Here is a 43,138-nt window from a genome sequence, read left to right as displayed (position 1 = left end):
TTGCTTGGTAACCATAGCGTTTTGGACCCACCTGACCCCATGCCGAACTCAGTAGTGAAACGAAACAGCGCCGATGATAGTGTAGCATTTGCTATGTGAAAGTAGGACATTGCCAGGCTCCAAATACAAGAAAGCCCGACTCGAAAGAGCCGGGCTTTCTTACGTCCGCAGAAAAGTAAAAATACATTCCAGATATTATTCGCACAGTCTCCATCACCTCCGTAGCGTGGGTTGAGTATCACGAAACCCGCGGATGAAACACACACCAGAGAATTCAAAATAGATCACTTAATTAAGCGAATTGGTATTACAGTACACGCAAGTCTCTGAACTTAACTAATCTATTAAGATGTATAAAAATAATAGCTTATAGTTCAGAGTATTTTGCTCCACACTCTTTAACTTTGACTATAGTTATACCTCATAATAATTATTCTGCAGAATTATAAAATGTCGTTACTTTTTAATATTCAGCGCTTTTTATCTAGGTTGCTGAGTGTCTATGCGAAATAAAATATTTCAGATATTCGTTTTAATCGTCAGCCTACACCATTTACCGGCTAAATCGGGTGAGTTTGATTTTTCAGGCTACGCGCGTGTTATTGGTGGTTATTTAGATGAAAAAGATGTCGAATATAGAGGCTACGATGACAGTATTAACTTTTCACCATCAAGTTTAATAGGTCTTCAAGCTGAGTATCAGTTTAATAAAAACTGGTCAGTGACAGCACAAGGGTTATTTAGATCCGATAGCACAACGGTATCTGGTGAGAGTGGACTTGAATGGCTGTATTTAACTTATACGCCCACAACAAACCTACAGATAAAAATCGGTAAGCTGCGAACCCCATTTTTTACAATGAGCGACTTCTCTGATGTAGGGTTTGCATACCCATGGATCAATCCGCCACAACAAGTATACGACACGTACTTATTTAAAACATTTAATGGTATTGATGCTATTTACAAATTTGGCTCAGATGACTTTGATATCAGTATTGAAGGGTACTATGGCGAAGAGTCGGGAAGTATTGGCATAGGCCCTTTTAAAACAGGTTTTGAGGTGGATAATTTAGTGGGTGTGATAGGGAAGTTGAATATTGAAAATATAGAATTTAGGGCTTCTAGGTATAATGGTAACATAGCGTTAGATCTTAAGTCGATTAACCAACTACAAGATATTTTAGAGAATTTTAATTTTAGCCAAAGTGCAGCATCGCTGACAACGCAGGGCAGTGCACATGCAGATCAATTTGGTGTTATTTATGATAATTTAGATTATTTTTTTAGAGGTGAATGGGTAAAGATTAAAACACAGTTAGATATAATTCCGATTATACAAAGCTATTACTTAACCGTAGGCTATAACGATGCACCTTTTACTTATCATTTAACCTTTGCAGACAGCGATGTAGAAATTAATGCCAATCAGAATGAAATCCCTATTGGTGCTAATGTAGAGCTTGATCAGCTGGCACAGGCTTATAACAGCGTGTTTGCAGAGTCGGCGCCCGACTCACTAAAAACATGGACACTTGGTATACGATGGGATGTGCTACCTAATCTGGCATTAAAGGCGGAAGTATCTGCTTTAGAGGGCGATGAGGTTAGTAATTCTTTTTTTGTAATCCCTGAGGATGTTAGCTTTAATAGAAAAACGAATCTTTACCTTATTGGCTTAGATTGGGTATTTTGATGATGTACTCTAAGTTAACTTACGTGATTAGACATATAATACTGCTGTGTATTTTTACTTGGTCATTATTGTTTATTAGCGTACAAGCCTACGCGGATAATAGCCACACAAGTAAAGTGATCATTGTTGTTAATACAGCCAATAAAAACTTAGCTTTGAGTAAGCAGCAAATTCGCCATATTTATATGGGCGGCGCGATGAGTCGTCAATTTAAAGCAGTAAATTTACCCGCCGGAAACCCGTTACGAATCGACTTTAATACGAAATTGGTTGGCTTAACCGAATCGAGAATTCAGGCTTATTGGGCTCAGATGAGATTTACAGGGCGTAGCAAGCCACCCGTAGAATTTAGCTCGACTAAAGAAATTATTGCGTATTTATTGAAAGAAGAAAATGCAGTTGCTTATTTACCTGCTGATACAAAAATTCCGGACGAGCTAACTGTTGTAACGCTAACGCCTTAATTTATGGTTAACTAGTAGCGCTGACTTATTTTAAATTTAGCGCTTTAAATGCTTCTTTTGCTTGGGCTTTAGCTGCTGGAATGTGTGCTATGGCTACAGGCTTTGCAAAATAATACCCTTGCATTTCATCACTGCCATTTTTAATTAGGTAGTTAGCCTGGCAGGCTGTTTCTATACCCTCACTACATACTTTTAAACCTAGGCGTTTACTTAAATCGAGTATGGCCTTTAATACCGCCGCATCCTTTTCTGAGCTGTCAAATTGATTAACGAACATACGGTCAATTTTGATGGTATCGATATCTATTTTTGTCAGGTAGCTTAGCGATGAATAACCCGTTCCAAAATCATCAAGGGCTATAGACCCGCCCATTTGTTTTATTTGGTTAAAGAATTCATTGGAGTTTTCAAAATTATCGAGATAGCTTGATTCGGTTATTTCAAACTGGACATTTGCAATGTCGACGTTGTATTTAATCAATTTATTTTTTACAACATCAATAAAGTGATTATCTTTAAGATCATGGCTCGATAGGTTTAAAGAAACGAGTACATGGTTACCTATAGTTTGTTTTAGTGTGGGTAAATCTTGAAATACCCTGGAGACAACCCACTGCGTGATTGCTTTTATTTTACCTGCTTGCTCTGCAATGGGTATAAATTCGCTTGGTGAAATAAAGCCAAGCTCTTCACTTTGCCATCTAATAAGGGCTTCAAGGCCATTAGCCTCACCATTGGCAGCTATTTTTAACTGATACACAACTTCAAACTCATTTTGCGCAATTGCATGACTAATTAAATTAGCCACTTGAGCCATTCGCTTGCTGTTTTCTAACATTTTTCTATGGAAAACAGTGTACGACCCTTTACCTTTTTCTTTTGAGGCATACATTGCGATGTCTGCATTACTAATTAACGTATTAATGTCAAACTCGGCCTCTTTAGCGTGGGCAATACCAATACTTACCCCAGTGGGTATATCCCACTGGTTAATAGTAAAAGGCGTTTGCATTGAGCTGATAATTTGCTCCGCGATATCAATAACGTCGGTGTAATTATTTATATTACGCAGCATTATTAAAAACTCATCACCCCCTAAACGTGCAATAACATCGTTTTCGCGTAAGTGCTTTTTAATATTACTGGCTACCGCCTTTAAAAGTAGGTCGCCCGTTTCATGGCCAAGTGTATCGTTAACACCTTTAAAGCTATCTACGTCAAAAAACATAATAGCTATATCTTGATGATTACTTTTACAGCGCGTTAATTCTTCTTTTAGTAAGCCCATAATAAACATACGATTAGGTAAGCCAGTTAATATATCGAAGTTAGCTAAGTGCTCCATTGATTGCTTTTGCTTTAATAGTTGTGCGGTGTTTTTTTGATTAGTGAGCACTTGGGAATTAATAGTGTTAAGTAAGTTATTAATATCTTTGCCAAGTTGCGATACTTCATCGTTGCCTGAGCCCTGGTATTGGAGTTGATAGTTAGTTGTTTTTTCTACTTTTTGTGTGAATTTAGAAAGTTTTAATAGCGGGCTTAATAAATGTTGGTATATCCAAAAAGAGATGATGATGGTGATCACGATACTAAAAATAACGATAGGGGCTGCACTATTAAATAAGCTCGCTTTGCTTTCATTGAGGGGCTTATTAAAATCCTGAACAATTAATAGGTAGCCTATAGGGAACTGCTCCTCACCAATTGTTTTTAAGGCAACTAAGCCTTGATTAGTAACACTTACGGTACGGGGCAAACTTTGTGGTTTGATCCCTTGTAACTGCGGAGAAAAGTCCTCGTACTTTAAGTAATTGGGGTGCACGTAGGACTGTATTAGCTGCCAATTACTATCAAATACATTTACAAACTTTATGTGCTCGTACCTATCTAACCCCAAAAGCTCAGTAGTGATAGAAAATAAATCTATCTCTTGCGACATAACACGTAACAAATTATCTGAAATATTTGATGACATAGCATCGAGGTTTTCTTCAACTGATTGGCGGTATAAATCCTCGTGCTCATTAATAGCTAAATAAAAAACAAAACTAGCGCTTAGTACAATTAAACAAGTCGTAATAATAATAAATTTGTTACGAATACTATGAAACATTTAGCCAAATCCCTTCTTACTGTCATGCTCTTTCACTAAAAGAGTTATTACTTATTGTTGTTATTTATTAATAGAAGGCTTACGCGTAGCGCTGATGTTACTTACTAAATTCGTAAGTAAAAGAATGTGTTTAAATTCATAGAGTAACTATAGCTGGTTATTTTGTTTTAGGCAGACTTACTTTGTTGCAATTTCATTCTTGGCTTAATAAGTGACCTGTGTAAGACTAATGCGGTTATTTATTAAATCAGGTGACATGAATGTCGAATATAAAAGCTTGGAAACTTATGAGCCTGTTTTGTTTGTTTGCAGTGCTTATGGGTTGTCAATCTAAAGAAGAGCAACTACAACAAACAATTCAAGAGTCTATTAAAAAGGCAGATGTTGAGCTTGCACAGCTTGGTACTGCGCTTGATAATGGGACTATACGTAATGCTGTATTGCTTAAAGAATATGGCAAACTCCTTAAACAGCAACAGCCAGAACTTAGTCAGGTTGTTGATGTAATTACCCTTGATGCTACAAGGCAGGGTGCCCTTTACAGTGGTTTAACACAACGACTTAAAGATATTAAAGGCACTTATTTAATTCCTCCCTACGAAGATACGCTACACAGTATTGATTTACTACGTGAGGCGGCTAAGCCTACGCTGTTTTCTGATGCGTTAACGGACCCGATTAATATGCTAGCCGATATGTCTAAGGGCAGCCTTGCGCGCGTTGGTGCTATCAGTAAAGAAGCGGAGGGCGCAGGCGAGGGGAATCAATTGGTGGGCAACCCTAATTACGGTAACTGGCAAACTAATAGTAATGGTATTAGCTTTTGGCAGTGGTATGGCATGTACCGTATTTTAGGCGATGTATTTGACCGTGTTGAATACGGACGTTGGAGCAGCCGCCGTAAATATAGCTATTACAACGATTACGGCCGCTATCGTTACTCAAGCCCTAAACAAATTAAAACGCAAAGTGCTTTAGAAACGCGTACGCGTCAATCGTACCAACGCCAAGGCAAACAGTTTACTAGCCCTTATGCGAGCAAAAAAACGGGTGCCTCGGGTTTAAGCCGCAGTAGTTATACACCACCTAAAAGCCGCAGTAGTTACTCGCGTTCGAGTAGCTATAGCAATAGCTCTGGATCGGTACGCAATAGCGGTAGCAGAACCTCTCGTGGCGTGAGCCGTGGTAAGTAAAGAATAAGTTGGAGTTAGAAATATGTACGAATTTAATGGAATAACTACGTGGTCGCTACAAGCTTTGGCGATTGATTTTGCAATTATAGTGTTGTTATTTGTAAGCCTAAAATACATTAAGGGCTGGGTTTCAAACCTTCATGCAAATGACGAAATAACAGAGCGCGATAACTTTGCTTTTGGTATTAGCTTTGCGGCGGGCTTAGTTGCACTTGCCATTGTATTAACGGGTGTGAGTAGTGGTGCCTTTGCTGCGTCGTTACAGCAAGAAGCCCTGCAAATGCTAGGCTATGGTGTATTAGCCATTGTACTGATTAAATTAGGCCACTTTTTTCAAGACAAGGTCGCGCTTCGCAAAGTCAGCCTGCACGACGAAATTGTAAAAGGTAATGTAACGGCTTCTATTATCGATTTTGGTCATGTAGTGAGTGTGGCGATTGTGATTCGCTCTGCACTTTTATGGGTAGCAACAGAGGGTTGGCACGGGCTGCCTATCGTTATTGCTGCCTTTATTATTGGCAGTGTTGCACTACTGCTTGTAAGCCAATACCGCGTACAATTATTTAAGCGTACCAATAAAAGCGGTGATTGTTTACAACAAGCCATTATTGATGGCAATTTAGCTGTAGGTATACGCTACGCAGGCTTTTTAGTAGGAAGTGCCTTAGCTATTACTGCGGCATCAGGTATTGCACCGTATGCGGCCGATAACATTAATGCTAGCCTGCTTTATTGGGCTATTAGCGCGATTGTAAGTTTAGTGGCATTCATCATTTTGCATTTAATCACCATCAAAATAATTTTATCAGGTTGTGATATTTCAGATGAAGTTAACCGTCAGAAAAATGTAGGTGTAGGTGCTATTTCTGCTGCGGTGTCGTTTGCTGTGGGTATTACTATGGCAACCTTACTAGGCGCATAATCAGTGTCATCAACTACAACTAGCCCAAGTAAATCACGTTTACTTGGGCACGATATTTTACTAATAACTGTTATGGCCGTACTCGCTGGGTGCGGCCTTATTTATGAATACTTACTGTCGCATTACGCAGGGCGGGTACTGGGCTCTGTAGAGAGTGCTATCTATGCCATGATTGGCACAATGATAGTTGCCATGGGCTTAGGCGCATTTTTAGCCCGTTGGTTTAAAGATGCCTTTACCGCCTTTGCTTGGCTTGAAAGTATTATTGCCCTGGTTGGCATGGGCTGTATTTTGGCAATAGCCGGTGTAATTGCTGTAAGTTATTCACTTCCTCATTTGTTTTCTAGTATTTTTAATTTACCGCCAGATGTTGTGCTCAATGGCTATGTATTTCAAAAGCTGCAAGAGTGGTCACGCTTTTTACCTTATGTGTTTGGTTTAGTACTGGGTTTATTTATTGGTATGGAAATACCGCTTATTGCACGAATTCGCCAACATGTGTACGGGCGTTTTTTAGAAAACAATGCAGGCACTATTTATGGTGCCGATTATATTGGCGCGGGTATTGGTGCGGCTATTTGGGTAAGCATTATGCTGGCGATGCCTATAATGCAAGCTGCAGCGTGGACAGCTCTTTTTAATATACTGGCAGGGCTCGCCTTTTTATGGCGCTACCATGCTCATGTGCGCTTTGCTAAGGCACTTCTGATCTGCCATATAGTGTTACTGGCACTGTTTGGGTTTATTTTAGTGATGGGAAGTAGCTGGATGAACAGCTTAAGTAATGTACTTTATAAAGATAAAGTTATTTACTCACAAGCAACTAAATACCAGCATGTAGTATTAACCGAGCGCTTAAGTAAAAACCAGCCAGCGCCTATCACCGACTTGTATTTAAATGGGCGTTTACAGTTCTCGAGTATTGATGAGCAAATATATCATTCAATGCTGGTGTATCCGGCAATGCTCGCATCAAACCGGCACGATAGCGTATTAATTATTGGTGGTGGCGACGGGCTTGCCCTTAGAGATGTTTTAAAGTGGCCAGTGAACGACGTAACGTTAATTGATTTAGATGCACAGCTGCTTAATTTATTTGGCCATAAAGACGGTGATTTTACAGCGCCTGAGTCTATAAGTAAGCGGTTATTAGCGCTAAATAAACAATCGATGTTAGACCCACGCGCCAATATTATTGTGGGAGATGCGTTTTTAGAGGTTGAAAGGCTCCTTGATCAAGGTAAGCAATTTGACACTATTTTAATTGACTTGCCGGACCCTAATCACCCCGATTTAAACAAAATGTACAGCGACTATTTTTATAACCATGTACGTCAATTGTTAGCTCCCGATGGCGCAATGGCTGTGCAGTCTACCTCGCCTTATCATGCCAAAAAAGCATTTTTAAGTATTGCTAAAACGGTAAAAGCGGCGGGTTTTGATTATGTTGAGCAGTACCAGCAAAATATTCCTTCGTTTGGGCAATGGGGGTGGACAATAGCCACTAAAATGGGTCAACCAGCCAGTGGGCGAATTAAAAATATAAGCGCTATGCCGGTGCCATCAAGGTGGGTAAGTAAAGAATATTTATTAGCCAGCTTTGTATTTCCTAACCAGTATTTTGAACAAGTTAAAACTATTGAGGTCAATAGGTTAGGTTCGGGTCAGCTATATGATTACTACCGTAATGCGTGGCAGATAGAAAGCGAATTGTATAAAAATTAATAAAACATGGTTGACATAATATGTCGTCCATGCGAATCTTAACTCAGACATAATATGTCAAACAGCAAAAAGGCAGAGACATGGAATTAAATGAACTTTCAATAAAATTAGCTTCTTTTGAAACAGAAGGCGCTAACTTTGAGTCTTTCTTGATTGCCAACCCTGGTGAGCAAGATGTTTTACAAGTCATAGTTGATGGAAACGATGAGCTTCCAATTTTTGTTACGCAAACACAAGAGCAGTTGTTATGTATTAGCTACTTGTTTGGCGAAGATGAAGTAAAAAGTGAATTACGCAACGAGTTAAACGAAACACTACTACGTTTAAACGTGCCAATTCCACTGAGTGCATTTGCTAAAATCGATAACAAATACGCGATTTTTGGTGCACTGTCGGTAAATTCATCATTAGATGATATTACCCACGAACTAGTGACACTAGCTGACAACGCTATTGACGCACTAGAAGCCGTGACCTTGTATTTAAACGATTAGTAACTAGTTAGTGGAGTTAAGATTATGAGTATATTAAAAAAATTATTTACAGCAGTACGTGGCGGCGCGCGTGAAGCGGGCGAAGCAATTGTAGATGCAAACGGCATTCGTATTTTTGAACAAGAAATAGCAGATGCGCAAAATGCACTTAATCGTGCTAAAAAGAGCCTTACAGAAGTAATGGCTAAAGAAATGCAAACTAAGCGTAAAATTAGCGCAGTTGATGCATCAATTGCTGAGCACGAAGCATATGCAGGCCAAGCACTTGAAAAAGGTAACGAAGCCTTAGCATTAGAAATTGCCGAAAAAATTGGTGACTTTGAAGCTGAAAAAGCGGAAAACGAGCAAGTATTAGCAGGTTTTAGCAATCATATTGTAGCGCTTAAACAACAAGTTAAAGACGCTGAAAAGTCGATTAAAGAAAACCAACGTCAGCTTACTATGGTTAAAACCACAGAAAGCGTACAGCAAGCTACTATGGCTGTTAACAGCACGCTTAATACCAATAGCTCGTCTATGACATCGGCTCGCCAGTCGCTTGAGCGTATTAAGCAACGCCAACAGGATCGTAGCGACCAGCTTGGTGCTGCAAAGCAACTTGAGTCGGACGTAAATGGCGACGATTTAAAAGCAAAAATGGCTGAAGCCGGTATTGGCGATACAAGCCCAAAAAGTGCTGATATTTTAGCGCGCATTAAAGCCAAGCAAAACGGCTAATAGTTAGTACATTATTTATAAAAGGTAATTAAGCTTAGCTTAGTTACCTTTTTTGCTTAGGGATGCCTCATTATGTTTAATTTTTTCAAATCTAAAAAAGAGCCAGAACGTCAGCTTAATCATGCAAGCGAGCTTAAAAAAGGCGATATGTTTAGTGTTATCGACTCATTTGCATATCCGTCGTGGTTAAAAGGGCAAACGCTGCGTGTTATTGATATTCAAACCTATCAATATCAGCACAGTAGTGATACTGAGTTTGTGCTAGAGACGAACAGCGGACAGGTGGTATTTTTACAAATTGAGCAAGATGATGGCGAGCAGTGGGCTAATTTTTCAATCAAAATTCAGCGTGACGACGTAGAGCAAATATTTGGGCTAGACGAATTTGCACGTATTTTTGATGAAGAGTCGTTAACCCATATACAGGTGCAGAATACGCCAGAGCAGTTTATGCAGTTTTTAGCTAAAAGCTATCAGCAAAGTGAATCGCCTTATGTGTGCTATTTCCATAACAAAGATTTTCGTGGCCAGTCATTACCGCGCTATGAGCAAGAGGGTGGCGAACCTTGTGAAATGATTTGCTTAGCATCGCCAGACGAAGGGCATGGCTTAAATATTGAAATATGGGATGGCGGTGAGACCGAAGTGTCACTAACACTAACACGCCCAATTACCGATATAGTCGACTTGTTTCCAGGAGATGCGAAGTGAGTGATGCTAAAGACAAGTGGTTACGTCAAGAGCAAGCCGTGCGTGCCACACAAATGGCATTTGATTTAAGCAGCGATGTACAAAAGTCGATAAAAAAGCAGGCCATTGACCAAGAGCTTACGCCCTCAGATATGATCCGTAAAATTTTAGGCTTAGATGTGAAATCTAAAAAAACACGTCAGCGCCTATCGTTTAATTTAAACGATGATGAAATAGCCCAACTAGCAACGCGGTTTAATGTCCAAAGTGATGATAAGCGAGCCGTAAAGCAACAAGTCGCAGAGTTATTAATTGCTCATACTAAAAACACTAAGTAGTTAATTTAGATTTATATGAATATTATTTTAATTGCTTACTTAATTATTTTTGCTTTATTTGGCACAGCTGCAAGTTACTTTGTGCGATTTATTTATGCGTACTGGGTAAAAAAAGAAATGCCGATGAAATACATTGTTAAAGCAGGAATTAGTGTGGTGCTAGTGGTGGTTATTTCAGCGTTAATACCTTTTATAGGTTAACGCTGAAATTGGCGTTTGCGCTATTTTATATCAAATGCCTGGCATTGCTGATTAATACACAGGGTTTGTACCTCAAGTACCGGTGAGCAATCGGTTAAACCTTGCGCTTTGTTTTGCGCTTTTTGTTGTTGTGTAATTTTTTGGGCAACTTCTTCGGCGTGCTCTTGAGAGGTATTAAGCGTTGAATACACAACATACTTACTTGGCCCACCACATGCTCGTGCTCCTACTTCGAGTACCTTACATTGAAAGCTTGCGGTGCAACTATTATCACTAACAATGTTATTAAGATCGTAGTTCAAGTCAGACAAATTCTGATTTTGCTCAGTACTTGATGATGTGTTTGCACAGCCGCTAAGTAATAGCATAGCGCTGGTGGCAACACTCACAATTGATAATTTAATTGCTGATGGTAAACAACTCATAACCTTGTCCTTAAAATACACTTACCGCTGAACCTTCAAGTTTAACACATTTATTTTCAACACACTGCGTGCTTGGCGAAGTTAAATGCTGGCACGTGCTCATCATTTCATTTTGTGTGTTGTAGGCTTTTTCAAGCGTTGTTATTTGCTTTGCAAGCGAACTGACTTGCCCCTCTTTAGCTGATTTTGTTGAGTAAACAACATAATCACTTGGTCCGCCGCAAGCTTTGCTTCCTACAGGCATAACCTTACATTGTGCAGAGGTATCGCACTGTGTATTGGCAATTAACGTATTAAGCTCGCTTTTTGCGGTTTTAATGTCGTTAAGTGATACTGCTTTTAAAGCGGTTTTTATGGGTTGTGATGCATCAGTAGGTTTTTTTTGCTTGTTTTCACTGCTGGTTTGTTGAGGTACTTCTTTATGCGGTACTTCTTTAAGCTCGTTCGCCGAGTTAGTTGGTGCATCTTGCGATGTTGTTTCGAGGCATGCAGTTAAACAAAGTGGTAAAAGTAGGGCTAACAGTGGAGTACGCATAACAAACCTTGATAGTGATGAATTATTCATCACTATCATACACGGTGCATTTTTAACGGCAATAAAAACTATATTATCAAGTAATTAAAGCCGTTTTAGATTTACCTTTATAAACCGCCTTGGGTAAGTTTAGTGGGGTTAAGCAGTGTTTCTAATTCACTGCGTGGAAGGTCGGTTTCTTGCTCTGCGACATCAATAATTGGGCGGGCTTCTTTGTAGGCTTGCTTAGCTATTTTGGCTGCTTTTTCGTAACCGATCACCGGATTAAGCGCTGTCACTAAAATTGGATTTTTGGCCAGTGCTTTATCAATATTGGGCTGGTTTACTTTAAAACTCGCAATGGCTTTATCTGCCAATGCTTGGGCGCTATTAGCAAGTAACTCAATGCTTTGTAAAATATTGTGCGCAATAACAGGTAGCATTACGTTTAGCTCAAAATTACCGGCTTGGCCTGCCACAGTGATGGTTGCATCGTTACCTATAACTTGAGCGCTTACCATGGCTGCCGCTTCTGGGATCACCGGGTTTACTTTACCCGGCATAATAGACGAGCCAGGTTGCAGTGCTTCAAGCTCTATTTCGCCAAGCCCGGCAAGTGGGCCTGAGTTCATCCAGCGTAAGTCATTGGCTATTTTCATTTGTGCTACAGCGAGTACTTTTAACTGACCTGAGAGCGCTACAATGGCATCTTGCGAGCCAATATTGTAAAAAAAGTTACTGCTTGGCTTAAAACTTATACCCACATTTGCGCTTAAGTTTTTAGCAAACTTTGAGGCAAATTCGCCATCAGCATTAATACCCGTGCCAACAGCAGTCCCGCCTTGGGCAAGCTCACATACTCGCTCTAAGCTATGGCGAATGCCTGAGGCTGCATTATTTACTTGTGATTGCCACGCGCTTAGCGTTTGCTCAAATGTAACGGGCATGGCATCCATTAAATGCGTACGGCCAGTTTTAACTATTTTGCCAACGTCTGCTTTTTTTTGCTCTAAACTCTGCGATAGTTTTTCAAGAGATGGCAGTAATTCATAAACCACGTTAATAGCACTACTTAGTGCAATGGCTGTAGGCACTACATCGTTAGAGCTTTGCCCCATATTTACATCATCGTTGGGGTGAATTGGCTCATTACCAATGCGGGTTGCAAGCGTTGCGATAACTTCATTAGCGTTCATGTTCGAGCTGGTGCCTGAGCCAGTTTGGAAAATATCAACTGGGAAGTGCTCGTAATGCTCGCCATCAATAATTTGTTGGCATGCTTGCTCAATAGCGTTGGCTTTACTTTTACTTAAGTGATTTAGCTCAAAGTTACTTTGTGCTGCAGCTTGCTTAATGTATGCAAGCGCTGTTACAAACTGTTTTGGCATAGTTAAACCGCTAATAGCAAAGTTGTTAACTGCACGCTGGGTTTGCGCTTGGTATAGCGCATCACTAGGGACCTGTAATTCACCCATGCTGTCGGATTCGGTTCTAAAATTGCTCATAAGTCGCTCCTTAAAAAGGGTTAAATTCGTGACTGAGTACGCGAGCTTCGCGCTCAAGTTTTAAAAATTTTTCAGTATCGTTATGTGCATAGTAAAAGCGTTTTAATGCCAATAAGGGTTTATATAATTGCTCAAGGCACTGCTTACGAATGGCATTGTGTATTAGAGGGTCGCACATTTTATTGATAATTTCATGGTGAGTGCGTAATAAATATAACTCTTGTAGTAAGGGGTTACGCTGTTTTTCAAAGCTTTTAGCAACGTTTAAAGCGGTTTCTATGTAGTGAGCTACCACCATAGGCGCATGTAAGCCCGGGCGTAAGCAGTTACAAGCAAGTTCATGATGATAAGGCTGTAATGCCTGAAAGGGAGACATAAAAAAACCGATTTAAGTTAACGATAATAGTTATCATTACATTTAATCGGTTTCAGTGTAAACAGTTATTATAAAAATTATTTGCAGCGTTTAATTGAGTATCAATTATAGCCAAGAATGAATATTTGGTCTGTTTCATGTTTTTTTAGCGCCTGTTGATTTTGGTTACAGTGAGAAAGTAAGTCGATTACAGTGGCTCTACTATCACAGGTGCTACTTGGTTTTTCGGTGCTTTTTTCTGTCACTGAGACCACAGCGTCTACAGCGGTGTAAGGGGGAGTATGCATAATTTTATCCTCGTATTTAATATTGGTAATACACCCTACTTAGGGTTGATTTAATTAAAGCATAATACATACCATCGCCTTATTTTTATTTTAGTGCCATGAATTAACTCACTTTTATAAATTATCTATAAAACTTTAATTGTTCAGTGCCATTTTTTTGCGTTAATGTTGTGCAATAAGTTTCAATATTGGTGCAGGTCATGATCAAACCTTTCTCACAAGCGTGTGAAAACAATAAGGGTCCTATTTTAGAAGTGCTTAAAACGGCTTTTAATAAGACAAAGTCGGTACTCGAAATAGGCTCGGGTACGGGGCAGCATAGTGTGTTTTTTGCTGAGCAATTACCGCATTTACAGTGGTATACAAGTGATCGCCGTATAAACCATGAGGGCATAAATTTATGGCATAAGGAGGCAAATTTAACTAATTTACACGGCCCTCTTGAGCTTGATTTAAATTATGCATGGCCGGTAAATAACGTAGATGCCATTTACACAGCAAATACGTTTCATATTGTAAGTTGGCAGTTGGCTGAGCAATTTTTTAAAGGGGTTACAACACACTTAGTAAGCCAAGGTGTAGTGTGTATTTATGGCCCTTTCAAATACCAAGGGCAGTTTACAAGTGCAAGTAATGAAGAGTTCGATCGCTTTTTAACACAGCGTGACCCATTTAGCGGTATTCGTGATTTTGAGGCCATAGAGCAATTAGCAAGGCATGCTGGCCTTACACTCATAAGTGATACAGCTATGCCAGCGAACAATCAGTTATTGGTTTTTAAACGGCAGTAAATCAGCGCACTGCGTTTTATAAATTGTCATATGCTGGCGTTCTCGCTTTAGGTAGTCGTTTATCGCTGCTCTAAAGTCGGGTTCAACAATATAGAGGCTAGAGTAGGTAAAAACAGGCTCAAACCCACGAGGTATTTTATGCTCACCTTGTGCGCCTGAGTGAAAGCAATGTAAGTTATGCTTAATCGCAAACTCAATCCCTTGGTAGTAACACAGCTCAAAATGAAGGGAGTCTATTTCTTCGCTGGCGCCCCAATAGCGGCCATACAAGGTGTTTTCACCTTGTAAGCTTAGCGTTGCTGCCACTATTTTGTTGTCTTTTTTGGCAAGCATAACAATTAACTGATCGCCCATTAGTGCCTGTAATAAAGTAAAAAACTCAACATTTAAATACCCTAAATGCCCAGAACGTTTTAAATAAGTACGCTGATAAAACTCACAAAATAGCTGCATTGTTTCAGGGCTTAGGTGCGAGCCTTGCAGCCATTCAATGGAAATATTTTGCTGTGCTATTTTAGCTCGCTCTTTTTTTAGCGTTTTTCGTTTGCGTGCGGTGAGTGTATTTAAAAAATCGTCAAAGGTTTTAAAGCCTTTATTAAACCATTGAAACTGCACGCCTACGCGCTGCATTATATCGTCAGTACACAGGGCTTGAGCTTGAACCTTTGGGCAAAAGTTAACATGCCAGCCAGACCAACCTTGCTCCACACTCGTTAAATTTAATTGCTTTTTTATGTACTCGTATACGCTTTGTGTATTCGTATGTGCAATGGCAATACGCTGGCCTTCAATGGGGCTAAAAGGTACACCGCTTAGCCATTTAGGGTAATAGGCTAATCCGTGTTGCTCGTAGGCTTCTGCCCATGCCCAATCAAAAACATACTCTCCGTAAGAGTGGCTTTTTAAATACCCAGGAGCGAGTGCGACTAGTTTATCAGCTTCATAAACCGCTAAGTGCTGAGGCTGCCAGCCTGTCTCTTTGTTTACACAGTGGCTTTGCTCTAATGCATATAAAAATGCATGGCGGGTAAAAGGTTCATTACCGAATAAGCGAGTCCATTCGTGTACGTCTATCTGGTTAATATCACTAAACCATTGGTGGGTAAAAGTTGCCATTACTGCTTACCTTGGGCTGCTTTATAGTGGGTGGTGGTGTTTTAAACTAAGTTAACACAAGTGCATTTATTTAGCGCATCATTGTATTAGTGCTCTTCAATTTCGGCATATTGGGCTAAGCACGCGGTTAGCTTAACCAGTTCTAGCGGTTTTGCAAGATGCTGATTAAAACCAACGGCTTGAGCATGGGCTTTATCCTCAGGCATAACATCGGCGGTCAGCGCAATAATGGGCAGCTCTACCTCACTTTTAAATTGCCTAATTAGAGCGGTGGCTCTGTAACCATCCATTATTGGCATTTGGCAGTCCATTAAAATTAAGTCAAAGTGTTGCTCTTTTGCTATATCTACTGCCGCTTCACCATTTTCGACAATATGGGCAACAATACCTAATGAGCCTAGCATGGCTTTAATTACCATTTGGTTTACCGGGTTATCTTCTGCTACTAGCACTTTTAAAGCCGCAAATTTAGTACCCGAGTATACAAGCTCGGCTTGCTCTTGTACTGGGCTGGTGCGAAGCTCAACGTCAAATTTAAACGTAGAGCCAACGTTTGGTTCGCTCTGTAATGTGACGTTACCGCCCATTAATTTACTGAGCTCTTTTACGACAGTTAAGCCCAGGCCTGTGCCACCGTATCGCCTTGATGTTGAGTCGTCGGCTTGGGTAAAGGCACTAAATAGCTTGGACTGCTGGGTAGGCTTTATGCCAATACCCGTATCTGTAACGGTTACGGTAATTTTAACTTTGTCAGTACTGATAAACTCTCCGCCAAAGTCTACACTTACTTTGCCTTGCTCTGTAAATTTTATTGCGTTGCTGCAAAGGTTTAGCACTACTTGCTCAAAGCGTAAAGGGTCGCCTACATACCAAGTATCTACCGGAAGATGACTGCTAACCTGCCAGCCAATGCCTTTATTGGCTGCACTGGCCTCAAACATTGTGTTAATACGCTTTATAATTGCATGTAGGTCAAATGCTGTGCTTTCTAGCTTAAGCTTATGTGATTCAATTTTTGAAATATCAAGTATGTCGTTAATCAGGTTTAGTAAGCTTTTAGATGAAGAGTTTATTTTGTCTAAGTAACCAATAAGAGTGTGTGCGTTGTCTTCTTTGCGCGCTAATGATGAAAAGCCAATAACTGCATTTAATGGTGTGCGTATTTCATGGCTCATATTGGCTAAAAATCGGCTTTTAGCCTGATTAGCTAAGTCAGATTGCTTTTTAGCTTGCGCAAGCGAGTGGGTGCGCTCTGCGACTTTTCGGGTAAGGGCAATTTGTTGCTGATTAAAAAGCAGTAAAACAATTAAAATTAAGGCACATACCACCAATTGTAAGGCCATTAAAAACAGTGTTAATTGGTTATTATGGGGGGCAAGGTATTTCTCTTTTAAGGCTAAATGTGCATTCCATGTTTGCCCACCAAAGCTGAGCTTTAGTTTCATAACACGGCTGCCCTGAGCGATATTTAAACTTTTGCCGTAGTTACTATAAAAAGCGGGCTTATTTACATCTTCATAAAACGCAATAGAAAACATCTCTGATTGTTGCTCGTTAATCGCTTGCTCAATAATATTACGCACTAAAAACACACCTGTTGCGTACCCCTTTATAATAGCTTTTTGCTCTTGCTGTTCGTACACGGGGGCAAATAGCAGATAGGCAGGCTCAGGCTCAGCTGTTTGCACTAACTGAATAATTTTAGTGCTGACAGGCTGATAACTAATTGCAGGGTCTACTAGCGATGCTTTTCTGTCTGGGTTTGAGTACACATTAAAACCAACCGCTTTTTGGTTGCCATTAAAAGGGGCAATGTATTTAACGATGACCATAGGATCGTCTGGCTCAAGGGGCTCCCCGACAATTTCAAAGTCTAGGTGGTATATATCGGCAACTTCTTGGGTAAACGAAGCTCGCTCACTTTGCGCTATTTTTTGATTCCACGAAAGCGCTTTAATAAACGAATGCTGCGTCAGTAACTCGCTGGCGTAGGTGTAAAAGTCTTGTTGGTTTAAATCTGGGTTAGATTGTACTTGGCTGGCTAAGCTTTGCACCGCTATTAAACTTTGGTTGATGTAGCGATATAAGCTATTTTCAATAATGTGAGCTTCTCGCTCGGCGACTTTAACGGTATTTTGTCTGTTTTCTTGGTTATAAAGCTGAGTAGTTACTGCAACAGATACAAATAAAATACTACATACCGCTAACGTAGGCAGCGGCGATATAGGCCTATTTTGCCCCTTAAACTGAGTAAGCACCAACAGCAGAGGAGTGGCAATAATTACGCCTAATGAGTCTCCTAGCCACCAAAATAACACATTTTGCCAATGATCTTTAATATCGTACGCAGAGTTAAATTGGCTTAGCGCAAATACCCCAAAATTTGCTGAAATTAAACTAACCGCAATGCCCACAACAAAAATAAAATAAATGATACTTGCGCGTTTTTTAAAATACAGCGGGTGTCCAAGCCAATATTTAAGTAAACCAGCCCCCACCATTGCCTGCAATACAATGCCAATAGCAATATACATGGCTTGGCTGAAGGTATTGCCAACTAACACCATATCGTGAGCTGTGCTGTCAAAAATATTAAAGTTAAAAGCAAAGGCTGCTATAAAAAGCGCTGGAATGAAGCGCCACCACCACATATAGCATCCAACTAAGGCAATGCCTGCAGGCAACCATACCGGGATAATTTGAGTATTAAAGGCGAGTTTAGTGAGTGAAATACCAATTAAAAAGTACGCTAATGAAAAAATTATGTAAAAGATAACTGAATGATATTTTGAGTTAAAATTTTTCACATAGCTCCCTGACTTTTTAAAAGTACTTAATTTTAAATATCAGTATAGCGAACAGTATGTTATTTGCGGTATTTTTTAATATATGTTGTAAAAAGTGTACCTTGCGCAACCTGTAAACTGCTTATTTAGCAGTTAAGGTTGTTTGCTCAGCTGCTGTTTTTGCTGCTGTAAAATAGAGATTTGTTGCTCTACAGCACTAATTAATGCGTTATAGCGGTTTTGAATCGCCGTAGTTTTAGTGGCTATCGCATCGGCTATTGATTCGGCGCCCATTCTATTAGCTTGATCTTGAGTAACATAGCTGGCTTGTTGTTTGGCGTCAGCTAAGTCTTCTTTATAATTTTTGATAGTAAGCTGGTGGCGTTTAATTTCACGCTCAATTTTTTTAATCTCAATGTAGTTATCTACAGAGGCACCAGGCATTGCGGGTGAGTTTGCATTATTACCGTACTTATCGGCAACTAGTGGCTGTTTTAGTTTAATAACTTCTGCATTGTCAGCACAGGGTGTTTGGCTAAATGTAGCGACTCCTTTAATTGTACATTTATAAACCGTAATGTCTTGGGCTGCGTGTGTACTTAAAGCCACAAGGCCTATTAAAGGTGCAATTAAACGAAACATAATTAAACTTACGTTAGTGGAGTTGTTATTAATAATGCCGTAACTACCCAGTGTATTCAATGTGTTTCGATTCACCTCTTTTAATAAGAAATGATGGAGAAGGAGGGGTTAGCTTAATTACATCCATGTAATTAATTGCTTCGCAACGCCTACGGCGGCTTAAAGTGTTCCAGACATTTTATCGAACCCTAGCGAGGACTCTCACCCTCCATGGATACATTGGTTGTTAAATTTTAGGCACAAAAAAACCGCAACTAAGCGGTTTTTAAAAAGAAATGGTGGAGAAGGAGGGATTCGAACCCTCGATAGAGCTACAAACTCTATACTCCCTTAGCAGGGGAGCTCCTTCGGCCACTCGGACACCTCTCCAACGCATAACAGATTGTATTAACGGTAGTTTATTCATACCATTAATTAAATAGTGGTGGAGAGATAGGGATTTGAACCCTAGATAGGCTACAAACCTATGCCGGTTTTCAAGACCGGTGCATTCGACCACTCTGCCATCTCTCCGTGACGCAGAATAATACTTAGGTGATACCGTCGTGTAAATAGCAAATAAACTGTTTGCTTAAAAAGTAGGCGTAATTGCGGTTTTTTTTGTAAATAGAGGGAAATTAGAAGGATTTAAACTAAAAATTAAAGGGTGGCAGCAAACTAAGGGAGCTAAAGAAGGGCTTTCAATAGTGGTTAGTTGTTTACTGCCCCTGCTTAATAAGCATAACAAGGTTGATTATTTGTATTGCGCGGCGCTGTTTAATGCTAACTTTTTGCCCATACGGTTTAATTTAGCAAGCATTTTAGCTTTACGGTTAGTTGGCTTTACTCCAACGTGGGCTGTTGCATTTTGGTTTAGGGTGTTTATTGGGTTCATGTCTTTGCTCCAAGGTGTATGTGTTTAAATCGCGAGCATTTTGACTCTTTTTTGTTTAAAAATACAACAATATAAACTAAGGCTTGGCTATTAGTTATTTTTATCTGAATTTGCATTGTTTTGTTTTTAATTAAAACTACCAAGTGCCCATTTTGCATAATTATTTAATCAGGGGAACTAGGTTTTGATTTGTTTTATAAGTGTTTTTTGTATTTGTTAATGTTTTTAGTAAATTTTTACGCACTTTTATGATTAATTATTCAGATAAATTAATTTTAACTTAATTCTTATTTATGCTGGTGTACTGGCTAATAGGAGATAAATTACTTGCAGTTGTTAATAATAGTTAAACCGAGCGTAAAAAGTGTGGTGTTAGATCACCTCGATTGGCTTAAAAAAACATGCCAGAAGAAAAATATTCTCTATATTACGGTTAAAACGACAGGTAATTTTGAGTACGACTTAGCAAACGTTAAATTGAATGCACAAAAAAGCCAAATAGCAGTGGCTATTGGAGGCGATGGCACGCTTAATTTGGCACTTAATGGTGTGATTGACAGTGCATGTAGTTTGGCAATATTACCTTGTGGTACGGGCAACGATTTTGCGCGTCGCTTTCATTGCACAGCTAAACAGTGGCAAAACGCTATTTTTAATGCCCCCACACACTTAATTGATGTAGGTAAAATTAATACTCGTTACTTTATTAATGTGGCTGGTGTTGGTTTTGATGCTCATGTAATTAAGCAGTTGGGTCATTTACAAAGCATGTCAGCTTGGCGATATAAGTGGACGAGTTTTAAATCGCTCTTTACTTACAAAGAAAGCACACTAAATGGAGCATTTTTAAATAAGCAATGTAGCTATCAAAATTTAATAACTGTATTTGCGAACTCTCAGTATTTTGGCGGCGGCATTAAAATAGCACCTAGGGCTAAAATTGATGATGGACTGCTTGATTGCTACCAAATGCAAGCGGGTAGTCTTGTTGATCATTTATATAGCTTTATTAAATTAATTTTTAAGCGCCACCATACTTTAAAAAAGCTTACTTATAGCCAACTCAAACAGGCGCGTATTAATACTAGAGATTTATTAATTGAGGCCGATGGCGAGCTAGTAGGTGTTACGCCCGCGGTTATTGCTATCCAGGAGCAGGCTATTAATTTTCATATACCAATAAAAAAGCGCCTACAGTAGGGTAGGCGCTTTTGTGTTAGTGCGTTAAAAACGCCTCTAACTGGGGACGGAGCCATTTTTAGCAACGCAGCGGCTTGCTAAAAAGGCGTTAATTCTTTTTGTGGGGGTAAGTACAATTGCATTACCCAGTAGTACTAAACTAAAGCCGGCAAAGGTGTTTGCATGCCACTCAAAGCCTTCAAATAAGCTGCTTAATGCAACGGCCACTAACGGAAACAGCACTATGGCGTAGCTTGCTTTTTCGGGGCCAATGTTTTTTAACAAGGCAAAATAGCAGCCAAACGCAATCACAGTGCCAAAAACCGATAAATACAATAGCGACAGCCAATAGCTGGTAGGGGCACTAAAACTGACCGTTATACCATTTATTAATACATAAACGGCTAAACCTATTGCGCTATATAACATGCCCCATGCGTTACCCTGCAGCACACCTATTTGACGATTAGAATTACGTACACTAATCATATTGCCCAATGAAGCCACAAAGGTACCCCCAAGGGCAAGTAGTAACCCGACCAACGCCCCATTACTCAAGTCGAATTGCTGTAAATGCGGCCAAAACAGACAAATAATACCCACCACGCCGATTAACGCGCCGCAGTAAATACGTTTGGCAATGGGCTTTGCAAAAAATAAACGGGTGTTGACTATGTTCATTATTAGCAACATTGAAAATGCAATAGAGGCCATTGCCGATGAGAGGTAGTTTTGTGCCCAATACAAAAGCAAATAATTTAAGCCAAAGTTAGAAATGGCCAATAAAGCAAAAAAGCCATGATCGACTAACGAAAATCGCATATTAGGCTTTTTGTAGGCCACAAATAGCCACATACATGCAGCTGCTATGGCAAAGCGATAAAACAAAGAAAGCTCCACAGCTATATCGCCTAGCTGAAACGAAATCGCGAGCCACGTAGAGCCCCAAATTAACACTGTTGTGAGATATAGCGCTGCGCTTTTCATGGCAAACCTCTAAAAAAACCGATTGAGTGGTTATTTTAGAGTCTATCTGTATACTTACCATATACAGAAAAGTATAAATGTAACCTATACAGATTTGAGGCGAGATATGCAGCCAGCTGCCAATAAGCAAAAAGCCGAGTTTTTATACCAACAAGTTATTGAGCTAATTAAAGACATGCAAGCGCAAAAGGTGTTACTACCAGGGGAAAAGCTTCCTTCGCTTCGTAAAATGGCCAGTAACTTAAATATTAGCATTCCGACGGTTAAGCAAGCGTATCAAGCGTTAGAAGATCAAGGGTTAGTAGAGGCACGTGAAAAATCGGGCTACTTTTTAACGGTGCTTAATACGGTTTACAGTTTGCCAAAGCGTGTAAAACTAAGCCGCGAGCCTGTCACTGTAAATAAACAAGCGTTAATAGAGCAGGTATACAGCGCTATTCATCAACCTAATGTAATTGCCTTTGGTATTGCCAATCCCGTTGCTGCCGCGCCTACCGATAAAGCTTTAGTCCGTACCATGCGCCGGGTTATGACAATTGCTGGGGCGAGTGTTATTAATTATGGCCCTATTGATGGTTTTGCTGCGCTTAAAAAGCAATTAGTGCATAGATACTTAGGCTTTGGTATTGGTGTAAATATAGATGAACTGGTGATCACCAATGGCGCGCAAGAGGCGCTGGCTATCGCACTTAAGTGTGTTACTAAGCCCGGCGATGTGGTTGCAATTGAAACCCCGTGTTATCACGGCATTATTGAACTAATAGAGAGCTTAGGTTTAAAGGCGCTTGAAATTCCGCTATGCCCCGACAATGGCATTTGGCTTAACGACTTAGCTCAAGCGCTTGAGCAACATGATATAAAAGCATGCTTGTTTTCGACCGCCATAAATAATCCGGTTGGCAGCTTTATGAGCGATGAAAGCCGCATGCAAATGGTGGACTTAATAGAGTCACATAATGTTGTGCTTATAGAAGATGATGTGTACGGTGATCTGCACTTTACTGCCAAGCGTGGCACGCCAGCTTTAGCGTATTCAAAAAAGGGGCTTGTGATCAGCTGCGCCTCGTTTTCAAAAACGGCTGCACCAAGTTATCGAGTAGGTTGGTTAATAGCAGGCAAGTTTGCAGGTCAAGCGCGCCAGCATAAGCGTGCATTAAGTTGCTCTGCCTCACTTATAAATCAGTGGACGCTTTCTGAGTTTATAGCCAGTGGTGAGTATGACCGTAATTTAAAAGTACTTAGGCAGCGCTTACGTAATAACAAAGAGCGCATGCGGTGGTGCTTATTAAACGCGATGCCTAAAAATACGCGTATTAGTGACCCTAAAGGTGGGTGTGTTATTTGGCTTGATTTAGGCCAAGGGGTAGACAGTCAAAAGTTATTTTTACTGGCGTTAGAAGCTGGTATTAGCATAACCCCCGGACTTATTTTTTCAGCAAGTAATAAGTATAAAAGCTGTATTAGGCTAAGTTACGGGGTGCAGTGGAGCGAAAAAATAGACCAGGCTATTACCACGTTAGGTGCGCTGGCTCACACGCTAAAAGAATGAAAAAAGCAGCACCTAATATACAAGTGCTGCTAAAGGGATGTTAAATACGGTGCGGTGTATTAGTTTTGTTTAATGGTAAATAACTCGTAGCCTTTTAGCTGCGGTAACTGCGCTACTAATTGCTCTTCTTGCTGTGCTATGTTGGCAAAGCTGTCGCATAAAGAGTTGGCACGCTTTTCAAGCGCACTGGCATGCAGCTCTACTTTTTCTTCTATTTGCGCGCCCATATTTTCCATGCGTTGCTCAAATGCATCCATATCTCCACCCGAACCAAGCAGCTCAGAGCCTAAAGCAACTAAAATACTGCCCATTGATTGCATAACGGCAGACTCAACCACGGTTTCTATTTGCTCCTCAAATTGGTGTTCAAAGTTTTCACCAAATTGATTAAAGCTTTGTTGGCCCATTACAAACGTACCTTGTTGATAAAAGGTGTTTTCTACTTCAAGTCTTATATCGTCCATCAGACCAGATAAGTCATCAAGGCCATCAATATTAAATGCGTTGGCTACTTCCTCTAGTGCTACACCGGCTATTTTTACTCCGTCTAGGGCAATATTAGCGACCTCAGGTAGCTGCGTACGTAAGTTGTCTGAATACTGGGTAAGCGCTTGGCGTTGTTCGCTGTTAATGGATACTTGTTCGCCATTTATAGTTAAGTTGCCATTGCTGTTAAAGCGCATGAATTGATTAGATGCGGTAAAAATTTCTAATTCGCTAGGTTTAATGCGTACATCGTTTTTAAACTCTACATTGCACTGCTCATTGCTAAACGAAATACCCGCATTGTTATCGTTATGTGCCATTGCAGCGGGTGTACAAATTAAAGCGCTTACTAATAGTAAATTTTTCATGTTTATTCTCTAATAATTGTTGATGACGGCTAAGTATTAACAAGTTTGGTGCCATTATTTATTTTTATTTTAAAACAGTAAGTTATGAAAATTTGTGTGTTTGTAATGATTTTTAATTTTGATAAATAAACTACTTTTTAGTCAAAAACACTAAAAATAAATAAATGATAAATTTTATTTGTCGAAACGATAAAAAACTCTCACTTTCCACTTTCTTAATTTAGCGCTATTTATTCACAATATTGACATGAAGGCTATTTACGATAGTCACGTGGCTTTATTTTGGTGCTAATTTGTTCGTATTTTAGCGCTAAACATTTTTAATTTACCAAGTGCAGGAATAAACCTGAGTTGGTCTCAAACACTTTATGGAGTGGGTTGTGGGTAAGACATTTAGTTACGATGCGCTAGATGATGATTTTGTTGAAGACGAGTACGAAATGGTCGGGCGTAATCAGCATGACAAAAAAAAGCAAAAGGTGAAAAAGAAGTTGGAAGATTACCTTGAGCAAAAACGTTTGCGTAAAAACCTAGGTGAAGACGACTTAAACGATTACATAGACTAAATTGTGCTAGTTAAAATAATGCGCCTTTTTATTAGGGTTTGAATGTGCGTTTACGCATGTTTAAAGGCTAAACATTGGCAATAAAGAGGCTTTATGCCTCTTTATTACTTATTATGTACTTAATTTAGCGAGTGCTTGTTGAATAGTGGTTTCTAGCTTTTCTGGTTTTGTAAAAGGCGCATAGCGCTTGATAGGTGTACCATCGGGCGCTATCAAAAACTTGGTGAAGTTCCACTTTATTTTTCGTGTTAAAAAGCCGGGTAAGGCCGATTTTAAATACCTAAATATAGGGTGGGCGTGACGACCGTTTACATCAACCTTAGCGGCCATTAAAAAGCTTACCCCGTAATTAATTAAACAGCCTTGTTGTATTTGCGTCGCGTCGCCTGGCTCTTGCTGACCAAATTGATTACATGGAAAACCAATAATAACCAATCCGCTTTTCGCGTACTTACTATGAAGAGTTTGTAGCGACTCGTACTGTTTAGTAAAACCACACTCACTTGCGGTATTAACAATAAGCACAACCTTGCCTTCAAAGTCGCTAAAATTAATTGTTTTACCGTCTAACGCAGTAGTCGTTAATTGATGAAATTCATGCATGATGGATGCTTTTTTATTGTTGTTAGCTACATTCTACCCGCTGTAGCGCGTTACTAAAAGTATAAAATTTAGGCTTGTTAATACCGCGCTTAACTATGCGCCAATGGGTTGGCTGTTATTTAGGGCGTGTTGAACTTTGCGGATTGAAATTTGTTCAACCTAGGGGCGATCAAATCGCGGCGCGAGGTTTGTAACCTAGTGGGCTAAGTAAAAACCGAGCAACAAAGAGTTTATCGCCCCTAGGCAGAACCCAAAGGGCAGCGCATGTTTGGCATTTATGCTACGTTATCGCCTATTTATGGGGAATAACCACACTTCACAGGCTCTGCCTTGCCTAAAAACCAAACATACTGCTGCAAATTCAAACGCTAAAGGTCAACACGCCCTAGTTTAAAATTAAAAATACCCCCATACTGGCAAGCGTTGTGTAATAAATATTATGTGTTTTATAGGCAACAATAATGGCAACGATAGCTGCGCTTAAATAAGGGTTGTGCCAGTTTAGGTTGAGCCCGTCTTCATTTATAAAAATAATAGGTACCCAAATAGCGGTTAGTACAGCGGGTGCGCTAAAGCTTAAAAACTGCTGCATTTTAGGGCCCACTTTAAAACCAAGGCGTTGATGTAAAAATAAGTAACGAGTAAAAAAGGTAATACACGCCATTAATAATATAGTGAGCATCATAACGGGCTGTCCTTTTTTTGTGTAAGCCTTGCAGTAAAGTAGCCTGCACTCATTGCAAGTAAAGCTGCACAAACCAACCACAACTCAAACCCTGTGCTTTTTAAAACTGTGGCGCTAATACCCGCAACAATCACTGTAACCAGCGAGGCTAAATTTTTTATGCCCGGTACCACAAGCGCAATAAATGTAGCTGCAATAGCAAAGTCGAGCCCTAAATTTGTTAAATCAGGGAGTACACTACCTGCAACTATGCCTATGAGTGTCCAAAGGTTCCATGCAATATAAAAACTAAAACCCGCGCTTAAAGCGTATATTAGGCGCGCTTTTGTTTTATAGGCTTTGCGGTGATGCGAAAAGGCAAACAGCTCGTCGGTTAGTACAAAACTTATTGGTAAGCGCCACCGTAATGGCTGTGAAATAACTTTATGACGTACGGCTAAACCGTATAAAAAATGCCGAGAGCTAATAATAAATGTGGTAAATAAAATAGTCAGCAAAGGGGTGTTACCGGCCATTAGTTCAATTGCAACTAATTGTGCAGAACCCGCGAATACAAGTAATGACATTGCTTGTGTTTCAAAGGCACTAAAGCCATTTTGAATCGCTAAAGAGCCACATAATATTCCCCAAGGAACGACCGCCAGGCAAAGCGGGAGCATATCAAAAAAACCTTTTAATACTGCGCGTTTAGTTATATTCATTAATACAAGTAAGTAATAAGTTTGTGCGTTTAGTGTGCCATAAATAGTGCTTTATGTAATATCATTAATGCAGCGGTAGTAAAACTTTGGAATAATGGCTTTAGTATCAAAATAATGTGCCAGAGCCAGGCAACAAGTTGAGGATTTATATGCAAAGTATAAAAGTATGGGATGGCTTTATAAGAAGCTTTCATTGGTTATTAGTGATTAATATTGCTGTGCTTTACTTTAGCATTGACGAGGGCATGATTGAGCTTCATTTTGTGGCTGGCTTTTTCGCAATCGCATTAATAGTGACCCGTTTAGTATGGGGGCTGGTGGGCAGTAAAACGGCAAAATTAAGCGCGTTACTGCACTCGCCAATAGCAGTACTTAAAGAGTTTAAAAATCCTAGTAAAGGGGTGGGTCATTCGGCGCCAGGTAGCTACATGGTTTTGTTGTTTTTTGTACTTATTATAGTGCAGTTAGTGACCGGGCTAATGAGCAGTGATGGCATTTTGACTGATGGGCCTTTGGTTGAGTATGTGTCGAGCTCAACAGTTGATTTTGCAAATTGGCTGCACCGCCTTAATTTCGATATTTTATTTTATGCCATTTGCCTGCATGTTACTGCCATTGTTGTGTATAAAATAAAAGGAAAACCACTTGTCAAAGCAATGATCACTGGTGAACAGGCTAACAGCGAGCAAGCCACTCAAACTAATATAGATAACACGAAAGCTCCTTGGTTGGCGTGGGCTATTTTTGTTGGATTGTTAGTGCTACTGGCTGTTACGTGGGGCAAAGAACCACTTAGTTATTTGCTAAGTTAATAGCTAACAAAAAAACAAAACGGCGCATAAAGCGCCGTTTTAGTGTGCATTGTTTTAATTGTAATTAGTCTTTAAATTGCTTGTGGCAATCTTTACAGCCTTTGGCCCATGCGCCAAATGCTTTACCAATTACCGCCTTATCGCCAGATTGAGCTGCTAAAGCTAGCTTATCTGCATTGGCAGCAAAGGCATTGGCTTTTTTAACAAAGGTTGCATTATCAGACCATACATCAGCTAATGCTGCTGTATCACCTTTATCAGTGCCTTCGTAAAACGCTTCCCATGGCATTTTAGAAAGGGCTGCTGCGTTATTAGCGCGCATTTTAAATTGCTCTGCATCAAAAGGAATTTTACCTTTTAGCATCGCGCCCATATCGCTAATTTGCACTGAAATCATAGAAAACGCAGCTTGACGGTATTCAATAGCATCACTTGGCTCTTTAAATGCAGTATTTGCAGATACGCTAAGTGTACATGTTGCTAAAGCAACCCCTGCTAAAAATTGTTTTAATTTCATGTTTTGCCCCTGTAAGAAATTATATCTACTAATTAGACATCTTGAATCGATTACTTATTTTATTCAAGTGAAACTTTAATGACCCATAGCTTGTTTTCTGAATATATCATTACAGCTTGTCAGTTTATTGTTAACGACTGTAAACAGTGCGTTGTTATTAAGTGCCCTGTTGTGTACCTTGAGTCATCATAAAAATAATTAACGAAGGAAGTTTATGAAGCATAATATTTTTAAAATGTCGGCACTTTCTGCCGCAGTAGTTATGACCCTTGCTGGGTGTGGTGGCAGCGACAATGACAATAATAGCCAAGTTGCTGTAGTAACTGATGTTGCACCAAAAGCAAGCGATGTAGCCGTTGCCGGCTTAAAGCAATGGGTACCTGTAACGGCTGAGTTTAATGCAAGTGATAACGATGGCGATACACTTAGTTATACATTTACTGAAAATGGTGAAGCGGTTGAAGCGCAAGATGGCGTATATACTTTTAGCCATGGCTTGTTAACAGTTGAAGGCGATACCTTTACTTACGTTCCTGTTTCAGGCGAAGACGCGGTAATTGATTACACCGCTAATGCCAATGGTAAATCGGCGTCTGCGCAATTAACAATTAGTGATATTGCGTCAGATCCTTTGGCTAATCAGCAATGGCACCTGCGTAACACAGGTCAAAAGTCGTATGCTTTAAGCGATGATATGAAACAAGGCCTAATTGATTTATATGTCAACCAATTAGGTTACAGCGAAGAAGAAGCGCAAACTATTTTTGACGAGGATTTTGCTGAATCAGAAGCAGAAGAATTGGTTGCTGGCGAAGATATGAACGTAGCAGCTGCGTACGCTCAAGGTGTTACAGGTGCTGGCGTAACGGCGGTTGTTGTTGACTCTGGTATGGAAATTCGTCACGAAGACTTAGTTGATAACGTTTTACCAAACCGTTCTTTAAATTTAGATGTTGATGTGTTGGATCGCACCGACCCTACAAGTCTGTCAAACAGTGGCGACCACGGTACCAGTGTTGCAGGCTTAATTGCAGCGAAAGGTTGGAATGGTAAGGGCGGGCGCGGTGTTGCACCAGATGCTGGTCTAATTGGCATGAACTACCTAGGTGGCGATAAAATTGAGCAAACTGATTTACTCGCGCATGGTTTCCCAGGTAGCGGTATTAGCACGTCAGAAAATATTTCTGCTTTTAACCGCAGCTACGGTATTACCTTCCCAACGTTTATTGGCTACTCAGAGCTAGATGAAGCTATCGAGTCTTACCCTAACCTTAACCTTCGTGATGGTAAAGGTGCCCTAAACATGAAATCGAGCGGTAACTCGTTTGTAGATGGTAGCGGTGAAGGGTCATTATGTGCCGATAATGGCGCAAATGAGCTAGGTCTTACTTGTTATAACGGCGCGTTTGAGCCAAGCCAAGGTCATCCATATTACTTAAGCGTTGCAGCTGTAAATGCTGATGGTACGCATACAAGCTACTCAAGCGGTGGTGCTAACTTAATGGTTTCAGCCCCTGCGGGTGAATATGGGCGCTGGGCGCCTGCCATGGTAACAACTGATCAAATGACCTGTATTAATGGGTACTCAGGCTTTAATGGTAGCTCGATTACGGCATGGGCTGCAGCATATGGTGAAGACTTTGCTGCATCGCAATACCCATTCAACTACCCAGGACATGAAGATAACGCTAGCTGTAACTATACCTCAACGTTTAATGGTACTTCTTCGGCAGCACCTAATGCGTCAGGTGTAGTATCACTGATTTTATCAGCTAATTCAGAGCTAACATGGCGTGATGTTCGTCATATCTTAGCTACTACAAGCACAGTCAACGATGCAGAAGATGAAGTTGTAACGCTAAGCGTTGGTGAAGGTGAATTTGTAGCGCATGACGGCTGGGTTGAAAATGCAGCAGGTTATAACTTTAATAACTTATACGGTTTTGGACGTGTAGATGCTGGTGCTGCAGTTGCGATGGCAAAAGAGTACGACGTAGCATTAGGTGAGCAAGTTATTACAGATTGGAGTGGTGTTGGCTCTGTTGTTGAAGAAGAGGCTCTTACACTAGAAATCCCAGATAACAGTGCCGCGGGTGTTACACAGCAAATCACTGTTGAAGAAGAGCTAAACATTGAAGCAATGCAGTTTAAGTTTGATGTGAGCAATACTGAAATGGGCTTTGGTTTAGCGGATGGTACGCAAACCTCTGCTGGTACCGATTTAGCAATTGAAGTGACGTCTCCATCAGGCACACGCAGTGTATTACTAGCGTCTAAGCAAGCTCTATTTTACCCAGCTTATAGCTTTACTAACGGTTGGAACACAGGCTATGTTTTAAAAGATGCGGTACTACTGTCTAATGCTTTCTATGGCGAGACAACAAAAGGTACTTGGACTATTCGTGTTCTTGATGCAGCAGCAGATAGCTTTGCATTCAGCGATGGCGGGGATAACGGACTTGGTGCCGTAGGTATTTCAAATAACCGTGCCGCAAGCGTTTTAGAAGGCGTTTCGTTGAGAGCATTTGGTCACGCAGGTCAAGAGTAAGGAATATAGATATGAAAATGAATAAATTAGTTATTTTAGGTGCTGCTGCGTGTATTTCTCTAAGTGCAACAGCGAGTTCAGTAGCAGATAAAGAGCTGCAACTTCCAAAAAAGCCGGTAAATAGTGTGAAATACAGCAAAACCGACTTTGGCTCTTACGTTGTAGAAAAAAACTTACGTTTAGTACCAACAAGTGTTGCTGCTGATGAGTATGTTGTTTCTACTAAAGGTGAGATGGCGGTTGTTGAGTCTTCTGAGGCTTCATCGTTAGTAACAAAAGGTACACTGGTACGTAATGTCCTAACAAACAACTTAACGTCGCTTTCTGGCAATATTACTGTTTTGCTTAAAGATGGCATGAACGCAACAGAGGTAGCTCAGCTGTCTGGCTTAAAGGTAGTGTCTGTTTTCCCAGGTACTAAAATAGCGGTTTTAGCTGTTAATGATGGTCAAGATATTTTAGCTGCTGCAGAGCAATTAAAGTCATCTGATTATACTAAAGAAGCGCGAATTGAAGTGTTAGAGACTATTTATACTGCACAATAAAATTAAAATGTTGTGATAAAAGCCCGAGAAAATCTCGGGCTTTTTTATTGCTAATCGTTAATATCAGCAAATATCATCCCTCGGCGCATACTACGTGTGGCCAAAAATACCTCGCCAAGTAACGACATAAAACCACATATTAATAAGGCCATTGCAGCCACAAAACAGCTGGCAATTGTTACCCCTAAATTAATAGACTGAATGTGTGATAAAAACAGCAGCATAACCACAGCGCATACTAGCAAGGCGCTTAGCACGCTCATACTAAAAGCAATATGAATACATCGAGAGCGTTTTAACAGGGCTCGCAGCTCTGTGGCTAGGGTTTTATTAAAGTCTTCATCGGTGCTTACCTTGAGTTTTCGCTCAAGTTGTCGCGCACGGTCAGTAATGCGGGCTAAACGATTAGATAGAACCCCGAGCGTGGCAGCAATACCCGTAATTAAAAAGACAGGGGCGACGGCAGTCTGAATTACTTTAGCCATGGTTAAAATATTTATAACGTCGTTACTCATTCATTTTCCATAGAGAAGTTAGGTTTTGTTTACAGTGATTTACAAATTACAGAAAGAGAAAAACTTATTTAAAATTAGTTTGTTGTGATGTTTTTGCGATGCTATTCCTGCAGTTTTGTAATCCACTTGTAATTGAGTTGTTGCTAGCCTGAGGGCTGTAGTTCTATATTAAAATCACAATTCTAATCACATTGAATTGAGTAAATACAATAATATAAAACTCACTCCAGGGGAAATAATGTCTAATATAACACTGAAAAGAACCGCTATTTCATCAGCTATAGGTTTAGCTATGATGTCATACGGTGCAGCCGCCGCACCTGATTTATCTAAAGGATATGTCCCAGAAACATCAAGTGTAAAAACATACTCTCAAGATAAAACCATTTCTACTAAAGCACGCTATATTATCCAGCTTGAAGACGAGCCGCTAGCAACCTACAAAGGCGGCATTGCAGGGCTTGAAGCAACCTCTGCAGCAGTAACTGGGGATAGTAAAGTTAATCTATCTTCAGCACCTGCGTTAAAGTACAGCAGCTACTTAAAAGCAAAACAAAAAAGTGTAGCGCAAGTAGCCGCATCTGTTAGCGGTGGCTCAGTTTCACATTCATTTAGTACGTTATTCAACGGTATCGTGGTAGAAGGTGAGCAAGGTCAACGTGAAAAACTCGCTAAACTTGCGGGTGTAAAAAAAGTATTTTTAGATACTGAGTACCACACATTAATGGATGCTTCTATTGATGTGATTAGAGGCGTTGAGGCATGGCAGGCGCTTGGTGGTCAGTCTGAAGCTGGTAAAGGCGTTAAAGTTGCTATTATTGACTCGGGTATTCGCCCAGAAAACCCTATGTTTTCAGATGTGGGTTTTGCAGCTGCAGATTTTAGTGAAGAAGAAGCAGCTTACATTGCAGAAAACCCAGATTACTGTCGTATAGAGGGTGGAGAAGCCGATTTTTGTAATAATAAATTAATTGTGGCGCGTGCATTTGGCCCAACACCAAGTGATGTTCACCCTGACGAATATATAGGTTCTCCACTCGGTTACGACGGTCACGGAACGCATGTTGCTGGTACTGCTGTAGGTAACCCAATTGAAATTACTTACCAAGACAATAACGTGTCAATTTCAGGTGTTGCACCAGCGGCACAGTTAATGGCTTATAAAGCGCTTTGGCACACAGCCGATGGACGAGGCAGCGGTACTACCGTTGCACTAATGGGGGCATTAGAAGCGGCCATTAAAGATGGCGCAGACGTAATTAATAACTCGTGGGGCGGTGGTGCTGGTGGTAATCCATCAAGCAGTGCATACAGTGATTTATTCACTGCTGCAGAAGAAGCGGGTGTAGTGGTTGTAACTGCAGCGGGTAACGATGGTAATGGCGCACAAACTATTGGTTGTCCAGGCTGTATTGAGTCTGGTTTAACAGTTGCTAATACACAAACAGGGCGTTTCTTCTCTCAACAAATTGAAGTGGCAGGCGAAACCTATTTAAGTATTGAAGGAAGCAATGGTTTATTAACAGACCCTATTTCACTTCCTATTATTTCGGCGCAAGTGATTGCTCCTGATAATTTTGAAGGGTGTGAAGAGTTTGCTGAAGATATCTCATTTGCTGACTCTGTAGCATTGATCTCTCGTGGTAGTTGTGCGTTTACCACTAAAGCGGCAAATGCTGAAAAAGCGGGCGCGACGGCGGTTATAATTCATAACAACGTTGCTGGTGGCGCAATGGGCATGTCTATGGATGAGGCAACTATTCCAGCCTCAGCGATTAGCCAAGAAGATGGTTTAAGCTTGGTTGAGCTGTTAACTGCAGCTGAAGAGCCTGTTATTGCTTCACTCGACCCTAGTGTTAAAAGAACAATTCAAGAGAAATTTACTGATGCAGTAAACTCTTCAAGTTCGCGTGGTCCTAATGGCGAGCCTAGCTTCTTAAAACCTGATATTGCAGCGCCAGGTACAGATATTTTATCTGCTTACTCGCCAGATGAAGGTAATGGTATTACCTTTAATGCGATTACAGGCACAAGTATGGCAAGTCCTCATGTTGCTGGTGCGGCAGCATTGATGAAGCAAGCTCACCCTGAGTGGAATGCGGTACAAATCAAAACGGCACTTATGAGCTCATCTAAAATGGATGGCCTACATAAAGAAGACTTAGTAACCAAAGCTGATGCATTTGATGTAGGTGCTGGTCGATTAGATATGCCAAGCGCATTAGACGCTGCACTTACGTTTTCTCATGGCTCTTACGCTGACCCTAGTTGTTTAAGCGTTTGTAGCTTCTCAAATACCGTGCAAAATATGACTGATGTTGCTGGTGAGTGGACTGCAAAAGTAGTAACCGATATGCAAGGCGCTGAAATTACGGTTTCGCCTAGCACCGTTATGCTTGGCGCGCACGGTTCTACCTCTACAGATTCTGAAGGTGCAGAAACAAGCACTGACATGGCTGAATTTAACTTAGATATTGATTCAACATTTAACGATGTAAAAGGGTGGAACTTTGGCCACGTAGTGTGGACTCATACTGAGACAGGTCAAATCGCTCACTTACCATTTGCTATTTACGATAACGAAGCAACCAATAGCAGTGTGTTTAGTGCAACAGTCGATGCCGATTCTTTAAATTCATCTACTCCAGCAAAAGTAGGTGTGCAATTTAATAATACTCTGTTCACTGACGAGCTATCAGTAAATGTTAAACTTGATGAAAATGCAGAACTTCTTAAAGGTGCTGCCCCTGTTGTTGAAGTGACTAATGGTGCAGGTGAAGTAACATTAAGTGAAGACAATAAAGAGCTAACTTGGACAGGTACATTGGGACCAAAAGAATTTGCTATTAACAGCAGTGATTTCTTAGGTACCTTCTCATTGGCTGATGAAGGCATTGAGCCACAAGCGTGTCCTGACGGGTGTGATGAGATAACTATTACGGTTGAAGCTGACTTTATTTTTGATGGGAAAGAGTACTCAGCATTTACTATCTCAGATAACGGCTTTATTGCTGTTGGTGCAGATGTAAATACAACTAACTCCTGGAGCCCTCAAGCAATGCCTAATGCACGTACACCTAATGGTGTTATTGCGCCGCTTTGGGCTGACTTTGATTTAGCTGGTGGCACGAGCGGTGGCGGTGATCTTTATGTGGCTAAATTTGATAGCGGCTATGTAGTTGTAGAATGGCATGACGTTGAGCTTTGGGGTAGTTCTTTAGGTGATAAGTACACGTTCCAAGTGATCTTAAAAGAAGGGACTGATGAAGTTCGTATGAACTACATTGATGTGCCTGCTTTACCTGCACCTTACTCAGCGGGTGTAGAGTCTGCTGATGGCAACGTAGGTGCAATGCTGGACACAGTTCCAACGGGTAATGCTATTGGTAGTGGCTACTTAGTCGATCAAATCAAAGGCGGTGTTGTTGATATTCAATATCAAGCCTTTGCAAAAGATCGTAGCCATTACACAGCTGCAGATGCAGTAGAAGTTGATGAAGAGCAAACAGTGACTATTGATGTATTAGCCAATGACATGGCTGAGTCGCGTTTTGTATTTGACGCAGTAGCCTCTTCAGAAACAGAAAATGCAGAGTTCTCTGCCCATAAAGGTGTAAGGATTAAAGGCAGCTTAGTGGCATCAACTGTTGAAGTGGTTTCAGCACCAGCAAATGGCTCTACAACCGTGAATGAAGATGGCACGATTGATTATACGCCAAATGCACAGTTCTCTGGTGAAGATAGCTTTACATACACAGTACGTGAAGCATCAGGCACTAGCGCCGAAGAAACTATGGTATCAATCGTTGTTAACGATACCATTGCAGACCCTCAGCCAGTGACGCCAACACCAGAGCCTGAAAGCAATGGTTCATCGGGCTCACTAGCTTGGTTAACGTTACTTGCTGCGCCGTTTGCATTTATGCGTCGTCGTAAACAAAAGTAATTTTATAACTAGCACTTTATTTTAAAGGGAGCCTCGGCTCCCTTTTTACATAGCTTCACAAACTAAATTACACCACGCTTTATTATTAGGTATATTTAATAGCACCAATAATAAAAACCATAGAGATTTCATAATGATTCGTTCTTCATTCACGCTAGCCGCGTTATCACTCGCTGTGCTAGCCGGGTGTGATAATGCGCCAAAAAGTACACCTTCAGATACAGCAACTACTATGCAAACACAACAAACAGAAAAACCAGTGAGCGCCGTGGCGCCAATTGCTAAAAAAGTACCTCATGAAATGACGATTCATGGCGATACGCGTATTGATGATTACTACTGGTTGCGTGATGACGAGCGTAAAGCGCCAGACGTTATAAGTTACTTAAATGCTGAAAACGCTTATACCGAGGCAATGCTTGCGCATACTCAAACATTGCAAGATAAGTTATTTGAAGAGTTAAAAGGGCGTATTAAAAAAGACGATGACTCGGTGCCTGTTAAAAAAGGCGACTATTTTTATTCATCACAAACGCGTGGCGAAAACGAATACCCTACCTATGTTCGCAGTAGCGATTTTAAAGGCACTGATCAGCAAGTTATTTTAGATGTAAATGCGTTGGCCAAAGATCACGACTACTTTGCTGTAAGTGGCTTATCTGTAAGTACTAACGGAAATTTAATGGCGTACGGGGAAGATACCGTTAGCCGTAGAATTTACACCATAAAGGTAAAAGATTTAACCACAGGTCAATTACTCGAAGACACGCTTGAGGGAACAAATGGCGGCGTTATTTGGGCAAACGATAATAAAACCTTTTACTACATTAAAAAAGATGCACAAACCTTACTTGGCTATCAAGTTTTTCGCCATACTTTAGGTACACCGCAAAGCGATGATGAACTTATTTACGAAGAAGCTGATACAAGTTATTACACGGGTATTAGTAAGAGCAAAGATGGCTCAGAAATATATATTTGGCACAGCAGCACCAATGCCTCTGGTATGTCGGTACTCAGCGCAGATGATAATAAAGCAAAACCTAAGCGCTTAATTGAGCGTGAGGACGACCTAGAATACAGTATTTCAAAGCTTGGCAATACGTATTACATCGTCACTAACTTAAATGCGGTTAACTTTCAGCTTATGAAGGTGGATGTAGATAAAGCGCATGATAAAGCAAATTGGCAAACGGTAATTGCGCCGCGCGATGATATTAAGCTAGAAGGCGTTGATTTATTTAAAGACTACCTTGTATATCAAGAGCGAGAACTGGGTCAGTCGCGCCTTATTGTTCGCCATTTATCGACTGGAGATGAGCACACGCTAAGCTTTAACGACAGTGCCTATACCATTGCAAGCTATGGCAACAACGATATAAACAGCGACAAATTACGTGTTTATTATACCAGTATGACGACACCGGTTTCGTCTTACGATATTGACCTTAAATCGGGTGATAAAACCCTACTTAAACAGCAAGCCGTGTTAGGTGATTTTAACGCAGATAACTATGCCTCGGAGCGTATTTTTGTAGGTGCGCGCGATGGTATAAAAGTGCCGGTAAGCTTAGTGTACCGTAAAGATGCATTTAAAAAGGATGGCACAAACCCATTACTGCAATATGGTTATGGCTCGTACGGCGCCACCATGGACCCTACTTTTTCAAGCTCACGTTTAAGCTTATTAGACCGTGGCTTTGTGTTTGCTATAGCGCATGTGCGTGGTTCGCAAATGTTAGGACGCCCATGGTATGAAGACGGAAAGTTATTAACTAAAAAGAACACTTTTAACGACTTTGTTGATGTAACCAAATCATTAGTGGCACAAGGTTATGGCGCAAAAGACGAAATATTTGCCTACGGTGGTAGTGCTGGTGGTTTATTAATGGGCGCGGTGGTTAACCAAGCACCAGAGCTATATAAAGGGGTGGTTGCAGCAGTGCCTTTTGTTGATGTAGTCACCACCATGCTTGATGCAAGCATACCACTTACTACCAATGAGTATGGTGAGTGGGGTAACCCAAATGAAAAAGAGTATTACGATTACATGCTGTCGTACTCGCCGTATGATCAAGTCTCAAAGCAAGCGTATCCTAATATGTTAGTGACTACCGGTTTACATGACTCACAAGTTCAATACTTTGAACCGGCTAAGTGGGTTGCAAAGCTGCGTGACTATAAAACAGATGATAATAAACTGCTGTTTAAAATAGATATGGAAGCCGGCCATGGCGGGGCGTCTGGTCGCTTTAAACGCCTAGAAGATACTGCGCTAAACTATGCATTTATGCTTGATTTAGCCGGTATTAAAAACTAACAAAATAAAAATTAAGTAATGTTCTAAAGGTATAGCCGTTGGCTATACCTTTATTTTTTGCGGCAAGTTAAAGCTAAACATAGTGCCTTTGCCCAGCTCACTTTGTACATTTATTTCACTATCCATAAGTTTTAGTAACCCCTTACAAATAGCCAGCCCTAAGCCACCTTGTTGGCGCCCTTCGTTATTTGAATTTGAAGCCTGGTAATGCGGATTAAAAATCGCGTTTAGCTCATCATGCTTAATACCCACGCCGGTATCAGAAACCTGCACAAATAATTGCTTTTCATCAATACGCTTAACGTTTACAGCTATGCTGCCGCCTTTAGGTGTGTGCCTTATTGCGTTATCAATTAAATTACTTAAAACACGCTCAAGTTTTGCAATATCGGCTACTACAGGAAAATCGCAAATTGCGGGCTCTACCGTTAAGTTAAGGCCTTTTTTCTCGGCGGTTAGAGAAAACTTAGCAATGCAATCGTAAATAAGCTCACCTAAATTAAAGGTTTCTTTGTGAATGCTTATTTCGCCGTTTTCTAAATGGGCTAATTCAAAAATTTGTTCAATAAGCTGTTTAAGCTGCGCGCAGTTATTAAGGGATACATGTAAGTATTCTTGTTGTTCTTGAGCGCTTAATTGTGACCCCGACTGATTAAGCACCTCTAAAAACCCCTGCAAAGAGGCAAGGGGGGTTCTTAAATCGTGAGATAAATGAGTAAGCAACTCCTTGCGCTGTTTATCGCTTTGCTCAAGAGCTTTAAATTGCTCGTCAATACGGGTAACCATAGCTTGAATGTTACGGCCTAAACTGTGCACTTCGTTACTTTTTTGGGTCGAATAGTTGCTGAGTTTGGTATCGGTAAGGCTGTAATTAGCTGCTTCAATATTGCTTACATCACGGGCTAATCGCTGAATAGGGTTGGTAAAAAAGCGCAGTAAAATAAGCATCGCAATCAGTAAAAATGCAAGTGCAGCTCCAAGCCATAATGCGGCAAGCCATAGTTTGTCATTATTTTTAATTGTGTTTAAAGAGGTATCGTAAGCTTCACCGCCAATAATTACATACAAGTATCCTTGCAGCTTATCGTTATTAAAAACAGGCGCTACAGAGAATATTTTTTGCTGCGCTTTATTTCTTGGATCATCACCATAAATTGGCGCTGCAGCTGGGTTGTTAATCAGCTTTTTTAAGGGGGCTAAATTAATATGAGTGCGTTTAACTTTACCAGGCTCCGCTGAGTAAGTGAGGATTTTTCCGTTTTCATCTACAAAATAAAACTCAAATGCGGGGCCTAATAACATTAAGGTATGAAATAGGTTTTCTAGGGCTGCGTAGTCGTATACACCCTCTTTTATTAATGGGTTATCTTGTACTAAATGCTCAGCTAGGGCTAAGTGCAGGTTTTGCTCGCCATGATGTTTTGAGGTGAGCTCTAGTTGTTTACTCCAGCTGTAAACGAGTGCACAAATAAAGCAAAATATAACCACCAACGACACCGCTAATTTTTGATACAAAGATAGGTTCATAATAAGGCTCTTAAGTAAGTTGGCTTGGATTTAGTTTGTAGCCAACGCCCCAAACGGTTTCGATAATAGGCGCTTGATGATGTAGCTCAAGTTTGGCGCGTAACCTATTTATATGTGAGTTAACGGTATGCTCGTACCCGCTGTGCTGATACCCCCATACTTTGTCGAGCAATTGCTGGCGGCTAAAAACATGGTTTGGGTGGCGAGCAAAATATACCAGTAAATCAAATTCAGTGGCGGTGAGGTTAAGTGCTTGTTCGTCTAAATAAACTTGATGTGAGCTAAATTCAATATTGAGTGAGCCGATATTTAGCCTTTGTTCGCTGCACGGGCTGTCGTTTTCGTTATTTTGAATTGCTAGAAGCTGTGAGCGGTGGCGTAATTGTGTTTTAACGCGGGCTTGTAATTCGCGAGCAAAAAAGGGTTTACAAATATAGTCATCAGCACCCATTTCAAGACCAATTACACGGTCCATATCGCTACTAAGCGCGGTAAGTAAAATAACGGAAATGGTAGGGTAGTGCTCTTTTATTTTACGGCATAAACTCAAGCCATCCATTTGTGGCAGGTTTATATCCAGTAAAATAAGCCCGTAAGGTTGTTTGGCTATTTTTTTAAGTGCGAGCTCAGCGCTTACAACATGGTCAACATGCAAATTTAACGCAGCAAGTTGAGTTGTTATTAATTGCCCTATTTCTCTGTCGTCTTCTACTACCAGTATTTTTTCGTGCCGCATGGTTAACCTCGTAAAAAAGGGACATCCGTGTCGCCTCACATCCCCATTACAAGCTGTTTTACTGTGTACGAGTGATCACGATTTTTGATACTGGGTTATCAAACTTATGTTCAGCACCTAGTGCAGAGGTTGATAAGCCATCTTGATTAGACACAACACCTGGGTGCATTGTGATTATATCGGCAATATCGTCGCGTATTTCGTTAAACCCTTCGCCGCCAGCAGCGGGACCAGGCACAGTGTCAGCTGTTTCTGTATTCGCCTCCGTACCTGCATCGTAAACGGGCGTCGTTCGTGATATTGAACTGCCTACTTCCAATGTTGATACATCTACAGAACTAAGACCGGTAAAAGCGTCATTTGTATTCCCAAGCATGGCAGCAAAAGATAAATTAAGAACATCTTGTGCATCAACTAAAAGGGTTACAGAGGTTGTTTCGCCAGGGCCAATGCCGCCTTCAGCCGAGGCTGAAGCAAGTGCATTTTCATCGCTAAGGTACTCTTCATTAGCGCCGCTTTCTGCAATCATTTCTAAACCAACAGAAGCCGTCTCACCAAATTTCCATGGTAGGGTTTCATCAAATGCAATGACCGAGAGTGGTGATAGTGGTTGTCCAGCCGTTAAGTTACTAAAAGTGATAGTAAACTCATAAACAACAGGTTCGGGCTCTACAACAACCACAGGTTCTTGCTCTTCAATAGAGTCGTTATTATCGTTATCGCCACATGCGGCTAGTGAGCTGGCTAACAGTAAAATAAGCGCACTTTTTTTAAAATTAGAAAGAGATGACATAATTAACTCTCCTATTTAACCGTCACAGTTAATTTTGCAACGGGGTTTAACCATCTGTGTACAGTGTTATTCAAATCACTGTTTCCACCTTCTAGGTCATCATCGCCAAGGGCCCCTGGGTGGATGTGCACCATCGTATTTGTATCGCCAGTTGTTATACCTGTACCGTTAGTGCCTGCTTGGCCGCCCGGTGCAGCAGGGATGCCTAATACACCAGGTGCACCCGAGCCTTCTACTACAAGCTCGTTATTTGCTTCTGTACCTGCATCATAACCATTGAGGTAAACAGTATAGGTGCCTGCTTCTGTTGGAACTTTCCAGCTATCTAGACCTACAAAGCCATCATTGGTTGGCAGTAACATAGCCGCTACAGATAGGTATTCGTTGCCATCGGTAGTTGTGAGCTCTGCTGTTGCAGACGCCGCGGGTGCTAAAAGGCCTGCCGCTGGGTTTTCTGCAATATCGCTGCTCGATGCTGACGCTTGAGTAACAAGTGCTGATATATCGCCGCCTTCAGCCATTGCTTGCAGTGCAGCAGAGGCTTCGGTTGCGACTTCAAAAAGTTTATCTTCGCTATCGTGTGCTGTTATTAGTACCGGTGTAAAGTAAAGGCCTTTAGTAAGGTTAGTAATTTCTACTTCTAGCTCTGCTGCCAATGTTGATTGGCTAGCTACTGCTAAAAGGGTTGCAACTGTAAATGCTGAAGCTTTCATTATTATTTCCTGTAAGTGATGATTCAGGCTAAGTATTGAATAACCACCTCAAGAAACTCTCACAAAGTTATCACTTTTTTATCACAGCGGGTTAGGGCGTGTTATTTAACAATATAGCCGCCTCTATATAGACACCTGCTCAATAAAAAGGCAGTATGTATTAACTAATAAGGAGAGCGTAATGGAAGAAAATCAACAGCTTGAGCCGTTATCAAAAGACGAAAAAACATGGGCTATGCTTTGCCATTTAAGCGCTGTAGCCGGTTTTGTTATTCCGTTTGGCTCTATACTTGGGCCATTAGTGGTATGGCTTATTAAAAAAGATGAAATGCCAATTGTCGATTTACACGGTAAAAAATCGCTTAATTTTCAAATTACTATGGCTATAGCTTACTTTGTATGTTTTTTACTAGTCTTTGCCGTAATCGGCCTCGTTTTGCTGCCTTTAGTGGCTATTTTTTCTTTTATCATGGTGGTTTTAGCCAGTATTAAAGCCAACGAAGGGAAAGAGTTTAATTACCCACTGAGTCTAAATTTGATAAAATAAATGACGACCCTTTAATAAACCCAGCTGTATGCTGGGTTTTTACTTTAAGTACTTAATGCTTTATATCACCTTATTTTTTAGTGCGTTTGTGTCCGCTACTTTATTACCAAGTTCTTCAGAAGTGGTACTTGTTACCATGATAAGCCAAGCAAAAGCTAATCTGTGGCTGCTGTGGTTAGCCGCGACTTCAGGTAATGTGCTAGGAAGTTGTGTTAATTATTGGTTGGGAACTCATGTGCTACGTTTTAAGCACAAAAAGTGGTTTCCGGTATCGGCCAAGGGGCTTGAAAAAGCGCAATCACAATTTAAAAAATATGGGGTATATAGCTTACTGTTTGCTTGGCTGCCGATTGTGGGCGACCCACTAACGGTAATTGGCGGCATATTTAAAGTGCGTTTTAGTCTGTTTTTATTATTAGTGAGCATTGGCAAAGGCGCGCGGTATTTAGCCGTTATTGCCCTTGCCAGTGGTGCACAAGCGGTTTTGTAAAGTTACTTTGACCAATCAAGCGTGAGCGAAACTGAGTCGGCAAAGCGCAGCGCATGCGGTTTATCTACTCTGGCTTTTGCGTAATGCACGCTTGGATGTGTATGGCATACTGCAAGTATTTCGGCAACCAGCTTTT

General features: G+C 40.7%; 43 protein-coding genes, 2 tRNA genes and 1 rRNA gene (1 of these 46 running past the window's edge). 22 read left to right on the top strand and 24 right to left on the bottom strand.

Annotation, left to right across the window (positions count from 1 at the left end; genetic code table 11):
* Positions 1-3 precede the first annotated feature (3 nt).
* The 3 genes from rrf to NQT65_RS18460 all read left to right on the top strand — a co-directional run bounded on the left by rrf (position 4) and on the right by NQT65_RS18460 (position 2,160).
* Positions 4-118: ribosomal RNA gene (gene rrf / locus NQT65_RS18470) — 5S ribosomal RNA — on the top strand.
* Positions 119-502: 384 nt separating this feature from the next.
* Positions 503-1,696 carry a TonB-dependent receptor gene (locus tag NQT65_RS18465; RefSeq protein WP_256851734.1) on the top strand — a complete coding sequence of 398 codons (1,194 nt, stop codon included), beginning with the start codon at positions 503-505 and terminating at the stop codon, positions 1,694-1,696.
* A gap of 23 nt (positions 1,697-1,719) precedes the next feature.
* The gene (locus NQT65_RS18460; RefSeq protein ID WP_338128464.1) at positions 1,720-2,160 is read left to right on the top strand and encodes a hypothetical protein; all 441 of its coding nucleotides are present in this window, start codon (positions 1,720-1,722) and stop codon (positions 2,158-2,160) included.
* 25 nt (positions 2,161-2,185) lie between these two features.
* Here the strand turns inward: NQT65_RS18460 and NQT65_RS18455 are convergent, their stop codons facing one another.
* Positions 2,186-4,273: a putative bifunctional diguanylate cyclase/phosphodiesterase gene (locus NQT65_RS18455; protein ID WP_256851733.1), complete on the bottom strand. Its 2,088-nt coding sequence runs from the start codon at positions 4,271-4,273 to the stop codon at positions 2,186-2,188.
* Positions 4,274-4,533: 260 nt separating this feature from the next.
* Here NQT65_RS18455 and NQT65_RS18450 point away from each other — a divergent pair, with 260 nt between their 5' ends.
* The 8 genes from NQT65_RS18450 (at position 4,534) to NQT65_RS18415 (ending at position 10,553) form a co-directional block, all read left to right on the top strand.
* Entirely contained in the window at positions 4,534-5,466 is a 933-nt protein-coding gene (locus NQT65_RS18450; protein ID WP_004589136.1) for a hypothetical protein, read from the top strand.
* Between the two features lie 22 nt (positions 5,467-5,488).
* On the top strand, positions 5,489-6,388 hold the full coding sequence (locus NQT65_RS18445; protein ID WP_004589137.1) for a DUF350 domain-containing protein: 900 nt from the start codon (positions 5,489-5,491) through the stop codon (positions 6,386-6,388).
* A gap of 3 nt (positions 6,389-6,391) precedes the next feature.
* Complete coding sequence (locus tag NQT65_RS18440; RefSeq protein ID WP_256851732.1) at positions 6,392-8,113, top strand: polyamine aminopropyltransferase; 1,722 nt, start codon at positions 6,392-6,394, stop codon at positions 8,111-8,113.
* 80 nt (positions 8,114-8,193) lie between these two features.
* Complete coding sequence (locus tag NQT65_RS18435; protein WP_004589139.1) at positions 8,194-8,607, top strand: YjfI family protein; 414 nt, start codon at positions 8,194-8,196, stop codon at positions 8,605-8,607.
* Positions 8,608-8,631: 24 nt separating this feature from the next.
* On the top strand, positions 8,632-9,324 hold the full coding sequence (locus tag NQT65_RS18430) for a PspA/IM30 family protein (protein WP_126005399.1): 693 nt from the start codon (positions 8,632-8,634) through the stop codon (positions 9,322-9,324).
* A gap of 72 nt (positions 9,325-9,396) precedes the next feature.
* A complete protein-coding gene (locus NQT65_RS18425; RefSeq protein WP_024032119.1) occupies positions 9,397-10,035 on the top strand; it encodes a DUF4178 domain-containing protein in 639 nt (212 codons plus the stop codon).
* Positions 10,032-10,352 carry a hypothetical protein gene (locus NQT65_RS18420; RefSeq protein WP_256851731.1) on the top strand — a complete coding sequence of 107 codons (321 nt, stop codon included), beginning with the start codon at positions 10,032-10,034 and terminating at the stop codon, positions 10,350-10,352. The genes NQT65_RS18425 and NQT65_RS18420 overlap by 4 nt, the downstream gene beginning before the upstream one ends.
* Before the next feature lie 15 nt (positions 10,353-10,367).
* Positions 10,368-10,553 carry a hypothetical protein gene (locus NQT65_RS18415; RefSeq protein ID WP_024032117.1) on the top strand — a complete coding sequence of 62 codons (186 nt, stop codon included), beginning with the start codon at positions 10,368-10,370 and terminating at the stop codon, positions 10,551-10,553.
* 20 nt (positions 10,554-10,573) lie between these two features.
* Here NQT65_RS18415 and NQT65_RS18410 read toward each other — a convergent pair whose 3' ends face one another.
* The 5 genes from NQT65_RS18410 to NQT65_RS18390 form a co-directional block, all read right to left on the bottom strand.
* Positions 10,574-10,978 (bottom strand): hypothetical protein, encoded by a 405-nt coding sequence (locus NQT65_RS18410; RefSeq protein ID WP_024032116.1) that lies wholly within the window; start codon positions 10,976-10,978, stop codon positions 10,574-10,576.
* A 10-nt stretch (positions 10,979-10,988) separates the two neighbouring features.
* Positions 10,989-11,513: a hypothetical protein gene (locus NQT65_RS18405; protein ID WP_256851730.1), complete on the bottom strand. Its 525-nt coding sequence runs from the start codon at positions 11,511-11,513 to the stop codon at positions 10,989-10,991.
* Positions 11,514-11,620: 107 nt separating this feature from the next.
* Positions 11,621-12,997 carry a class II fumarate hydratase gene (locus NQT65_RS18400; protein WP_004589146.1) on the bottom strand — a complete coding sequence of 459 codons (1,377 nt, stop codon included), beginning with the start codon at positions 12,995-12,997 and terminating at the stop codon, positions 11,621-11,623.
* Positions 12,998-13,007: 10 nt separating this feature from the next.
* A complete protein-coding gene (locus NQT65_RS18395; RefSeq protein WP_004589147.1) occupies positions 13,008-13,373 on the bottom strand; it encodes a hypothetical protein in 366 nt (121 codons plus the stop codon).
* Between the two features lie 101 nt (positions 13,374-13,474).
* Positions 13,475-13,660, bottom strand: a complete 186-nt coding sequence (locus tag NQT65_RS18390) for a hypothetical protein (RefSeq protein WP_004589148.1) — start codon at positions 13,658-13,660, stop codon at positions 13,475-13,477.
* A 200-nt stretch (positions 13,661-13,860) separates the two neighbouring features.
* On the opposite strand from NQT65_RS18390, the gene NQT65_RS18385 reads away from it, so the two are divergent.
* Complete coding sequence (locus tag NQT65_RS18385; RefSeq protein WP_256851729.1) at positions 13,861-14,451, top strand: DUF938 domain-containing protein; 591 nt, start codon at positions 13,861-13,863, stop codon at positions 14,449-14,451.
* Here the strand turns inward: NQT65_RS18385 and NQT65_RS18380 are convergent.
* The 6 genes from NQT65_RS18380 to NQT65_RS18355 form a co-directional block, all read right to left on the bottom strand.
* A complete protein-coding gene (locus tag NQT65_RS18380; RefSeq protein WP_256851728.1) occupies positions 14,428-15,567 on the bottom strand; it encodes a GNAT family N-acetyltransferase in 1,140 nt (379 codons plus the stop codon). The two genes, NQT65_RS18385 and NQT65_RS18380, sit on opposite strands and share 24 nt — an antisense overlap.
* An 86-nt stretch (positions 15,568-15,653) precedes the next feature.
* Positions 15,654-18,374, bottom strand: a complete 2,721-nt coding sequence (locus tag NQT65_RS18375) for an ATP-binding protein (protein ID WP_126005411.1) — start codon at positions 18,372-18,374, stop codon at positions 15,654-15,656.
* A 132-nt stretch (positions 18,375-18,506) separates the two neighbouring features.
* Positions 18,507-18,995 (bottom strand): RNA-binding protein, encoded by a 489-nt coding sequence (locus NQT65_RS18370; protein WP_164521603.1) that lies wholly within the window; start codon positions 18,993-18,995, stop codon positions 18,507-18,509.
* 276 nt (positions 18,996-19,271) lie between these two features.
* A tRNA-Ser gene (locus tag NQT65_RS18365) sits at positions 19,272-19,364 on the bottom strand.
* 53 nt (positions 19,365-19,417) lie between these two features.
* Positions 19,418-19,508: transfer RNA gene (locus NQT65_RS18360), tRNA-Ser, on the bottom strand.
* Positions 19,509-19,728: 220 nt separating this feature from the next.
* A complete protein-coding gene (locus tag NQT65_RS18355) occupies positions 19,729-19,869 on the bottom strand; it encodes a hypothetical protein (protein WP_164521604.1) in 141 nt (46 codons plus the stop codon).
* Positions 19,870-20,196: 327 nt separating this feature from the next.
* Here NQT65_RS18355 and NQT65_RS18350 point away from each other — a divergent pair, with 327 nt between their 5' ends.
* Entirely contained in the window at positions 20,197-21,069 is an 873-nt protein-coding gene (locus tag NQT65_RS18350) for a diacylglycerol/lipid kinase family protein (protein WP_126005415.1), read from the top strand.
* Between the two features lie 36 nt (positions 21,070-21,105).
* Here NQT65_RS18350 and NQT65_RS18345 read toward each other — a convergent pair whose 3' ends face one another.
* The gene (locus NQT65_RS18345; RefSeq protein WP_126005417.1) at positions 21,106-22,035 is read right to left on the bottom strand and encodes a DMT family transporter; all 930 of its coding nucleotides are present in this window, start codon (positions 22,033-22,035) and stop codon (positions 21,106-21,108) included.
* Positions 22,036-22,141: 106 nt separating this feature from the next.
* Here NQT65_RS18345 and NQT65_RS18340 point away from each other — a divergent pair, with 106 nt between their 5' ends.
* Positions 22,142-23,584: an aminotransferase-like domain-containing protein gene (locus NQT65_RS18340; protein WP_256851727.1), complete on the top strand. Its 1,443-nt coding sequence runs from the start codon at positions 22,142-22,144 to the stop codon at positions 23,582-23,584.
* A gap of 59 nt (positions 23,585-23,643) precedes the next feature.
* Here the strand turns inward: NQT65_RS18340 and NQT65_RS18335 are convergent, their stop codons facing one another.
* Positions 23,644-24,438 carry a YggN family protein gene (locus NQT65_RS18335; RefSeq protein WP_004589021.1) on the bottom strand — a complete coding sequence of 265 codons (795 nt, stop codon included), beginning with the start codon at positions 24,436-24,438 and terminating at the stop codon, positions 23,644-23,646.
* 380 nt (positions 24,439-24,818) lie between these two features.
* Between NQT65_RS18335 and NQT65_RS18330 the strand changes: the two genes are divergently transcribed.
* A complete protein-coding gene (locus NQT65_RS18330) occupies positions 24,819-25,004 on the top strand; it encodes a PA3496 family putative envelope integrity protein (RefSeq protein ID WP_004589020.1) in 186 nt (61 codons plus the stop codon).
* Positions 25,005-25,115: 111 nt separating this feature from the next.
* Here NQT65_RS18330 and NQT65_RS18325 read toward each other — a convergent pair whose 3' ends face one another.
* From NQT65_RS18325 to NQT65_RS18315, 3 genes are all read right to left on the bottom strand, one after another.
* The gene (locus NQT65_RS18325) at positions 25,116-25,607 is read right to left on the bottom strand and encodes a glutathione peroxidase (RefSeq protein ID WP_256851726.1); all 492 of its coding nucleotides are present in this window, start codon (positions 25,605-25,607) and stop codon (positions 25,116-25,118) included.
* Between the two features lie 385 nt (positions 25,608-25,992).
* Complete coding sequence (locus tag NQT65_RS18320; RefSeq protein WP_256851725.1) at positions 25,993-26,292, bottom strand: AzlD domain-containing protein; 300 nt, start codon at positions 26,290-26,292, stop codon at positions 25,993-25,995.
* Entirely contained in the window at positions 26,289-26,993 is a 705-nt protein-coding gene (locus tag NQT65_RS18315) for an AzlC family ABC transporter permease (RefSeq protein WP_138685495.1), read from the bottom strand. The genes NQT65_RS18320 and NQT65_RS18315 overlap by 4 nt, the downstream gene beginning before the upstream one ends.
* Before the next feature lie 149 nt (positions 26,994-27,142).
* Here NQT65_RS18315 and NQT65_RS18310 point away from each other — a divergent pair, with 149 nt between their 5' ends.
* On the top strand, positions 27,143-27,805 hold the full coding sequence (locus NQT65_RS18310; protein WP_256851724.1) for a cytochrome b/b6 domain-containing protein: 663 nt from the start codon (positions 27,143-27,145) through the stop codon (positions 27,803-27,805).
* A 64-nt stretch (positions 27,806-27,869) separates the two neighbouring features.
* Here NQT65_RS18310 and NQT65_RS18305 read toward each other — a convergent pair whose 3' ends face one another.
* Positions 27,870-28,322 (bottom strand): c-type cytochrome, encoded by a 453-nt coding sequence (locus NQT65_RS18305; RefSeq protein WP_024032101.1) that lies wholly within the window; start codon positions 28,320-28,322, stop codon positions 27,870-27,872.
* A 214-nt stretch (positions 28,323-28,536) separates the two neighbouring features.
* On the opposite strand from NQT65_RS18305, the gene NQT65_RS18300 reads away from it, so the two are divergent.
* Together NQT65_RS18300 and NQT65_RS18295 are read left to right on the top strand one after the other, a co-directional pair.
* Positions 28,537-30,870 carry a S8 family serine peptidase gene (locus tag NQT65_RS18300; protein WP_256851723.1) on the top strand — a complete coding sequence of 778 codons (2,334 nt, stop codon included), beginning with the start codon at positions 28,537-28,539 and terminating at the stop codon, positions 30,868-30,870.
* A gap of 11 nt (positions 30,871-30,881) precedes the next feature.
* Positions 30,882-31,415 carry a serine protease external chaperone gene (locus NQT65_RS18295; protein ID WP_024032099.1) on the top strand — a complete coding sequence of 178 codons (534 nt, stop codon included), beginning with the start codon at positions 30,882-30,884 and terminating at the stop codon, positions 31,413-31,415.
* A 50-nt stretch (positions 31,416-31,465) separates the two neighbouring features.
* Here NQT65_RS18295 and NQT65_RS18290 read toward each other — a convergent pair whose 3' ends face one another.
* A complete protein-coding gene (locus NQT65_RS18290) occupies positions 31,466-31,930 on the bottom strand; it encodes a DUF2721 domain-containing protein (RefSeq protein WP_004589012.1) in 465 nt (154 codons plus the stop codon).
* A 238-nt stretch (positions 31,931-32,168) separates the two neighbouring features.
* Here NQT65_RS18290 and NQT65_RS18285 point away from each other — a divergent pair, with 238 nt between their 5' ends.
* Positions 32,169-35,876 (top strand): S8 family serine peptidase, encoded by a 3,708-nt coding sequence (locus NQT65_RS18285; protein WP_256851722.1) that lies wholly within the window; start codon positions 32,169-32,171, stop codon positions 35,874-35,876.
* 133 nt (positions 35,877-36,009) lie between these two features.
* The gene (locus tag NQT65_RS18280) at positions 36,010-38,196 is read left to right on the top strand and encodes a S9 family peptidase (RefSeq protein WP_126005432.1); all 2,187 of its coding nucleotides are present in this window, start codon (positions 36,010-36,012) and stop codon (positions 38,194-38,196) included.
* 42 nt (positions 38,197-38,238) lie between these two features.
* Here NQT65_RS18280 and NQT65_RS18275 read toward each other — a convergent pair whose 3' ends face one another.
* Genes NQT65_RS18275 through NQT65_RS18260 form a run of 4 tightly spaced genes read right to left on the bottom strand, consistent with a single transcriptional unit; the run spans position 38,239 to position 41,965 of the window.
* The gene (locus NQT65_RS18275) at positions 38,239-39,723 is read right to left on the bottom strand and encodes a sensor histidine kinase (protein ID WP_248444109.1); all 1,485 of its coding nucleotides are present in this window, start codon (positions 39,721-39,723) and stop codon (positions 38,239-38,241) included.
* Between the two features lie 10 nt (positions 39,724-39,733).
* Positions 39,734-40,459 (bottom strand): response regulator transcription factor, encoded by a 726-nt coding sequence (locus NQT65_RS18270; RefSeq protein WP_126005436.1) that lies wholly within the window; start codon positions 40,457-40,459, stop codon positions 39,734-39,736.
* A gap of 58 nt (positions 40,460-40,517) precedes the next feature.
* A complete protein-coding gene (locus NQT65_RS18265) occupies positions 40,518-41,252 on the bottom strand; it encodes a spondin domain-containing protein (RefSeq protein ID WP_256851721.1) in 735 nt (244 codons plus the stop codon).
* 11 nt (positions 41,253-41,263) lie between these two features.
* Positions 41,264-41,965 carry a spondin domain-containing protein gene (locus NQT65_RS18260; RefSeq protein WP_024032094.1) on the bottom strand — a complete coding sequence of 234 codons (702 nt, stop codon included), beginning with the start codon at positions 41,963-41,965 and terminating at the stop codon, positions 41,264-41,266.
* Between the two features lie 181 nt (positions 41,966-42,146).
* On the opposite strand from NQT65_RS18260, the gene NQT65_RS18255 reads away from it, so the two are divergent.
* Complete coding sequence (locus NQT65_RS18255) at positions 42,147-42,512, top strand: DUF4870 domain-containing protein (protein WP_024032093.1); 366 nt, start codon at positions 42,147-42,149, stop codon at positions 42,510-42,512.
* A 55-nt stretch (positions 42,513-42,567) separates the two neighbouring features.
* The gene (locus NQT65_RS18250) at positions 42,568-43,002 is read left to right on the top strand and encodes a YqaA family protein (RefSeq protein WP_024032092.1); all 435 of its coding nucleotides are present in this window, start codon (positions 42,568-42,570) and stop codon (positions 43,000-43,002) included.
* Between the two features lie 2 nt (positions 43,003-43,004).
* Here NQT65_RS18250 and folX read toward each other — a convergent pair whose 3' ends face one another.
* On the bottom strand, positions 43,005-43,138 hold the 3' end of the coding sequence (gene folX, locus NQT65_RS18245; protein ID WP_024032091.1) for a dihydroneopterin triphosphate 2'-epimerase. Its footprint extends 223 nt past the window's final position; only the last 134 of its 357 coding nucleotides appear in the window; the start codon falls outside the window, past its right edge — the gene reads right to left on this strand; the stop codon is at positions 43,005-43,007.

Source organism: Pseudoalteromonas agarivorans (assembly GCF_024518735.1).
GTDB classification, from domain to species: domain Bacteria; phylum Pseudomonadota; class Gammaproteobacteria; order Enterobacterales; family Alteromonadaceae; genus Pseudoalteromonas; species Pseudoalteromonas atlantica.
Note: the sequence above shows the minus strand (reverse complement) of the source record. Positions and strands in the feature narration are given on the sequence as shown.

What these genes read in the sequence shown, in the direction of transcription:
- NQT65_RS18425 (WP_024032119.1), top strand. Translation starts at nt 9,397, where the DNA reads ATGTTTAATTTTTTCAAATCTAAAAAAGAGCCAGAACGTCAGCTTAAT.
- NQT65_RS18325 (WP_256851726.1), bottom strand. Translation starts at nt 25,607, where the DNA reads ATGCATGAATTTCATCAATTAACGACTACTGCGTTAGACGGTAAAACA.
- NQT65_RS18400 (WP_004589146.1), bottom strand. Translation starts at nt 12,997, where the DNA reads ATGAGCAATTTTAGAACCGAATCCGACAGCATGGGTGAATTACAGGTC.
- NQT65_RS18270 (WP_126005436.1), bottom strand. Translation starts at nt 40,459, where the DNA reads ATGCGGCACGAAAAAATACTGGTAGTAGAAGACGACAGAGAAATAGGG.
- NQT65_RS18445 (WP_004589137.1), top strand. Translation starts at nt 5,489, where the DNA reads ATGTACGAATTTAATGGAATAACTACGTGGTCGCTACAAGCTTTGGCG.
- NQT65_RS18370 (WP_164521603.1), bottom strand. Translation starts at nt 18,995, where the DNA reads ATGTTTCGTTTAATTGCACCTTTAATAGGCCTTGTGGCTTTAAGTACA.
- NQT65_RS18275 (WP_248444109.1), bottom strand. Translation starts at nt 39,723, where the DNA reads ATGAACCTATCTTTGTATCAAAAATTAGCGGTGTCGTTGGTGGTTATA.
- NQT65_RS18405 (WP_256851730.1), bottom strand. Translation starts at nt 11,513, where the DNA reads ATGCGTACTCCACTGTTAGCCCTACTTTTACCACTTTGTTTAACTGCA.
- NQT65_RS18265 (WP_256851721.1), bottom strand. Translation starts at nt 41,252, where the DNA reads ATGTCATCTCTTTCTAATTTTAAAAAAAGTGCGCTTATTTTACTGTTA.
- NQT65_RS18320 (WP_256851725.1), bottom strand. Translation starts at nt 26,292, where the DNA reads ATGATGCTCACTATATTATTAATGGCGTGTATTACCTTTTTTACTCGT.
- NQT65_RS18295 (WP_024032099.1), top strand. Translation starts at nt 30,882, where the DNA reads ATGAAAATGAATAAATTAGTTATTTTAGGTGCTGCTGCGTGTATTTCT.
- NQT65_RS18300 (WP_256851723.1), top strand. Translation starts at nt 28,537, where the DNA reads ATGAAGCATAATATTTTTAAAATGTCGGCACTTTCTGCCGCAGTAGTT.
- NQT65_RS18410 (WP_024032116.1), bottom strand. Translation starts at nt 10,978, where the DNA reads ATGAGTTGTTTACCATCAGCAATTAAATTATCAATTGTGAGTGTTGCC.
- NQT65_RS18345 (WP_126005417.1), bottom strand. Translation starts at nt 22,035, where the DNA reads ATGAAAAGCGCAGCGCTATATCTCACAACAGTGTTAATTTGGGGCTCT.
- NQT65_RS18450 (WP_004589136.1), top strand. Translation starts at nt 4,534, where the DNA reads ATGTCGAATATAAAAGCTTGGAAACTTATGAGCCTGTTTTGTTTGTTT.
- NQT65_RS18355 (WP_164521604.1), bottom strand. Translation starts at nt 19,869, where the DNA reads ATGAACCCAATAAACACCCTAAACCAAAATGCAACAGCCCACGTTGGA.
- NQT65_RS18310 (WP_256851724.1), top strand. Translation starts at nt 27,143, where the DNA reads ATGCAAAGTATAAAAGTATGGGATGGCTTTATAAGAAGCTTTCATTGG.
- NQT65_RS18305 (WP_024032101.1), bottom strand. Translation starts at nt 28,322, where the DNA reads ATGAAATTAAAACAATTTTTAGCAGGGGTTGCTTTAGCAACATGTACA.
- NQT65_RS18415 (WP_024032117.1), top strand. Translation starts at nt 10,368, where the DNA reads ATGAATATTATTTTAATTGCTTACTTAATTATTTTTGCTTTATTTGGC.
- NQT65_RS18285 (WP_256851722.1), top strand. Translation starts at nt 32,169, where the DNA reads ATGTCTAATATAACACTGAAAAGAACCGCTATTTCATCAGCTATAGGT.
- NQT65_RS18255 (WP_024032093.1), top strand. Translation starts at nt 42,147, where the DNA reads ATGGAAGAAAATCAACAGCTTGAGCCGTTATCAAAAGACGAAAAAACA.
- NQT65_RS18380 (WP_256851728.1), bottom strand. Translation starts at nt 15,567, where the DNA reads ATGGCAACTTTTACCCACCAATGGTTTAGTGATATTAACCAGATAGAC.
- NQT65_RS18340 (WP_256851727.1), top strand. Translation starts at nt 22,142, where the DNA reads ATGCAGCCAGCTGCCAATAAGCAAAAAGCCGAGTTTTTATACCAACAA.
- NQT65_RS18250 (WP_024032092.1), top strand. Translation starts at nt 42,568, where the DNA reads ATGCTTTATATCACCTTATTTTTTAGTGCGTTTGTGTCCGCTACTTTA.
- NQT65_RS18335 (WP_004589021.1), bottom strand. Translation starts at nt 24,438, where the DNA reads ATGAAAAATTTACTATTAGTAAGCGCTTTAATTTGTACACCCGCTGCA.
- NQT65_RS18455 (WP_256851733.1), bottom strand. Translation starts at nt 4,273, where the DNA reads ATGTTTCATAGTATTCGTAACAAATTTATTATTATTACGACTTGTTTA.
- NQT65_RS18385 (WP_256851729.1), top strand. Translation starts at nt 13,861, where the DNA reads ATGATCAAACCTTTCTCACAAGCGTGTGAAAACAATAAGGGTCCTATT.
- NQT65_RS18280 (WP_126005432.1), top strand. Translation starts at nt 36,010, where the DNA reads ATGATTCGTTCTTCATTCACGCTAGCCGCGTTATCACTCGCTGTGCTA.
- NQT65_RS18260 (WP_024032094.1), bottom strand. Translation starts at nt 41,965, where the DNA reads ATGAAAGCTTCAGCATTTACAGTTGCAACCCTTTTAGCAGTAGCTAGC.
- NQT65_RS18315 (WP_138685495.1), bottom strand. Translation starts at nt 26,993, where the DNA reads ATGAATATAACTAAACGCGCAGTATTAAAAGGTTTTTTTGATATGCTC.
- NQT65_RS18395 (WP_004589147.1), bottom strand. Translation starts at nt 13,373, where the DNA reads ATGTCTCCCTTTCAGGCATTACAGCCTTATCATCATGAACTTGCTTGT.
- NQT65_RS18435 (WP_004589139.1), top strand. Translation starts at nt 8,194, where the DNA reads ATGGAATTAAATGAACTTTCAATAAAATTAGCTTCTTTTGAAACAGAA.
- NQT65_RS18465 (WP_256851734.1), top strand. Translation starts at nt 503, where the DNA reads ATGCGAAATAAAATATTTCAGATATTCGTTTTAATCGTCAGCCTACAC.
- NQT65_RS18430 (WP_126005399.1), top strand. Translation starts at nt 8,632, where the DNA reads ATGAGTATATTAAAAAAATTATTTACAGCAGTACGTGGCGGCGCGCGT.
- NQT65_RS18390 (WP_004589148.1), bottom strand. Translation starts at nt 13,660, where the DNA reads ATGCATACTCCCCCTTACACCGCTGTAGACGCTGTGGTCTCAGTGACA.
- NQT65_RS18290 (WP_004589012.1), bottom strand. Translation starts at nt 31,930, where the DNA reads ATGAGTAACGACGTTATAAATATTTTAACCATGGCTAAAGTAATTCAG.